Origin of the sequence: Chryseobacterium tagetis (genome assembly GCF_016735585.2) — a bacterium.
GTDB lineage: Bacteria > Bacteroidota > Bacteroidia > Flavobacteriales > Weeksellaceae > Chryseobacterium > Chryseobacterium tagetis.
The window spans coordinates 1-57,671 of the sequence record NZ_JAERSE020000006.1; the positions used below are offsets into that span (position 1 = coordinate 1).

The 57,671-nt window shown below is 35.2% G+C and carries 47 protein-coding genes and 1 rRNA gene (1 of these 48 running past the window's edge); 20 read left to right on the plus strand and 28 right to left on the minus strand.

Translation table 11 applies throughout. The annotated features are described in order from the left end of the window. Positions 1-79, plus strand: a 5S ribosomal RNA gene (gene rrf, locus JI747_RS18850); the annotation flags it as partial. Between the two features lie 363 nt (positions 80-442). Here the strand turns inward: rrf and JI747_RS18855 are convergent. The 10 genes from JI747_RS18855 to JI747_RS18900 all read right to left on the minus strand — a co-directional run bounded on the left by JI747_RS18855 (position 443) and on the right by JI747_RS18900 (position 12,121). Beyond that, positions 443-1,489 carry a hypothetical protein gene (locus tag JI747_RS18855; RefSeq protein ID WP_225690416.1) on the minus strand — a complete coding sequence of 349 codons (1,047 nt, stop codon included), beginning with the start codon at positions 1,487-1,489 and terminating at the stop codon, positions 443-445. A 2-nt stretch (positions 1,490-1,491) separates the two neighbouring features. Next, complete coding sequence (locus tag JI747_RS18860) at positions 1,492-4,242, minus strand: COG1470 family protein (RefSeq protein ID WP_225690417.1); 2,751 nt, start codon at positions 4,240-4,242, stop codon at positions 1,492-1,494. Next, complete coding sequence (locus JI747_RS18865; protein WP_225690418.1) at positions 4,235-5,035, minus strand: WxL protein host-binding domain-containing protein; 801 nt, start codon at positions 5,033-5,035, stop codon at positions 4,235-4,237. The genes JI747_RS18860 and JI747_RS18865 overlap by 8 nt, the downstream gene beginning before the upstream one ends. A 92-nt stretch (positions 5,036-5,127) precedes the next feature. Continuing rightward, positions 5,128-5,700, minus strand: coding sequence for a hypothetical protein (locus tag JI747_RS18870; protein WP_225690419.1), 573 nt, complete (start codon positions 5,698-5,700; stop codon positions 5,128-5,130). A 196-nt stretch (positions 5,701-5,896) separates the two neighbouring features. Beyond that, positions 5,897-7,501, minus strand: a complete 1,605-nt coding sequence (locus tag JI747_RS18875) for a BamA/TamA family outer membrane protein (protein WP_225690420.1) — start codon at positions 7,499-7,501, stop codon at positions 5,897-5,899. A 118-nt stretch (positions 7,502-7,619) separates the two neighbouring features. Further along, positions 7,620-8,414 carry an SDR family oxidoreductase gene (locus JI747_RS18880; protein WP_225690421.1) on the minus strand — a complete coding sequence of 265 codons (795 nt, stop codon included), beginning with the start codon at positions 8,412-8,414 and terminating at the stop codon, positions 7,620-7,622. Then, positions 8,414-9,079, minus strand: coding sequence for a hypothetical protein (locus tag JI747_RS18885; protein WP_225690422.1), 666 nt, complete (start codon positions 9,077-9,079; stop codon positions 8,414-8,416). The genes JI747_RS18880 and JI747_RS18885 overlap by 1 nt, the downstream gene beginning before the upstream one ends. After that, complete coding sequence (locus JI747_RS18890; protein ID WP_225690423.1) at positions 9,080-10,306, minus strand: 3-phosphoshikimate 1-carboxyvinyltransferase; 1,227 nt, start codon at positions 10,304-10,306, stop codon at positions 9,080-9,082. It lies immediately after the preceding gene. Between the two features lie 50 nt (positions 10,307-10,356). After that, positions 10,357-10,683 (minus strand): nucleotide pyrophosphohydrolase, encoded by a 327-nt coding sequence (locus tag JI747_RS18895; RefSeq protein WP_225690424.1) that lies wholly within the window; start codon positions 10,681-10,683, stop codon positions 10,357-10,359. Positions 10,684-10,717: 34 nt separating this feature from the next. Beyond that, the gene (locus tag JI747_RS18900) at positions 10,718-12,121 is read right to left on the minus strand and encodes a hypothetical protein (protein ID WP_225690425.1); all 1,404 of its coding nucleotides are present in this window, start codon (positions 12,119-12,121) and stop codon (positions 10,718-10,720) included. A 184-nt stretch (positions 12,122-12,305) separates the two neighbouring features. On the opposite strand from JI747_RS18900, the gene JI747_RS18905 reads away from it, so the two are divergent. The 8 genes from JI747_RS18905 (at position 12,306) to JI747_RS18940 (ending at position 20,695) form a co-directional block, all read left to right on the plus strand. After that, a complete protein-coding gene (locus JI747_RS18905) occupies positions 12,306-12,557 on the plus strand; it encodes a type B 50S ribosomal protein L31 (protein WP_039364933.1) in 252 nt (83 codons plus the stop codon). A 180-nt stretch (positions 12,558-12,737) separates the two neighbouring features. Beyond that, the gene (locus tag JI747_RS18910; protein WP_225690426.1) at positions 12,738-13,898 is read left to right on the plus strand and encodes a GlmU family protein; all 1,161 of its coding nucleotides are present in this window, start codon (positions 12,738-12,740) and stop codon (positions 13,896-13,898) included. 99 nt (positions 13,899-13,997) lie between these two features. Next, positions 13,998-14,507: an RNA polymerase sigma factor gene (locus JI747_RS18915; protein WP_225690427.1), complete on the plus strand. Its 510-nt coding sequence runs from the start codon at positions 13,998-14,000 to the stop codon at positions 14,505-14,507. Next, a complete protein-coding gene (locus JI747_RS18920) occupies positions 14,482-15,162 on the plus strand; it encodes a hypothetical protein (protein ID WP_225690428.1) in 681 nt (226 codons plus the stop codon). The genes JI747_RS18915 and JI747_RS18920 overlap by 26 nt, the downstream gene beginning before the upstream one ends. A gap of 60 nt (positions 15,163-15,222) precedes the next feature. Continuing rightward, complete coding sequence (locus JI747_RS18925) at positions 15,223-16,491, plus strand: DUF4252 domain-containing protein (protein ID WP_225690429.1); 1,269 nt, start codon at positions 15,223-15,225, stop codon at positions 16,489-16,491. Between the two features lie 19 nt (positions 16,492-16,510). Continuing rightward, complete coding sequence (locus JI747_RS18930; protein WP_225690430.1) at positions 16,511-17,017, plus strand: DUF4252 domain-containing protein; 507 nt, start codon at positions 16,511-16,513, stop codon at positions 17,015-17,017. Positions 17,018-17,176: 159 nt separating this feature from the next. Next, positions 17,177-18,637 carry an IMP dehydrogenase gene (gene guaB, locus JI747_RS18935; RefSeq protein WP_225690431.1) on the plus strand — a complete coding sequence of 487 codons (1,461 nt, stop codon included), beginning with the start codon at positions 17,177-17,179 and terminating at the stop codon, positions 18,635-18,637. A 180-nt stretch (positions 18,638-18,817) separates the two neighbouring features. Then, the gene (locus JI747_RS18940) at positions 18,818-20,695 is read left to right on the plus strand and encodes a zinc-dependent metalloprotease (protein WP_225690432.1); all 1,878 of its coding nucleotides are present in this window, start codon (positions 18,818-18,820) and stop codon (positions 20,693-20,695) included. Positions 20,696-20,792: 97 nt separating this feature from the next. Here JI747_RS18940 and JI747_RS18945 read toward each other — a convergent pair whose 3' ends face one another. Next, on the minus strand, positions 20,793-21,869 hold the full coding sequence (locus JI747_RS18945) for a DUF4407 domain-containing protein (RefSeq protein WP_225690433.1): 1,077 nt from the start codon (positions 21,867-21,869) through the stop codon (positions 20,793-20,795). Between the two features lie 225 nt (positions 21,870-22,094). On the opposite strand from JI747_RS18945, the gene JI747_RS18950 reads away from it, so the two are divergent. The 3 genes from JI747_RS18950 to JI747_RS18960 all read left to right on the plus strand — a co-directional run bounded on the left by JI747_RS18950 (position 22,095) and on the right by JI747_RS18960 (position 24,990). Then, the gene (locus tag JI747_RS18950) at positions 22,095-23,996 is read left to right on the plus strand and encodes a zinc-dependent metalloprotease (RefSeq protein ID WP_225690434.1); all 1,902 of its coding nucleotides are present in this window, start codon (positions 22,095-22,097) and stop codon (positions 23,994-23,996) included. Between the two features lie 50 nt (positions 23,997-24,046). Continuing rightward, positions 24,047-24,511, plus strand: a complete 465-nt coding sequence (locus tag JI747_RS18955) for a lipocalin family protein (RefSeq protein WP_225690435.1) — start codon at positions 24,047-24,049, stop codon at positions 24,509-24,511. Positions 24,512-24,579: 68 nt separating this feature from the next. Continuing rightward, on the plus strand, positions 24,580-24,990 hold the full coding sequence (locus JI747_RS18960) for a hypothetical protein (protein ID WP_225690436.1): 411 nt from the start codon (positions 24,580-24,582) through the stop codon (positions 24,988-24,990). A 3-nt stretch (positions 24,991-24,993) separates the two neighbouring features. On the opposite strand, the gene ruvC is transcribed toward JI747_RS18960, so the two are convergent. Both ruvC and JI747_RS18970 read right to left on the minus strand, forming a co-directional pair. Beyond that, positions 24,994-25,548, minus strand: a complete 555-nt coding sequence (gene ruvC / locus JI747_RS18965; RefSeq protein WP_225690802.1) for a crossover junction endodeoxyribonuclease RuvC — start codon at positions 25,546-25,548, stop codon at positions 24,994-24,996. Positions 25,549-25,600: 52 nt separating this feature from the next. Next, complete coding sequence (locus tag JI747_RS18970; RefSeq protein WP_225690437.1) at positions 25,601-26,128, minus strand: 2'-5' RNA ligase family protein; 528 nt, start codon at positions 26,126-26,128, stop codon at positions 25,601-25,603. 91 nt (positions 26,129-26,219) lie between these two features. Between JI747_RS18970 and JI747_RS18975 the strand changes: the two genes are divergently transcribed. From JI747_RS18975 to JI747_RS18990, 4 genes are read left to right on the plus strand one after another with little or no spacing between them, the layout of a single operon-like run. Then, positions 26,220-26,543, plus strand: a complete 324-nt coding sequence (locus JI747_RS18975; protein ID WP_394371166.1) for a PadR family transcriptional regulator — start codon at positions 26,220-26,222, stop codon at positions 26,541-26,543. After that, positions 26,540-27,235 (plus strand): hypothetical protein, encoded by a 696-nt coding sequence (locus tag JI747_RS18980; RefSeq protein WP_225690439.1) that lies wholly within the window; start codon positions 26,540-26,542, stop codon positions 27,233-27,235. Before JI747_RS18975 ends, JI747_RS18980 begins: the two co-directional genes overlap by 4 nt. 2 nt (positions 27,236-27,237) lie before the next feature. Next, on the plus strand, positions 27,238-27,855 hold the full coding sequence (locus JI747_RS18985) for a hypothetical protein (protein ID WP_225690440.1): 618 nt from the start codon (positions 27,238-27,240) through the stop codon (positions 27,853-27,855). Then, positions 27,852-28,565, plus strand: coding sequence for a hypothetical protein (locus JI747_RS18990; RefSeq protein WP_225690441.1), 714 nt, complete (start codon positions 27,852-27,854; stop codon positions 28,563-28,565). Before JI747_RS18985 ends, JI747_RS18990 begins: the two co-directional genes overlap by 4 nt. Before the next feature lie 13 nt (positions 28,566-28,578). Here JI747_RS18990 and JI747_RS18995 read toward each other — a convergent pair whose 3' ends face one another. The 4 genes from JI747_RS18995 to JI747_RS19010 all read right to left on the minus strand — a co-directional run bounded on the left by JI747_RS18995 (position 28,579) and on the right by JI747_RS19010 (position 33,934). Continuing rightward, the gene (locus tag JI747_RS18995; protein WP_225690442.1) at positions 28,579-28,773 is read right to left on the minus strand and encodes a hypothetical protein; all 195 of its coding nucleotides are present in this window, start codon (positions 28,771-28,773) and stop codon (positions 28,579-28,581) included. Between the two features lie 126 nt (positions 28,774-28,899). Beyond that, the gene (locus JI747_RS19000) at positions 28,900-29,610 is read right to left on the minus strand and encodes a Dph6-related ATP pyrophosphatase (RefSeq protein ID WP_225690443.1); all 711 of its coding nucleotides are present in this window, start codon (positions 29,608-29,610) and stop codon (positions 28,900-28,902) included. Further along, on the minus strand, positions 29,607-30,473 hold the full coding sequence (locus JI747_RS19005) for a carboxypeptidase-like regulatory domain-containing protein (RefSeq protein WP_225690444.1): 867 nt from the start codon (positions 30,471-30,473) through the stop codon (positions 29,607-29,609). Before JI747_RS19005 ends, JI747_RS19000 begins: the two co-directional genes overlap by 4 nt. A gap of 113 nt (positions 30,474-30,586) precedes the next feature. Next, positions 30,587-33,934, minus strand: coding sequence for a methylmalonyl-CoA mutase family protein (locus JI747_RS19010; protein ID WP_225690445.1), 3,348 nt, complete (start codon positions 33,932-33,934; stop codon positions 30,587-30,589). Positions 33,935-34,143: 209 nt separating this feature from the next. Here JI747_RS19010 and JI747_RS19015 point away from each other — a divergent pair, with 209 nt between their 5' ends. Then, on the plus strand, positions 34,144-34,476 hold the full coding sequence (locus JI747_RS19015; protein WP_225690446.1) for a hypothetical protein: 333 nt from the start codon (positions 34,144-34,146) through the stop codon (positions 34,474-34,476). On the opposite strand, the gene JI747_RS19020 is transcribed toward JI747_RS19015, so the two are convergent. After that, a complete protein-coding gene (locus JI747_RS19020) occupies positions 34,473-35,597 on the minus strand; it encodes a DUF3667 domain-containing protein (protein WP_225690447.1) in 1,125 nt (374 codons plus the stop codon). The genes JI747_RS19015 and JI747_RS19020 overlap by 4 nt on opposite strands. 336 nt (positions 35,598-35,933) lie before the next feature. On the opposite strand from JI747_RS19020, the gene rplM reads away from it, so the two are divergent. The 3 genes from rplM (at position 35,934) to rpsB (ending at position 37,726) form a co-directional block, all read left to right on the plus strand. After that, positions 35,934-36,389, plus strand: a complete 456-nt coding sequence (rplM, locus tag JI747_RS19025) for a 50S ribosomal protein L13 (RefSeq protein WP_007843275.1) — start codon at positions 35,934-35,936, stop codon at positions 36,387-36,389. A gap of 6 nt (positions 36,390-36,395) precedes the next feature. Beyond that, positions 36,396-36,782 carry a 30S ribosomal protein S9 gene (gene rpsI / locus JI747_RS19030; protein ID WP_034678948.1) on the plus strand — a complete coding sequence of 129 codons (387 nt, stop codon included), beginning with the start codon at positions 36,396-36,398 and terminating at the stop codon, positions 36,780-36,782. Between the two features lie 182 nt (positions 36,783-36,964). Then, entirely contained in the window at positions 36,965-37,726 is a 762-nt protein-coding gene (gene rpsB / locus JI747_RS19035) for a 30S ribosomal protein S2 (RefSeq protein WP_225690448.1), read from the plus strand. 77 nt (positions 37,727-37,803) lie between these two features. Here the strand turns inward: rpsB and JI747_RS19040 are convergent, their stop codons facing one another. The 10 genes from JI747_RS19040 to tsf form a co-directional block, all read right to left on the minus strand. Continuing rightward, a complete protein-coding gene (locus JI747_RS19040) occupies positions 37,804-38,250 on the minus strand; it encodes a DUF6759 domain-containing protein (RefSeq protein ID WP_225690449.1) in 447 nt (148 codons plus the stop codon). Positions 38,251-38,305: 55 nt separating this feature from the next. Beyond that, positions 38,306-38,983, minus strand: coding sequence for a tRNA (guanosine(46)-N7)-methyltransferase TrmB (gene trmB, locus JI747_RS19045; protein ID WP_225690450.1), 678 nt, complete (start codon positions 38,981-38,983; stop codon positions 38,306-38,308). 79 nt (positions 38,984-39,062) lie between these two features. Then, positions 39,063-39,839, minus strand: coding sequence for a DUF6759 domain-containing protein (locus JI747_RS19050; RefSeq protein WP_225690451.1), 777 nt, complete (start codon positions 39,837-39,839; stop codon positions 39,063-39,065). A 113-nt stretch (positions 39,840-39,952) separates the two neighbouring features. Then, positions 39,953-40,741 (minus strand): hypothetical protein, encoded by a 789-nt coding sequence (locus JI747_RS19055; protein WP_225690452.1) that lies wholly within the window; start codon positions 40,739-40,741, stop codon positions 39,953-39,955. A gap of 126 nt (positions 40,742-40,867) precedes the next feature. Further along, a complete protein-coding gene (locus JI747_RS19060) occupies positions 40,868-44,272 on the minus strand; it encodes a T9SS type B sorting domain-containing protein (protein WP_225690453.1) in 3,405 nt (1,134 codons plus the stop codon). Positions 44,273-44,388: 116 nt separating this feature from the next. Then, positions 44,389-47,232: a T9SS type B sorting domain-containing protein gene (locus JI747_RS19065; RefSeq protein ID WP_225690454.1), complete on the minus strand. Its 2,844-nt coding sequence runs from the start codon at positions 47,230-47,232 to the stop codon at positions 44,389-44,391. Positions 47,233-47,370: 138 nt separating this feature from the next. Further along, positions 47,371-50,217 (minus strand): T9SS type B sorting domain-containing protein, encoded by a 2,847-nt coding sequence (locus tag JI747_RS19070; RefSeq protein ID WP_225690455.1) that lies wholly within the window; start codon positions 50,215-50,217, stop codon positions 47,371-47,373. A 138-nt stretch (positions 50,218-50,355) separates the two neighbouring features. Then, positions 50,356-53,214 carry a T9SS type B sorting domain-containing protein gene (locus tag JI747_RS19075; RefSeq protein ID WP_225690456.1) on the minus strand — a complete coding sequence of 953 codons (2,859 nt, stop codon included), beginning with the start codon at positions 53,212-53,214 and terminating at the stop codon, positions 50,356-50,358. Positions 53,215-53,446: 232 nt separating this feature from the next. Beyond that, the gene (locus tag JI747_RS19080) at positions 53,447-56,800 is read right to left on the minus strand and encodes a T9SS type B sorting domain-containing protein (protein ID WP_225690457.1); all 3,354 of its coding nucleotides are present in this window, start codon (positions 56,798-56,800) and stop codon (positions 53,447-53,449) included. Positions 56,801-56,997: 197 nt separating this feature from the next. Next, a protein-coding gene (tsf, locus tag JI747_RS19085; RefSeq protein WP_225690458.1) for a translation elongation factor Ts crosses the window boundary here: on the minus strand, positions 56,998-57,671 show its 3' portion. 151 nt of this gene lie beyond the right edge of the window; 674 of the gene's 825 nt are visible here — the last part of the coding sequence; the start codon falls outside the window, past its right edge; its stop codon occupies positions 56,998-57,000.

Below are 57,671 nucleotides of genomic sequence, written 5' to 3' on the forward strand. Positions count from 1 at the left end.
GTTCCCATTCCGAACACAGAAGTTAAGCCCACCAGCGCCGATGGTACTGCGAAAGCGGGAGAGTAGGTCGCCGCCAGTTTTTATTTTAAAGTCTCATAGATTAAGTTCTATGAGACTTTTTTTTGTTTATACCCAAAAACACAATCAAAAGCAAAACAAACACAAATCTAGAAACAAATCCAAAACAAGATAAATCTTAGAGGAGGAAAACGAGAAAAGCAAAAGCAATATACCCTAAAACAAATCTAGAAACAAACACAAAAAAACAGAAAAGTCTCGTAAAGAAATGGACAAAACCTTTTTTATTTTTAGGAAGTAACGAGGTAAATATTCATCTTTTATTTTAAAGTAATATAGAAATTAGATTTTTACACTTCATATAAATAAAATTGAGGTAAATTATTCAGCGCTCTTTTAAGCACGATATTTTATAAATAGTTGCCTATTGGTGAAAGTTTATCTGAGCAGTATAAGTAGCTGCAGGAACAGTTGCCGAAACTCCACCAAGACGGATGGAGATTGGAATACTAGAATAAGATACTTGGGTTACTAGTAATCCTAATGTCCCAGAAAACATCATATCAAAAAAAACGGAATCTGTCTGAAGTATTTCCGGGTAATTAGCACCGTTATTGAAATAAGCATTGCACCCTATACATACACCCGAGATTGTACCTGTGCCTCCATTTCTATTTGCATACAGATGAAGAGAATTATTCCATATCGTAGGGGTATAATTCATTTTGACTTGAGAAACAATACTGCCTGCTTCCAAGAGAGTAAGGCCCAATAGAACACTACGAGGAATCGTATAAGTACCTAATGTAATTGGGCTAATAGGATTATTAGTCGTATATGGACTTCCTATATAATCGTTTCCTGCTTCAGTGATAGGGGAGATAGTAATTGCAGAAGTGCTCCCTGCAACATTCACAGGGATATTTGCAGAAGGAGAAACTCCACTATCAGTAATAGTGTAAGTAACGGTAACTGTATTATTGGAGGTATTAAGATTAGTGTAGGTATTGGGTACTAGAGAAAGAGTAAGTTGATGGCCATTACCGACACCGTTTCCGGTATAGGATCCTCCTATTCCACTGATGATCGTGGTTGGTGTGGTAGAAAGAGTGACCTGTGAAGATGGGGTTCCTAATGTACCTGCTCCACTACCAGAAGCAGCCGCTGCCTGTAATTTTACATCAACACCCGGAATGGGCTGATTAATGGAAGCTGTTATGCTTCGTGTACCACCGGAAGCCACCGCCGAAGTATAGTTCAACCATTTGGTTGTATTGTTGGCAGGATTTGCAAGACGATTCCCTGCTTCAGTAGGCTTTGTAAAATTAAGGGGAATGCTGGTTGCCTGCTCAATATCCATTAATGCAACTTGTGGTAAGGTAAAGCTGACGGTGTATGTCTGTGCAAAAGTATTACCAGCGCAGAACGTAAGAATAAGTAAAGAAAATAATATTTTAGTATAGGGCGTCATTTTTATTTTTTTATTTCGTTGTATCCTACTTTTATACCTTCCTGTTGATATTTAATTTCTGTCTGTTGTTTTACAATAGTAAAGACGATATTTTTGGTTTCAGAAGGTTTTAAAACGAACTGCAATTGGTCTGTTGATATTTTGTACCTTTTATCAAGACCATTTCGATATACTTTCACAGTCCAATTTCCTGGTCGTAAATAAGTAAAGTCAAATGGTTCTCCTATTATACAGATCTTGCGGTAGGTTTGCTCGCCATTGGTAGCCTCTACGATGACACTATTATTTTTTTTGCTTTCATTTTTAGGCTGATAATGGGCAAAAACATACTGACCTTTTTCTTCATTTTCGTTGAACAGTATGCTCCCTTGAATATTGGCAGCAGTAGTCAATCCGAAATTGTAAATATTTTCTTTATGAATAAGATGCAAAGTTGCCGGGAAATTTGAATAAGGTATATCATTCAACTGGGTAGTGGATTTATCTATTTCAAGAAAATAATCTCCGGGAGGAACATTTTTAAATACATAGTTTCCTGCTCTATCCGTAATCGTGATATGATTTCCCATAATTAATCGTATTCCGTCTACTTTTTTTACTCCGAGATTGCTGATGTTTCCGGATAAAGTTGTGTATTCTGCAATCTTTTGTACAGGAACATTCATCCTGAGAGTATAACGTAAAGAAACTATAAAGTCTTTGTTGGAAAGATCCCCACGCTGAAAATTATAACGACCGGAGAGATCTATCTCATGATTTCTGAAAAGCTGATGATGGAATAGAGCTTCAAAAAGATTTCTATCTCTAAAATAATCTTCAGGCATATAATTATTCTGATAGAATAGGCTGAAATTTGTTTTATCTGACAGTCTGCTAATCACTCGTGCTCCGATATAAGTTTGCTTTTGGTTTTGCAGCTGATATCTGGAGGTTATCGCATAACTTCCAAACAGGTTAAACGAAGTTCTAAATTTTTCAAAGCCTATGTTGGCTGTATAGAAGGTTGAATTTCCCGAAAACCCGGTCAGAAAATTGTTGGTATTACCAAACTGTCCTTCAAGGTTAATATTAAATTCTCCTATTTTCTGATTGACGCTTACTCTGAAAAATTTTTCATCATAATCAAACTGTCTTGGCATAAGACGATCCTGATATTTTTGATAGCCGCTATTGACCATGATGAAGCCTGTTTTTATATAATTGTATTGGGCACCATATTGTAAATAACGTCTGTAAGGAGCAGCCAATAACAAAGTATCCCTTTGATAATTTTTAGCATCTTCTATAAAGTTGGCAAAAAGAGTAACCTTTTTTAAAGGTTTATATTGTATATTCCCGTTAAAAGTACTCGTATTGGAAAAGTACCCGGCAAATTCAGGACTGGCTTTTAAATACATTAGGCTTCCGCTAACTTTGTTAAAATTAGCATGAGTTTGAAGCATATAAGCAATTCCTTGCGTTTCATCAGTTTTACTGTAGGTGATCTCCCCGGAAGCATCAAGATTTTTAAGAAGTTGAAACTTTCCTGCTACATAAGGCAAATGAGTATTGGAATTAAATAAAGTATTAGCAGATGTATAGATATTTTTTTCAGAAAGAGGAGTTTTATAAAGATAACCGACCGTAATTTCGGATTCCCTTTTTATTTTAAGTTTCGAATAAATATTAAACTCTTCCTTGATATCTCTGAAAAATCTTGGACGGTTGTAGAAACCACCAATACTGAATTTTTTTAAATCATACCGAACTTCAGCTCCTCGTCCGTATCGTGCGAATTCTGTCAGATAAGAAGCTGAGTACGTTTTATCACCAAGGTGTACAAACAGATTAGCATCTTTATAATTGATAAAATATTCTTCGTATGGAGTAAAAGCATTGAACTCAATCGGATTTTTAGTGGCGGCATGAAATTCTATTTGACTGGTATTTTTATTAGTCACGCTTCCTTTACCATAAATTTCTCCCTGAAAACCATCCTGGTAAACCCCTCTGTTTCGGTTTCCGATAAAAGAAAGCGACGCTGAAACGGGAAGACGGTAATAAATATCTTCTTCAACAGGTTTTGTTGAAATAATTTTTACACTGCTATAGGCCGTGACCGCCTGATCAGGATGAACGGTTGAGCGGGCGGTAAGATTTAAATTTTGATAATCATTCTTACCTAAATTGGGATCTGTATTTTTAATGACTGTAATTACTTTATTAGCTCCCGGTGGAAGGATCAGAGTATTGACCTGACTTATCAATGAATTGCTGCTTTCCATGGCCAGATATTCTTTTGTATTTCCTGTATTTTTTAGAATAAATGAAGCTTTGATGACCTGCCCGGCTTTTACATACTCCGGAGATTCTAAAAGACTAATGGAAAGATTCCGGCGCTCGGCAATAATGATTTCTGTTTTTTCTGTAATTTTATTTTCAGAGTCTTTTTCAGAAATGTGTAAAGAAATTTCATAGTTCCCGGCAGAAGTCTCCGCGGCAACTCTCAAAGGAACAATATGAATTCTGGTTTCAAATGCAGAAAGAGTAATTTCGTCTTTTGTAAGAATAGAACTGATAAAAGAGGATGAAGTTTCAACCTCTAAGAGGTAAGTTTTACTTCCGGAAGATGTATTCTCTATTTTAAAAGAAACAGAGGTAGGGGCTCCCGGTCGTAAACTATCTTTTTTAATAACAATTTCGTGAGATTGTTGTTGAGAAAAAATCAGTGTCGGGAATAACAGGATGATATATAGGATCCATTTCCTAATCATTTTTAACTTCTAATTCCACATTAAGAGCAAAAGCATTTTCATCTTCATCGGTTGCTATAATCACAGCGTTGTACTTATCAGGAAGAATCTTACTGATATCTATATCGAATGATTTCGAGGTATTGGGAAGCAGTCCCATCTGTAAACTGGAAAATGTGCCGACTTTTTCTCCTGTTCTGCGATTGTAGATTTCAAGATTGGCAACAGGTTTACAATATACATTTCCGTTATTGGCAATTCCTATTTTTACACTCTTCTGTTTTCCTGCTTTTTCTACTTTTACACTTTCAAACTTAAGAGAAGGTTTTACATTTTCAGTATTGTAATTTGTAATGACCTGAATGGCATATCGGACAATAGATGTAATATTCACTCCCGTAGTCGTATTACTTGGTTTTATATCTTCTACAGGTTCTACGATGATCACACTCCAGTAGCTTCCTGACTGAATAGCTTTATCAGGTACGGTAATTTCAAAAGAAACGTCTGTTGTTTCTTTAGCATTCAGAGTTACCAAATTTGTATTTAATTTGATCCAGCTTGTATTTGATTGCTCATTAGTATGAGGCGCAGTATAATAGGTGGTTCCATCTGCCTTATAGCTGAAGTCCTGCAGGAAAATTTTTACATTTTGAGGAGCATTTCCTGTATTCTGTAAAGTAACCTTTCCTTTATACATCTGTCCGTTCTCCACTTTGTACATATGGGTGAGACCATTAAGTACAACAATGCCTGCCTGCAGTGATGCGAACTGTAAAATAAAGGCAAGGGAAAATAAAATACGCTTTATCATTAAGAATATTTTTGAGAATAAAAAGGCACAGTAAAACAAGAAGAAACTTAGGATAGATTCTTCTCATCTTAGTGTTTATATGGTGTTTTTAATTAATTATCTGAAATAGTGTATGTTACGGTTGCTGTAGTCGTTGCTGTAGCAGATAAATCTTGATAATTAACACCAGTTGCCGAAACTACTGAATAAGACAAATTGTGACCATTACTTGCTCCGTCACCGGTATATGCACTTCCGATTCCTGAAATTATAGTTTGGGGTGTAGCGGTTAATGTCAATTGAGAAGCTGGGGTTCCTAATAAACCTCCTCCTGCTCCGGTTGCAGCTGCAGCTGTTACTTTAATGTCTACACCTTGAATTACTGCACCTAATTTTACAGAAATAGTACGGGTTACATCTGCAACAGATTTAATAGAAGAATAATTAAGCCAAAGAGTATTATTAGTACTGGCCGGAACTATAGGTAAACCTGCTTCTGTAGGAGCGGTAAAGCCCATGGTCAGGTTTTTACTTGCAGTTGGTTCTATGTCAACCAATGCTACTTCCGGTATACTTACCGTAATGTCGTGCGTACTCTGGTTTGTGTCTGATTGTGCTTTTACATTAGCAGAAATTGCCACAAAAGCAAAAGATAATGCTAATAATGCATGATTTGATTGTTTCATTGTTTTTAGTTTGTTTTCTGAAGTGAAGATAAGAAAAATTAATAAAACAACAGTGAAATATTATTTTATTATAAATTTTGCAATATTTTAGGAATATTGCTACGAATTATGATTGTTCTATTTCCCTTTAATTTTTACAGATAAAATAATTTTCTGCAATAAAAACAAAACTGAATTTTACAATTAACGAAATATTTTAAAATCTACTCAGGATTCCCCAGTGGATTTTGATATCATTAAACTTAAACGGATTTCCAAACTCATTACCATTGGAGAGCTGGAAGCTCATAAGACCGATCGGAATAAAGAAATTGAACCCGAAACCTACACTGTAGAGCTTAGGTTTCACATTTAAAGATTTATTGTTGAGCTGGCCGTACTGCCCGAAAGCATCAAAGAAAGCCTGACTTCCTATTAAATACCGGTATTCGAGACTTCCATAATAATAAAAATCGGCGGCGAGGGAATTTTCATTGAATCCCCGCATGGAGTTCCATCCCCCAAAACGGTACAATTCGTTGGCGGAGAACTCTACCTTAGAATCCATCATGGCACCTTCTGCCTTTATATTAAGAAAATGGTTTCCGTTGATGTGATAATTATGTTCCCCGAAAAAATAGAATTGGTTCTGATTGGCTTTAATGTTATCCTTGGTATAGGTCGTCGCCAAAAAGTCGTATCCTGCATTGATTCTTGTTTTGTATAGGAAAAGATCAATATCAGTAGGTTCTGTCATTTCATACCAAATACCAAGACCCTTTTTATTATAATCTTTACCCTGAACATATAAAGTATCAATGATGCTTGATGTTTCAAAAGTGCCTCGAAGACCTATTTTATTTCTGTTATTCATGTGATAGTAAAAAGCCGGAAGCATTTTTACGTTCGCATACGTGGAATCCTGTCTGAAGATATTGATTTTCATATTCATCCCGACATTCGAATTAAAAAGATAAGGAATATCTGTCTGAAGATCGAAAGTCTGCCCTTTATCAGGGTTTCTCTGCCAGTACAGATTCACCGCTTCAAAACCGTTGAACATATTCTTAAAATTCACATTCAGGGTTCCGTTTAAGGTGAATTTATCGGTTTTATCATTTCCAAAACCGATCACTCCATCAAAAGTATTTGTCTTTTTCTTTTCTAGAAAGAGATAGATCTGTGTGGAATCTTTTGTGAAAAGTGTTTGTGGTTGCCGTTCCAAAGAGAGAAATGGATGACTCTGGAAGTTTTTGTTGATGGCGATCAGGTTTTTGTCATCATAGGTTTTGCCTTTAAATTCTTTCTCAAGATTTTTCATAAACCTTTTGGGAACTTTCACATACCCTTTCATGACAAAACCGTCAATTGTTCTTTTATCATTTTTATTGATCTCAAGATTGACAATCGGATAGCCGTTTTTCTGCCCTTTATATTTAGCTTTGATCCTGCTGAAAGAGTAGCCTTCATCAATATATACTTTGTTGATGCTTTTCTTGGTAGAATCCAAATTTTTTGTGAAAAACTCTTTCTTTGATTTTAGTTTGATGGCTAACGAATCAGAAAGATCAATAAATGTTTCATTGAAGTTCTTCCCTTTATCATAAAAGATTTCGGTACTGTCTCCTTTTACTTTTACTTCTTTCAGTTGAGTCAAAAAATAATTTCCCTGAGCCAGAGAATCTAAAAACTTGACTGCAGAAGTGGAATCTTTTACTTTTTTTCTAGCATTGGTTTCAGAATCTATAAGCCAATAATGTTTCTTTTGCGCTTGGGTAAAAACGCAAAGAAGAACAAAAAATATGTGTAAAATTGACCTCAATTTTCTGTGAAATTCTAAACCATTAAGATTTTAAGTTATAAAGAATAATAAGTAGACTTCCTATCAATAAACTTTAAAGGTTCAAAAATATAATTTAAAATTGTTAGAATAACTGAAACTAAGCGAGTTTATTATATTTCTTCATTAAATTCTCATAAGTTCCCTGTGGAAGAATCCATTTTAAAGGAACTCCTATTTTTTGCCCGAATTTACCAAAATAATAATGAGCTTTCCATTTGTCTTTGTTCAAAAGGGCATCGATATATTCTGCGACTTCCAAAGGTTCCGTTCCATCTCCTACATGAGAATTCATCAAAGCATAAACTTTATCGAAGACATTTTTATAAGGTTCAGAAACTTTTGTTCTCACACGGTTCTCTGCAATATTGGTTTTGATATCTCCTAAATGAAGAGAGCAAACATTAACGTTCCATGGGTAGACTTCATATCTCATGGCTTCCGTCACTTTATCCAAAGCAGATTTCGAAGCAGAGTAAAATCCGCGGAAAGGCAATCCCATTTCACTTCCGATACTGGAAATATTGATGATCTGTCCGAATTTATTTTCACGCATTTTAGGCATTACGGCACTCATCATCTGAACGGCTCCGACTAAGTTCAGGTTGAACAGTTTCAAAATATCTTCTTTTGAAGAATCTTCTACAGCACCTACCATTCCCATTCCGGCATTGTTGATCAGAACATCGATTCTCGTTTCTTTTGTTACTACCTGTGCAATAGCGTTTTGCACGGCATCATTATCTGTAACATCCGTTGGAATAGAGGTGAAATACTGGCTTTCGGTATGCTTTCTGCTCAAACCATACACTTTATGGCCTTTCTTTCCGAAATATTCTGCTAACACGAAACCGATTCCTGATGACGTTCCCGTGATGATAATAGTTTTTGACATTAGTAAGTAAAATATTTTTTTGAATTAGGAATGCTGAATTTGTTTTCACCCACCCTGAAATCGTTCATTTTTATAAGTGTGTCGAATTTATGAATAAATTCTTTGTGATAATCTTGTGGAATTTTTCTGTTTTCATCTCCGTCACAGTCAGAATACGTTTCATCAACAATAGCTTTTCCCGTAGAGAAATTTACATCATTTGTAAAACTGAATTCACAGGTGTCTTCAAATTTGTTGAAAGATCCTATGAGATAAAAGTCTCCGTTTTGAAAACGGAAAGTATATTTGCTCGTATCTGTATGTCTTGAATTGGAATACAATGATTGGGAAATTACAAGACAATTATTTTTTATCTGGATTTCCAACTTATTGTCTTCAGGATAAAAACCTGCTCCGCTTGAATTAAGGATTGCTGAATTTTCTTTCCAGATTTTTAAATTTCCCTCACTGTTTTTTAAAATATAAAATTTCCTTTTATATCCTTGATTTTCAATTTTATCAGGAGTATTATAAACGATAACTATTTCTTCTTTTCCATCCTTATCCAGATTACCTTTTACTTCCAGCACTTTTTCATATCCTTTGGGAATGACAAAATCCTTCAGCTCCTGAGATTGAAACATAGTAAAAATAAGTAAGGAGAAAAAAGAAAGGAAAAGTTTCATTTACTCTTTATTTAAAATCATAGATAAATCTGCCCAGAACATCGGATACGATTTTTCCACCACATCTTCATCTTCAATATTTAATTCTTTAATCAGGCAAAACGGTGCAAAACTCATCGCCATTCTGTGATCCTGATACGTTTTGATAGAAATATTTTCCTGAGGATCGCTGAAACGGATGGATTGTATGGTAGCATCTGTGATCTCTGTTTCAGTTCCCAGTTTTTGCAATTCATTATATAAAGCCAGCAATCTGTCGGTTTCTTTTACTCTTAAAGTTCCCAGACCTGAAATTTCAAAAGGAATTTTCAGAGCGGCTGCAGTGACGCAAAGAGTTTGAGCAATATCCGGACAGTTGTTCATGTCCAGAACAATTTTTTCCGGGAATTGAAAATTGGGATCCGGCTGAAGTGTAATCTTATGTTCTGCTTCTATGAAAATAGTCTGTATTCCGAAAAACTCTTCATAAATTTTTGCAATGGCAGAATCTCCCTGAGTGGATTCTTTGTAAAAGCTTTTCAGATGAATCGTTTCTCTCGCCAAAGCTGCAAAAGAGTAGAAATAAGAAGCCGAGCTCCAGTCACTTTCTACTTCATAATTGACAACGGAGGATTGATTGTTTTCATTAAATGGTTCAACTTTAATTAAGTTTCCAGCAAAACTTGCCTGAATTCCGAATTTTTTCAGAATGTCTAAAGTCATTTCGATATAGGATCTTGAAGTAACTTCACCTACAAGATTTATTTCCAGTCCTTTTTCCAGTTTTCCGGCAATCAGCAGGAGAGAGGTGATGAACTGGCTTGAAATATTGGCTGGAACATCTACTTTTGTTTCGGTGATTTTTCTTCCATTAATTTTCAAGGGAGGAAATCCTTCATTTTCCAAGTATTCAATTTCAACCCCTAAATTCTGTAAAGCGGTTACCAGATTTTTGATCGGACGTTCTTTCATTCTTCCGGAACCGGTAAGAACAGTGGTTTTTCCTTCTGCTATAGAATAATAAGATGTAAGAAAACGCATTGCTGTTCCAGCGTGATGAATATCTACGGTTTCTGTGTTTTCAGACAATGCTTTTTTCAGCAATTGAGTGTCCTGAGAATTAGATAAATTACCGATTTGTATATTTTTAAACAAACTTTCTAAAATCAACAAACGATTCGAAATACTTTTCGAACCGCTGATTTGTATGGTTTGATTGCCTATTAATTTTGATTGTTCTAGCTTCATTATTTATTTCTGCATTAAATATAAGATGATGAGTTTAAATTAATTCATCATTATTTAAGTTTTTCATTATTCTGATGACGGTCTTTGTCGCGATCAGTTTTTATTTTCATTTTCTTATCAAAAGCGTCTTGTAGATTCACCCCTGTCTGATTGGCTAAACATAAGGTTACAAATAGAACGTCTGCCAGTTCTTCGCCAAGATCTTTGCTTTTGTCACTTTCCTTTTCACTCTGTTCACCATATCTTCTGGCAATGATTCTTGCTACTTCGCCTACTTCCTCCGTTAGCATTGCCATATTGGTCAGCTCATTGAAATAACGAACGCCAATTGTCTTTATCCACTCATCGACCTGCTGTTGCAGATTTGTAATTTCCATTGTGATCTGTTGTTTTAATAAAGCTTACAAAAAATTATTCATAAGCTCCTAAAGTTGGAGTAGCACTTCGTGTATTTCCTACGATATCTGTAGAAGCTGAAGAGATAAGTACACCTTTATTTCTTGCAGGAGAAGTCGCTTTTACCCTTAGATTTTGTTTTGCTGTAAAATAGTTGATGAATTGAGGGTCCTCATTTTTATAGCTTTGAACGATATGTGCAGTATTCCCAAAATCATAGCCTGATTCTGAGATATTTGAATATTTTACTAAAGAGTTTTGAACTAAAAACTCAAATTGCTGCCCTAAAGTAGGCTCAACATGTACTGAATTATCTTTATCTGAATAGACAATACTATTCTTTATGCTTAATTGTTGCAAAGCCGCTTGCTGTACCTGCCCTGAATCATCTTTCCATTCGTTGGTCGCGAAAATCCCTTCTCTGCTGTAAGAACCTAATGTTTTTGAGTAATTGGCAATCGTAGCATGAGTGTAACTATGATTACCACCTCCATAAATCCATATACATGATAAACCACAATTGTTCATTACTAGATTGGTGGCATTCACAGTAGAAGTTAAAGCATAAATTCCATAGTCCTGAAAAGTCTGAATAAATGAGTTATTGATCGTAGCAGTCGCTTTTTTCATATCTAAACCTCTTTTCCCTCCGAATAATCTTGCATGAGTCATGTTTAGAATAGAATTGGCTTCCATTCTGATAGAGTTCCAGTTGTTAGGAATTGTATCATAATAAGTATCATTTCTGTCTCCTCTCAGAACGACTTCATTATTTAATGCTCCATTGATATTTAAGGTAGCTGCATTAGAAACTTTCATCCCGCTGTTGGAGTGGAAGTATACTTTCGTTCCTGGTTGTATATTCAGTTTTATCCCCGGATTAATGGTAAGATCTCCATAGATAATTTTGGCCTTATTATTACTCCAGGTTGTATTGACATCAATTTCATTGGGGTTTGTCGGTGTTTTTATAAAGAACTCAGCATCCTGTACTACAGAAAATAACGTAACATGCTGCTGTCCTGCACCACTTGAGAAAAGAACTTTGTCTTCGGCAATCGCTTCAGGACCTGTAGCTTCCGGAGCAATTTCTACAAAAATATAAAGGCTGTCTTTCTTTCTCAAAGGAACATCCTTGAAATCATATCCTGCCTTTCCGTCCACATTTATTTTATACAAAGAAGCAGCTCCCTTTTCCAGATTGATTCTTGGGATAAGAACATCTTTATTTTCATTATTATATACTTTTACTACATAAGTTTCTGAACGAACCTGATGATACGCCGTGTCACAAAACACCGTATCTCTCGAAAAACTTAAGGGTTGGGTCGGTTCGTCAAATGTAATATCATCTTTATTACAAGATACCGCCAGAAGCAGCGCCCAAAAAGAAAAAGCAAGTAATAATTTGAATTTCATCGAAATTAAAGTTTATTAAACTTCAAATGTAACGAAAATACTTGAAATTTCTTATTCCTAAAAAATTATTGAGTGAGTATTTGTATATTATAAAAAATATTGTATTTTTGCAACCTAAAATTTAGCAGAGAAATATCCATTACTATTTCGAAAGCAGAACTTTAATTTTTTTAAAAATTGTATTATGAAAAACGGAATCCACCCAGAAAATTATAGACTCGTTGTTTTCAAAGATATGAGTAACGACGAAGTATTTCTTTGCAAATCAACTGCAGAAACAAAAGATACTATTGAGTTTGAAGGACAAGAGTACCCTCTAATCAAAATGGAAATCTCTTCAACTTCTCACCCTTTCTACACAGGAAAAACTAAATTGGTTGACACTGCAGGTAGAGTTGATAAGTTCATGAACAAATACAAAAAATTCGCTAAGTAATTTTTTGCTATCAAAATATTTAAAAGTCTTTCGGTTTCCGGAAGACTTTTTTTATTTGTAATTTTGTTGGAACTAGAAATCAAAAACAGAGAATCAGACGTCATTTTAAATAAATCATTTCAAAAGCTTCCGGTTTTTCCACTTTTAACTTCTAGCCTTTAACTTCTAACTTCAATAAAAATGCAATTAGTATTTTCAGATGCACAATATTGGGAAGATTTCCTTCCGCTTACCTTTACACGTCCTGTTGCAGAAATGCGATGCGGAATCCTGACTTTTTCTGAAAGATGGCAGAAAATGTTAGAAAATACAGAAATCTCTTATTTTACGGAGGCTTATCTTCAGCAGAAATTCAGAGAACCTGAAAAAAAAGAGAGTCTTTTTCTGGTGACCAATTTTTTGCCAACTCAAAGTGTAATTCAGCAAATTAAAGAATTACAGCAAGGAGAAGCATTGGTGTATGAAGATGAACTGATCGCCGCAAGAATCAACATGAAAGATTTTTCTCTGCATCAGATCGAGAAAATGACCGATATAAAAGAAGAGCTTGTTTTCTTTAAAAAGCCTACCGATCTTTTTACCTATAATAATAAAGCGATCGATTTCGACTTTGAATTGCTTACCCAAGGAAAAACATCGCAAGAGCTTTCTTCTACCAATGGGTTTTTAGGAGATAAAAAAGACCTGTTCATTGAAGAAGGTGCAGCAGTAGAGTTTTCTACTTTAAATACAAAAACAGGCAAAATCTACATCGGGAAAAATGCGGAGGTAATGGAAGGCTGCAATCTTCGTGGCCCGATTGCGCTTTGTGAAGAATCAAAGTTTAATTTGGGGGCAAAAATTTACGGAGCCACTACGGTTGGCCCTCATTCTAAAGTAGGGGGAGAAGTGAGTAATATTATCATTTTTGGATATTCTAATAAAGGGCATGATGGTTTCGTGGGGAATTCTGTGATCGGAGAATGGTGTAATTTAGGTGCAGATACCAATTCTTCGAATCTTAAGAATAATTACGGTCATGTAAAGCTTTGGAATTACAGAACAAAGGCTTTCGAAGATACAGGATTACAATTTGCAGGTTTAATTATGGGTGACCATTCTAAAACAGCCATCAATACCCAGCTAAATACAGGGACGGTGATTGGAGTAGCCTCAAATATTTTCAAAGAAGGTTTTCCTCCGAACTTAATTGAAAACTTCTCATGGGGTGGTTTCAAAGATGATGAAAGATTTAAACTGGATAAAGCTTATGAAGTGGCGGAAAAAGTGATGGCAAGAAGAAAAGTGCCTTTAACGGATGATGATAAGGCTATTTTTAAGCATATTTTTGATACGTATTAATGCGATTAATAAAGAAAACTTCAATTTTTTTTGAAGTTTTTTTGTTTTTGATGTAATAAGATTTCATTTTTAATTGTCTTACTTATAGAAACAAAACTTATGACCCAACAAACCTTTAAGGATACGGTGTTCATTCTCAAAGATGAGATGTATCGCTTTGCGAAAAGGTTCGTTATGAGCAGTGATGAAGCGGAAGATGTGGTGCAGGATGTAATGATCAGGTTTTGGCAGAAAAAAGATGAGCTTGGGCAATTCGGGAATTTGAAATCCTATGCTTTAAAAGCCGTCCGGAATGAATGCCTGAACCGACTGAAGCACCACGATGTAAAGTTAGGATTTGCAGATATGCAGCTTCACCGCTCAGAACTTTACAGTATGGAAGTGAATAATCTGAAAGAGCATATTATAGGGTTTATCAATCAGCTTCCGGAAAAACAAAAGATGGTAATCCATTTCAAAGATGTAGAAGAGTATGAAATTTCAGAAATTGCTGAAATGATGGAAATGGAAGAAAACGCAGTAAGAGTAAATCTGATGCGCGCTAGACAAAAAGTAAAAGAACAAATCTCACAACTGATGAGCTATGAGCAACGACAAATTTCAAAATAAATACGACGAAATCTTCCATGAAATAAAGGAAGAAAAAATGGACTGGAGTTTTGAAGATTTCCTGAAAAAAGCAGAAGGAAATGAAGATGAGGCAGAAAACAATGAAGAAGCTCCGATTGTTCCGATCGGAAAAGGTAAACCTTCTTTCCCGAAATGGTTTTGGATGGCGGCAAGTGTTGCGCTGCTTTTAGGAATTGGTTTTATATTTAATCAGTATCAGAATTCAACAATAGAAGATCAGGCTCATCTGGTAGAAAGCCAGATCAAGCAACAGAAAAATAATTTCATCGAAGAAAATAATGATCATCAGGCTCAGGTTGCCGTGAATCATCCGAATGATTCGATTTCCGGTGCTAAGCAGGATTCGATTTTTCAGGAAAAGACAGTGGCTGAGAAAGATGTTTTAGATGAAATTCTTCCAAAAAGAGGAAGGCTAAAAAAGGAAAGAAGCCTGAAATATGTGTACAATTCCTCTTATAAAAATAAAAAAGCTTCAGATTCTACAGGGTACAAAGATTCTTACGTGATCGTGAACGGAAAAAGAATTGAAAATGTAGAAGAAGCCATTAATGTGACTAAATATTCATTTCAAATATTTGCAAATAACGTCAGTGAAAAGTTAGTACAACCTAAAGTCGTTGATGACGATTATTAATTAACCTTAAAGATGATGCTCCTGATCAGGCTCTAATCATTTGAAAATAAAAATTGACTCATGAAAAAAATAATCCTAATATTCGCACTCGCTTTTTCACATTTCTTCAATGTGTACGGGCAAAAAGATAAACTCGACCAGCTTTTTGATAAATACCAGGAAGTGGAAGGGGTGACCTCTATAAAAATCGCAAAACCAATGTTCGGAATGCTGAACAACTTAGATCTTGGGGATGCTGAATTGGATCAAATTAAACCCTTATTGGCAAAAATTGATGGACTGAAAGTATTCATTGCAGAAAAATCTCAGGATGCAGGTTCTGCAAAAGGACAAAAGTTATCACAGATCAGCAAAGATATTTCTTCTTATTTGGCCAATCTGAATTACAACGAAATCATGACCATGAACAGTGGGGGGGCCAAAATAAAATTCCTTTCAGCCGAAGAAAAAAATGGAATTCTGGATGATTTACTGTTGAGCATTGACAGTGGCGGTCAGGAAAATATTCTGGTAAAACTAGATGGGAAACTTTCGATGGATGATATTAATAAAATTATCAGCTCAACGGAAACAAAAATCAATCCTGTTACCAATACAAGAAATACTTTTATTTCAGATAATACCTCTTCTTATTTAAGTGGTGAATCCAGAAATGTTGGTGAGTTTTCAGGAATTCAGGTAAGTACCGGAGTGAATGTAGTTTTCAAACAGGAAAGTCCAGCGAATATTAAGGTAATTGCTGATGCAGATAAGCTGCAGTATATTGTTACCAAAGTAGAAAATGGGGTATTAAAGGTATATGTGGATAATAAAGGACAGAAAAATCTGAAGTTCAAGAATATCAGTGTAAATGTTTCTTCTCCAAGAATGGATAATATAAAGACTTCTTCCGGATCAACCTTTACAACGGTGAATGCTGTGAAAGAAAATAATATGATGATCGACGCTTCTTCAGGTTCTATGGTAAAGGGTAAATTCAATATTTCCAACAGTACAACAGTGGAAGCAACTTCCGGATCAGATATAAAAATTAATATTAACTCTAAAAACTTTGCATTTAAAGGATCAAGTGGTTCGAATACATCTTTTGACGGACAGGCTGAAATGGCAAGTTTTGATATCAGCAGTGGAGCGCTTTGTAAGGCAGAAGATTTAAAGGCCAATATGGTAGATGCAGAATCTTCATCGGGATCTAATCTTTCTGTGAATGCATCAAACAAATTAAAAGCAAAAGCATCTTCGGGAGGGATGATTAAATATAAAGGAAATCCGGAGATCACTTCTAATGTAAGTAAAATGTCGGGAGGAGCTTTAAAACCTATTAATTAAAATGTAAAACCCAATCGCCATGAAAATAATAAAGAACATTTTTCTGATCGTTTGTACGATGTTTCTGATGCAGTCTTGTATTGTTTCTTCCGGAAAGGGAAATATGATGTACTTTTCAGATTCAGGGAACGATTTTAAAGGAGCGAGATTTACCAGCATTAATGTGCCTATGTTTCTTGCAAAACCAGCAATTAAAAAAGCATTGAGAGAAGACGGGCAGGATAATGAAGATATTATTAAACTGGTAAAAAAAGTCTCAAAAATCAAAGTGCTGACTGTAGAAAATGGTGACAGAACGATGCTGAAAGATTTTACGAATTACTTGAATAACAATAATTATGAAGACTGGGCTACTATAAAACATGATGGGGATAATGTAAACATTCGTGTAAAACAAAAAGATGATGTCATCAAAAATATGCTCATCACCGTAAATTCTGATAAAGAATTGGTTTTTGTGGATGTAAAGGGAAGTTTTACGGCAGCCGATATTTCTAAAATGATTGCTTCAGCAATGGATAAATAAACAAGACATATTCATATACTTATTATTTTGTACAACCAAACCGTTTCTCAATTGAGTGCGGTTTTTTGATTTAAGTTATTGATTATTAAATTTTATGTAAACTATTAAAATCGATTTTCGTATCTCGCCAAAATGTCTTAATTTTGCAAGAAAGTAAAGATGTCTATTCATAACAAAATTGTAGAGACAGCCATCACTTTCGATGACGTGCTTCTAGTTCCTTCTTATTCTGAAGTTTTACCTAATCAGGTTTCATTAAAATCAAGACTTACCGACAAAATTACGCTGAATGTTCCTATCGTTTCTGCTGCAATGGATACCGTTACAGAGGCCGATTTGGCAATTGCTTTGGCAAGAGTTGGTGGACTGGGTTTCATTCACAAAAATATGACGATTGCGGAGCAGGCTGCACAAGTAAACAGAGTAAAGCGTTCTGAAAACGGAATGATCTCTGATCCTGTTACCCTTTCAAAAGATCATACTTTGGCTCAGGCTAAAGAAACAATGGCTAAATATAAAATCTCTGGTCTTCCTGTAGTAGATGCCGAAAATACATTAATCGGGATTATTACAAACAGAGATGTAAAATATCAGGAAAACCTTGATATGAAGGTTGAAGAGATCATGACAAAAAATAATCTGATCACTTCTGATAAAAATACAAACCTGGAAAAAGCAAAAGAAATCCTTCTTAAAAACAGAGTTGAAAAGCTTCCGATTGTAGATGCTAACAACAAATTGGTAGGATTGATTACTATTAAAGATATTGATAATCAATTAGAATATCCAAACGCTAACAAAGATCAAAATGGTCGTTTAATCGTTGGTGCCGGAGTTGGAGTTGGAGAAGATACCTTAGATAGAATTGCTGCTTTGGTTCAGGCTGGTGTAGATATTATCGGTATTGATTCTGCGCATGGTCACTCAAAAGGAGTTTTAGATAAAATTTCAGAAATCAGAAAAGCATATCCGGATTTGGATATCGTTGGTGGAAATATCGTAACAGCTGAAGCTGCAGAAGATTTAATCAAAGCTGGAGCAAATGTTCTTAAAGTAGGAGTTGGACCTGGTTCTATCTGTACTACAAGAGTTGTTGCAGGTGTTGGAGTTCCTCAGTTATCTGCTATTTATAACGTTTATGAATATGCTAAAACTAAAAATGTTGCAGTAATTGCTGATGGAGGGATTAAGCTTTCAGGAGATATCGTAAAAGCTATCGCAAGTGGAGCTGGAGCGGTAATGTTAGGATCATTATTAGCAGGAACAGACGAAGCACCAGGTGAAGAAATCATCTTCCAAGGCAGAAAATTCAAAACGTACCAAGGTATGGGAAGTCTTTCTGCAATGAAGAGAGGAGGTAAAGAAAGATATTTCCAAAGTGAAGCTAAAAAATTCGTTCCGGAAGGAATTGAAGGTCGAGTTCCTAGTAAAGGAAAACTGGAAGATGTTATTTTCCAATTGACCGGTGGACTTAGAGCCGGAATGGGATATTGTGGAGCAAAAGATGTTGAAGCTTTACAAAAAGACACTAAAATGGTAATGATTACAGGCAGCGGATTGAAAGAATCTCATCCTCACGATGTGATTATTACTCAGGAAGCTCCGAATTATTCTTTGTAGTAATACAAACTTTAATATACAATAAAAAAGTTGTTCAGTTTTATCACTGAGCAGCTTTTTTATTTATGTACTATTTCTTCAGATATTAAGATGTTTTTAGAAAAAAGTACATAAAATATTGAATAGCAAGCAGTGTATAAATATTAATTTGTAAATTGGGGGACCTTAAAAATAAAAGAAATGAAGAAAACATTACTTTATGGTTTTGCGTTGTTTTCGTTATCACTAACGGCTCAACAGCAACATAAAATTTGTGGTTTTGATGAAGAACTAGCCTTACAGGATAGACAAAATCCTGGAATGCGGCAAGCATTTGAAAAAATTGTTAAAAAAATTAAAGAGGAGAAGGCAAATAATCCTTCTGTAACATCTGCTAAATTAGTTAATGGTGTTTATGAAATTCCTGTTGTAGTACATGTTATTTATCCTACTGGTGCTGCAGTTGGAACGACTTACAATAAATCTGATGCCGATATTCAGGCTTGGATAGAACATGCAAATCAAATGTATGCAGGTACTTATGCTTGGCCTACAAGTGGTGTGCCGGCAGACTTTGGTCAATCTGCTGTTTTTCCAATCAGATTAGTGCTAGCTAAAAGAACGCCAAACTGTGCATCAACTAATGGTATTGTTAGATATGATGGAGGTGGTTTGAGTGGTTATAATGCTTCTGGGATGGCATATCAAACAACTAATGGAGCCAGTAGAACAGCTATTAAAACTTTAGCCCCACATTGGCCAGAGGCTTCCTATTTTAATATTTATGTCATCAGTACATTTGATGGTAGTACTTCTCCTAATTCAGGATTGATGGGATTTGCAGCGTTTCCTAATAATCTTGATACAAACTATGAATCTTTCATGAAATCTGGAGTTGTTACAAATGCTCATGATACTACGTTCGCTCATGAATTTGGACATGCAATGGGATTGTATCATACTTTCCAAGATGGGAATTATGCTGCCTCTCCGGGAGATGCGGATTATTGTCCACCAACTACTGGAGTATGCGAAGATGATGATGATGGAGTATGTGACACTGAAAGGGCAGGTAGTGGGTATCTACTTTGGCCTGTACCAAGCAACTCTGCAATTAATCCATGTACTGGTACTAATTATCAAGGGGTTCAATATAATATGATGAATTACTCTAATTCCGTTGCTCAAAAATTTACGGTAGGGCAAGGTGAGAGTATAGACAATTATTTTATGATATTTAGAAGCAGCTTAACAACTTCAAAAGCAGCCACACCTTTACCAGCCACACCTGCTCCATCAATTGTTCCAATTGCAGCGACTTGTAATCCTACAGGAATAGCCAACCCGGGAAATTTCTTAGCGGGTCCTACTGCTGTTAAATTAGGTGAAATTAATAATGAATCACCAGGATATTGGCAAGCCCATGCAACTTATTATGTAGACTATACTTTAAATGGTTGTTTGGCTAATGCACATACTTCTTTAGTTGTAAATCAACAGCAGGCTATAACAGTAGAGTTTTTAAAAGCTACTACCGCAGATCAATCTATTAGAGTTTGGATTGACTATAATAATAACGGAACATTTGAAACTTCTGAGCTGGTTGCATCGGGGAATAATGTAGCAGCAGGTGCAGGCGGATTTGGAACTTTCACGGCCAACTTTACTCCTCCATCTACAGCTGTAATGAATACTCCTCTTCGTATGAGAGTTTTAACTGATATGAATAGTCCTAGTTCTTATTCTCCTTGTGGACAGTTAGGATATGGGCAAGTAGAAGACTATTCTGTAACGTTGGTAACAAATTTGGGGACAAGTGAAACTAAGGTAGATAATGATGATTTAGTAATTTACCCGAATCCGGTTGCAAGTGGAGATAAAGTATTTATTAAAGCTAAAGATGGAAAGGATCTAAAAGTTTCTATCTTAGACATGTCAGGAAGATTAATTTCTAATCCTTCTGTAATAGGAGAAGGAAAAGATCTTTACAAAATCAATCAACAGCTTGAAAAAGGGGTGTATATGATCCAGATTTCAAATGGTAAAAACAGTAAATCATCTAAGTTGATTATTAAATAATTATAACTTAATATAAAACAGAAAATGTCTCCAGTTATTGGAGACATTTTTATTTGAAATGCATTACAATATACTATCTAAGATTAATTAACTAGGGTTATTCTTTTTTTCTAAATTTGTCCTTAAAATCATCAATCCTAAAATCAGTTGCAGCGTTTCCTTTTTCTATTTTTTCTTTAGCATACAATCGGAAATCATTTTCCGTTTTTTCAAGAAGATGATCATAAGGACCGATATGAGAAATAAGTTTTACCAAGACCGGTGAAATTTCAAGACAGATAAAAAGTCCCATAATAAAACTCGCAGCTAAACCTATTATTGCCGAATTTTTCCCCAATTCATCCAATGCCTGTAACCTTGCGGCAAAACCATTAAATTTATCTTCAAAGGTCTCAGTAGATTTTCTTTCAGTTTCAAGATTGGTATAAACTTTTGAAATTTCCTTGTCAAGATATTCCAACCTCGGAGCCACCTGTTTTTGATAATTTTCCAAATCTTGTTTTCTTTGTTCTTTTAATTCCTGTTTACGTTTTGCATTACTTCCAAAACCTACTTTTCCACTGGTAAGACCTGTTTTGGTGCCGAGTATTTCTTTTTCAAGCTCTACAGAAGCAGAATCATAAGATTTTTGGTATTGGACAATCTTTTCAGAGATTTGTTTTTTCTCAGTTTCAAAAGGTCCGCTTTGTTGCAGAATACGTCCGTTCATTTCTCCCTGAAGCTGTTTCTTATTTCTTTGAATAATGGTATTCAGTTGTTTATTGACCTCTTTTTCAAAAATTTTAAGCTCTAATGGTTTCGAAATGATAATCCCTAAAAAAGTTGCCAGTACAAGACGCGGAATTGCCATTAAGATTTGATTCCACCATGTTCCTGTTTTCTTTATAGATGAAACAATGTAACGGTCTAAATTAAAGATCATTAAGCCCCATAAAATTCCAAATCCGATGGCTGTCCAGATATTGTCAAATACAGTAAACATTGCATAGCCAGCTGATAATGTCGCAAAAACTGCCGTAAAAAGGACAATTCCACCAATTCCAGCAAACTTATTCCATTCGCTGGGTGTTTTTCTTAAAATATGAATGTTTCCTCCAGAGCAGACCATAAGGAATTTTTGAAACCAATTAATCTTATAATCAGTTTGATTTATAATTGATTGTGTTTTTTTCATAGTTGAAAATTTATACAAAAGTAATACTAAAAATCATACCAATGTTAAAGATAGTATTATGTTTTACCAAGTATGTGTTTAATATTATTTATTCTCTTATTTATCAGCGGATTAAATTTCAATTTAAGGATATGTTAAGGATTTGTGAAATTTAACTTAAAATTATACAGAAGGATTTAAAAATTAATGATAGTTTTGCCGAAAATATTACTTAAGTATTATAATATGAAGAAAATAAGTGTAATTTTTGCGTTAATATCCTTTATTAATGCATTTTCTCAAAACACATCAAGGTATTGTGGTTTTGACGAAGTAATGAGGAAAATGAATTCCAAATATCCAAATTTGGAAAAGAACAGGGAAGAAGCAGATGCTAAATTTGCAGGTTTAAATGTCCAATCCTATTTGAATAGAGTAGGGGCAAATACTTCATGGAATGGGCTTTATACAGGTCAGGTATATGAAATTCCTGTTGTAGTACACGTTATTGAATCAAATGCTGCAGCAAATTCAAATTTACACCTTACAGATCAGGAAATTATAGACTGGATTGGTAGAGCTAACAGCATGTATGCTACAACATTCGGAAATGGGTTTTATGCTGAAGGTTCAGGGCCTACAGGAGGAGCTGTAATTCCTTTTAAGCTTGTATTAGCGAAAAGATCTCCAACCTGTACACCTACAACCGGAATTGTAAGATATAACGGAAGTACATTGACTGGTTATGATTCGTATGGAGTTGCAATGCAAAGTTCTAACGGAGCAGATGATTATTTAATTAAAACTCAGATTGCACCACATTGGCCGGAAAACTCTTATTTTAACATCTATGTAGTAATTGGATTTGATGGGCAGCAACAATTGTCTTATGGATTGATGGGCTATGCCAACTTTCCTGACTCATACGACTTTGATTATGAAAGTTTCATGAAAGTAGCTACGATTAAAAACCAAAACGACACAACACTTACTCATGAATTAGGACACGCATTTGGATTATACCATACATTCCAAGGAGTTTCATATACTAGCCAGACTACGTGCCCAACAAATACTAACTGTGCTACAGATGGAGATCGTGTTTGTGATACTTCACCTTCAAGAAGTATGTATGGAGTAGCTGTTCCAAGTAATACAAGCATTGATCCTTGTACCGGTGTGAATTTTGACGGAACGCAATACAACATTATGAATTATACGAATGTTGAAAGAAAATTCACTGACGGACAAAGAGACAGAGCAGTATTGATGATGATGGAATATAGAAAAAATCTGCTTAACTCATTAGGAGCAACAGATCCTTCAGTTACAGTGACCTCTCCTGTGAGTGTAATTGCTGCACAATGTAATCCGGCAGGAACGCTTCACCCGACAAACAATAATTTTGCGATTGGGCCTTACAGAGTTGTTATGGGATCTATTAATAGTATTAGCGGTGGTTACGATTCTGACGAAGTGTCACCGGTTTATTATGTTGATTATGCTAATGCAACATGTATCAGACCATCTTATTTTACGGATATTTCTACGTCAACGAGTACTCCGCTTAAAATAAGCTATATGAATGGATTTAGCCAAGCAAATAAATTCAGAACAAAAGTTTGGATAGATTATAATAATAACGGGACTTTTGAAACAACTGAATTAGTTGTTAATAATGTTTCTACAAACCCTGTGAGTGCATCAACTTCAGTTACTCTTACTAATAATATTACGGCTCCTGCTTCAGCAGTAAAAAATACTTATTTAAGAATGAGAGTTGCTGTAGATGCTGCTACCTATGACTGGACTGATCTACCTGATTTTGGAGCATGTGCACAATTACAATATGGCCAGATGGAAGATTATGCTGTAAGAGTATTGGATGTTTTAGGAACTTCTGAAGTAAAAGATAATGCTGATACTAAAATTGTATATGTGAAAACTGAAAATAAATTAAAGCTTGTTGGAAGCAGAAACGAAATTTTTGGAGACTATCAGCTTTTTGATATGAGTGGAAAACTGATTCAGAGAGGAAATTCGAAGACTAACGAAATTCAGATTAGTCAGGAACTTCCAAAAGGAGCTTATATTGTTAATTATTCTAATAATGACAAAGGAGGCTCAAAAAAGTTTATCAATAACTAATTTAAAATATAAAAGAAGCTCTGAATAAGAGCTTCTTTTTTTATATAGAAATGAAAAGAATTATTTATTTACTGATGTATTGCTTAGTATTGGTAAACTGCCAGTCTCAAAATAAGAACCTGAATCTAGATAAGAAAAATATAGAGCAAAGTTCCGATCCTAAAAAATATCTTCTTGGGAACTGGGTGCTTATTGAACGAAATTACTGGGACGGAAATATCAAAAAATCTTATCCTCTTCATGACTGTGAAAAGAAATACTCTCTGAGTTTTGTAAAAGAAAATGCTGATTTTTTTCTAACTAAAAACTACGTGGATGGTAAAAATTGTGATGTTAAAAGTAATTCAGGTAAAATTTCTGTTTCAATAAATGAAGGTTTTTTCTCTTATCTTGATCTTGATTTAAAAAGAAAGGAATCTTATAAAATGATCTCTGAAAGTAAGCTTTCTCTTATTTACAACGAAATTTTGGAGGGTAAAGTCAGAGAGATCGAAGATGTGTATGAACGATTTTAAAAAGTAAATGAAAATCAATTTATAAAAATAGTCTTATCTTTAAATAACCAATCCATAAAAAAGTAGTTATGAAAAATACAATAGGGCTTTCATTAATATGTATAGCATTTGTTTTGACTTCATGTAAAAATGAGAAGACGATTGATGAAGAACTGAAAGAAGTAGCAGCAAATATGAATAAACTTACCCCGCAAACTCTCAACGATGGGGTTCGTCTTGACAGTGTTTCAGCTTTGCCTAATAAGGTTTTTAAATATCATTATACTTTAACAGACGATGTCAAAGAAAGTGTAACTCCTGAAGAAATTGAAACATTTAAAAGCCAGGCAAAAGAAGAAGCAGTCAGAGCGGTGAAAACTTCTGCAGACATGGAAGAGTTCAGAAATAATGATGTGACTTTACACTATTCTTATTCTGATAAAAATGGAAAACCAACAGCAGATTTTACCATTACTCCTGCAGAATATAAAACCAAATAATATTTATTTCAGACGATCCGGATTTTGCTTTAAAAAACTTTCCCACCCTGTATAAGATTTAGTATCTGTAATGGTGCCGGAATTAAAATGATGACATACCGCGACTGCTAAACCATCAGAAGCATCAAGATATTTGGTAGGGAATTCCTTTAATTTCAGAAGATTCTGAAGCATTCCTGCAACCTGCTCTTTGCTGGCATTTCCGTTTCCGGTAATTGCCATTTTTATTTTTTTCGGTGAGTATTCAGTAATGGGAATATTTCTGTAGAGACTTGCTGCCATCGCAACACCTTGAGCGCGCCCCAATTTTAACATACTCTGAACATTCTTTCCATAAAATGGAGCCTCTAAAGCGACCTCATCGGGATGAAATTCATCGATAAGAGCCAGTGTTTTCTCAAAAATATATTTAAGCTTTGTTTCGTGATTCGGGTATTTCTTTAAAAGTAATTCGTGAATAGAAACCATTTCCATTTTTCCTTTCTTTACCGAAATTAATCCGAATCCCATAACCGTTGTTCCGGGGTCAATGCCTAATATTATTTTCTCTGCTGAAATCATTGCTTCAAAGATACTGCTTTATTCAGGGAGTTGAAAAATGGATTAAAGATTATTTTCCGGAAAGCATTTTCTCTGCAATCTGAACCCATTTTCCATCGTGACGGAGTAATACTATTTTATCAACTAGGAATTTAGTTTTATAGATTTTGTGTTGATAGACTTCCCATGCTTTCAGAAAATTATCATAAGTAAGGTCTCTGTATCCAACAGTTACATGAGGGTTGAATGTATAATTTTTAAAACTAAATTTTTCTTTTACGTTTAGCTGGAGCTGTTTTAAATTTTCATTTTCTTCAGGCTGTACAAACAAAACAGGATTTTTGGGATTGGGAAAACTTCCAAAACCGTTCAGTATGATTTCAAACGGACTCATGTCTGTATTGATTTTTTGAAATGCATCAAGAATATCACTTTCAAGCTCAAACTCTCTGTCGAATGGGGGAAATAAAGTTATATGCGCTTCATTTTTTAATGCTTTGGTGTTAGCAAAATTTGTGGCCAGATCCTGTTTAAAAACATTAATTTCTTCAATAATGTTCTGAGGAGGATATATAGCGATGAAGTACATTTTTTTCATATTTCAAAGGTAATATTTATTTAAAGTAAAAAATAGTTTTATACATAAGAAAATTATGCATAGATTTGTAAGGTATTAAATCTACGGGATGATGAAAAAAAACAGTCTCTATAAAGGAACACTTCAGAATATTATTCTGAAACTGCTTTCAAAGGAAGTGAAAATGTATGGCTATCAAATCACGCAACGTGCAAAAGAACTTACAGAAGGCGAATTGGAAATGACGGAAGGTGCATTGTATCCTCTTTTGCACAAGCTGGAAGCAGACGGTATTATTACCTCTGAAGTACAGGAAATAAACGGAAGAAACAGGAAATATTACCTGCTTACTGATCATGGGAAAAAGCAACAGGCGATGCAGGAAGATGAAATGAAAAGCTATTTGTTTAATCTTAAAACTATATTTGATATATGATGTCGGTAGAACACAAAAAAGAAATTCGTAATTATCTTCTTTCCAAAAAAATTCCATTGGATATTCTGATAGAAGTGGAAGATCATTTTATAAGCCAGATTGAAATTCTGATGAGTAAGACTACTTCCTTTGAAAAGTCTTTTGAGGAGGTAAAACAGGCATGGAAAAAAGATCTTACCCTGACAAAAAACTTTGGGAAAGAAATTCCGGTTTTTGTGAAGGATATAAAAGATAAGGCAATGATCAGGATTTTCTGGAAATCACTCCTTGTATTTTTTGTTATGAATGGGAGTGTTCTGGTACTTTCCAAAGTTTTAGAAAAAGAAACTTTTAGTGAGATCTTTCCTTTTTTGGTTTCGACCTTGACTTCTATCCCTTCAATACTTTTTCTCTGGTATATACGCTATTTTAACTATGTAGGTCAGTTTAAAAAGATTAAGTTCAATATTTTCCAGAGTTCTCATGCAATTGTAATTTTAGTAGGAGCTTTTCAGCCATTTTTATTGGGGCAATACGGAAAGGTCGGAGCACAAATTTATAGCTGGTTTGAGCAAGGTTCATTAATCGGACTTTTATCATTGATTATTTTTTCTGGTTTTGTCGGATTGTATTCATATGGCTTTTTTATCCTTTTGGGCTTTGTAAAATCTATGAAGAAAATGAAACCCTATCTTAAAACTTTTAATCTGTAAAAATGATGAATAAAGAATACCTTACAGAAATAGAGAAATATCTGAAAAGTAAGAAACTGAGTGCTGCCGTATTTGCTGAGGTTTATGACCACTTTGTTATGCAGATTTCCGATTTGATGACCACAAAAAACATCAGTTTTCATGAGGCATTTGTTTATACAAAGCTGAATTGGGAAACTGAACTTGAAATGGTGAAAGCGGATTTTTTTTCATTCAGAAAGATTGCACGAATTGAAAAGACAATTGTACGGTCAAGATTTAAAAAGATTATATACTCATCTCTTCTTTTTTCTGTGCTATTGGGATTGATTGTTCCAATTTCTGAAGAGATGTTTTTCTATTCAGAGATTCTGATTCTTTTGTCTTTAGTTTCCATTTTGATGTATAATTTTATCTGGAAGAAAATGAGTTTTAAAGAATATCAGCAGATAAGCTTTCATCCATTATTGTTGAGAAATATAATAGTGGCAGTTATAACTGTTCCCCTGTTCGGATATTTTTCAGAAACATTTGATTTCTGGAAACCAATACTGAATCAGGTAATTCTTTTGTATTGTGTGATGGTGAAAATTCAGCTTTTGTATTTCAGAGCGAAGAAAATTAATGTGCTACTTTCATGAATAAAGAACAATTAGATCTTATCAGAGATTATCTTATTTTTCAAAAACTTCCGTTAGATATTTTATTGGAGGTGGAAGATCATATGGCTTCACAGGTTTTGGATATTCAGAAGAATGAAGATATAAGTTTTGATGAAGCTTTTCTGAAAACTCAGAAGCTGTGGGAGAGTGAGTTTAAAATGACGACTTATTCAGTATTTTATTCAGAAAAGATCCCGGTAATCGTGAAGAAGATTGTTAAAGCAAAGTATAACAGGATTCTTAAAAAGTCTGTTTTCTATGCTTTAATTTCTTTTTTTGTAAATCTATTACTGATTTATATTTCTAACAGTCAGGAAACGTATACTAATCTCTTTAGACTCCAAAATGTATTATTTCTGTTGGCTCCTGCTTTAGTTTGGGCATTCAATTATAAAATCAGGAAATACGTTAAAAGAGGTTTTAAATATAAAGGAAGATCCTTCTATTCCATCTATCAGCAAAATATAGGAATTATGGTGGTGAGTACAACGACCATGGCTCAACTTGTTGCTAAAAATGGGAAGTATGCTTATTTATTATTCAAAACAGATCATCTCGGAAACCTAGTGTATGCTTTAGTGACCCTAGTGTTTCCTTTTTTAACCCAAATAATCGTGATCTTTGGGATTCTTAATTTCTTTGAACATAAAAAAACGTTAAAAAAATTATCAGTATTCGTGGCAGAATAAATGCACAGATAAATCAATCGAAAAATAAAACCCCTGAAATGTGAAAATATTTCAGGGGTTTGGATAATTTGCCACTGTTTTCTATACTATAATCTTGTGTAGTTCCGTTATAGTACGTAATTCTGATTCCTGTTTGTGAAAAATATAAGGTTGCAGTGAGCAGAAAGAAAATCAGTAAAGATTTACTTAAAAGCTTTAGATTTTTCATTGTTATTTATTTTATAGAACAAAAATAAAATTTGCATTACAATGAAAATAAAATTTGAGGTAAACGGTAAAAATGTGTTAGTGAATGAGAAATGTTTATTTAAACCGAGTTTGTTTTGATATTTCCTTATTTTAGGAGCAAATCACAAAACCAGAAAACATAATCTCCATTTTCTTCATGATCATCAGTTTTGGGTTTCGGATATGTTTTTTTGACGGTTTCTCCCATTTCAAATTGAACAGGATTTTTAAAAACAGGGCCATCGAAAGTAAAAGTGTGGAATTCTCCGTTCTCTCCACAAGGATCAACATTTTCTGGCAGGTCATTAATGAAATCCTTATCAATAATTCTTCCAGCAAAGCTTTTGTCCAAATACGTTTCGTTGACGCAGGTCACAATGGTTTTAAAACCTAAATCTAGAAATTCGTGGATGAGGTCGGTTGTCTTGATCTTCCATAAAGGGAAAACACCTTCCATTCCGATGGATTGTAGCTGATCTTCTCTGTATTTTCTTAAGTCTTCTAAAAAAATGTCTCCAAAAATAGAATGAGTAACACCTTGAGACTGGATTGTATTCATGGTTTTGCTCATGATCTCACGATATTCTTCCATGGTTGGTTCTTTCGGAAGCTCCATTTTAATTAAAGGAAAACCTAAACTTTCAGCCTGTTTTTCCAGTAATGAAACATGAACGCCATGCATAGAAATTCTTTGAAACTCTTTATTAATGCTTGTGAGCAAAGAAGTGATTTCAAATTGGTCTTCTTGTAAAGTTTTATATAATGCAAGCGCAGAGTCTTTTCCGCTGCTCCAGTTGAAGATGGCTTTTGGCTTCATTTTGAGAAAACTAAATATAAACCGTCTTTTGAAGTGTCACTGTAAATAGCTTTTGCTGTTTTTCCATAAAAATGAAAAATCTTAAAATCTTTTCTATTGAGTTCATACAACTCTTTTTCTGTAATTTCTTCACCATCTAATAAAATAGTAGGTTCCAGTTTTTTTGAAGAAATGCCACCAGCAATAATAACGGCTTCGTCAATTTCAGAACTATTAAAAGAAAACTGCTTTTTCCTTAGCTCATCTTTAGTAAGGATGTACTCTTTATCATTGTAGCCTCCAAAGTCAAAATGGAGTACATTGTTGTTGTTTTGAATATAAAAAGCGGGTACAATTAATTTGTAGATTCCATCTTGATTTGTATTAGCCTTAAAAATTTTTTCTTTTGTGATTAAAGTAACCTCAATATTTTGTAGAGGTTGACCTGTTTCAGAATTGATTAAGCTTCCTGAAATAATAAAGTCTTTATCCGTCGTTTTTTCCTCTTCCGAATCTTTTTCCGGTTGGTTTTTCTTTTCTGAAATTTCAGTTGAAGAATTTTCAATGGTTACGGCATTGGTTTGAATTCCGGTTAAACTTGCGGCAATTGTCAATCCTGCAATAAGTCGTGAATATCCTTTTCGCTTTTCGTGATTGATGATGATTTTTTCAGGACGGGGAAAATTTCTATTTGATTGATGTTGGAAAATTTTCCCACAGATCTTTCCATTCGACATTTCCAAAAGTTGAAAAATTTCGTCGTCCGTTTTTTGAGTCAAATCCAAAACTTTTTTAGAGCACAAATCACAATATTTTCCTTCAGGAATGTCGTGCATATTGTCCCATGTTTCTTCGCAAGGATTTTCTATCTGAAAAATTTTCATCACATTTTTTTATAAAGATAATTAAAATAAAAAACCTCAAAGAAAATTCCTTGAGGTTTTAATTTATAATTCTTGAAACAGTTAGTAGTCAAAAATTGTCTACGGCACAGCCGTTACATATTTCTTCTGTACTTACCACCAACTTCAAACAAAGCATTGGTAATCTGTCCAAGAGAGCAATATTTTACGGCATCCATCATGACTTCAAATAAGTTTTGCTGATTGATTGCTGCGTGTTGTAAAGTTTTCAAAGCTTCTTCCGATTTATCATGATTAGAATTTTGGAAGTTGTGAAGCATTTCAATCTGAACCTGTTTTTCTTCCTCAGTTGAACGGATAACTTCTCCCGGACGAACCGTTGGCGAACCGTCTTTTCCTAAGAATGTATTTACCCCGATGATTGGATATTCTCCGGTATGTTTCAACCATTCGTAATGCATCGATTCTTCCTGGATTTTCGAACGTTGATACATCGTTTCCATTGCCCCCAAAACACCGCCTCTTTCCGTGATTCTGTCGAATTCTGTATAAACAGCTTCTTCCACCAAATCCGTCAATTCTTCAATAATAAATGAACCTTGAAGTGGATTTTCGTTTTTCGCTAATCCTAATTCTTTATTAATAATCAACTGAATCGCCATCGCTCTTCTTACCGATTGCTCAGTCGGAGTTGTGATGGCTTCGTCATAAGCATTCGTGTGCAATGAATTACAGTTATCATAGATTGCGTATAATGCCTGTAAAGTCGTTCTGATATCGTTGAAATCAATTTCCTGAGCGTGAAGCGAACGTCCTGAAGTCTGGATGTGGTATTTCAACATCTGGCTTCTTTCGTCGGCTCCGTATTTCAGTTTCATTGCTTTTGCCCAGATTCTTCTTGCTACACGTCCGATTACTGAATATTCAGGGTCGATACCGTTGGAGAAGAAGAAAGATAAGTTTGGTGCAAAATCATTGATGTCCATTCCTCTTGACAAATAATATTCCACATACGTGAAACCATTTGCCAACGTAAATGCCAACTGAGAAACCGGATTTGCACCCGCTTCCGCAATGTGATAACCAGAAATAGAAACCGAGTAGAAATTTCTTACTTTTTCTTTAATGAAATATTCCTGAACGTCACCCATTAATCTTAAGGCAAATTCAGTAGAGAAAATACAAGTATTCTGAGCTTGATCTTCTTTTAAAATATCTGCCTGAACAGTTCCACGAACGGTCGCAATTGTCTTAGCTTTAATTTCAGCATAAGCTTCCGCAGGAATAACTTCGTCTCCTGTAATTCCTAATAGTTTTAACCCTAAACCATTGTTAGAAGGAGGGAGTTCTCCGTTGTATTTCGGTCTTGCTAATCCTTTATCGTCGAATTTTGCTTTTAAAACTTCTTCAACTTTAGCTTCTAATTTATGTTCAGCAATATATTTTTCAACATTCTGATCGATCGCTGCATTCATGAAGAAAGCTAGCAACATTGGAGCTGGACCATTAATCGTCATTGAAACTGAAGTCAATGCGTTTACCAAATCAAATCCTGAATATAGTTTTTTAGCATCATCTAAAGTCGCAATAGAAACTCCCGCATTTCCGATTTTACCGTAAATATCCGGTGGTAAAGCTGGATCTTGTCCGTACAATGTTACCGAGTCGAAAGCTGTTGATAAACGTTTTGCAGGCATTTCTGCAGAAACGTAGTGGAATCTTCTGTTGGTTCTTTCTGGGCCTCCTTCTCCTGCGAACATTCTCGTTGGATCTTCTCCGGTTCTTTTGAAAGGATAAATTCCTGCTGTGTAAGGGAATCCTCCCGGAAGATTTTCCTGACCTTTCCATTTGATCAAATCACCCCAATCGTTGTATTTTGGTAGAGCAATTTTTGGAATTCTTAAATGAGATAAAGATTCTGTTGAGGTTTCTACTTTAATTTCTTTTCCTCTTACGAAATAAGAGTAAAATTCTTCGTGGAAAGCTTTTTTCGTATCGTCCCAAGTTTTTAGAAAGTCGATGTTTTCCTGTTGAAGTTCTTTTTCAGCTTTTTGATATTCTGCGTCTAAAGCTTCATTAGAAATAATATTTTTAACGCCTTCAATATGATACATTTTTCTCGCAAGCTCAGCTTGTTTTTCGATGTTGGCGTCATATTGTTTGTTGTTTTCAACGATTTCTGAAAGGTAACGCACTCTTTTTGGAGGAATAATCGTTACTTCGTCTGTAATTTCCTGTTCAATAAAACCTTGTAGATTTAAATCAGCAAATTTTTCGTTGACTTTAGAAACCAATCTGTTGTATAATTCAGTGGTTCCGTGATCGTTGAATTGAGATGCTTTTGTCGCATAAACCGGCATGTCATCCAACGGACTTTCCCACAATAAGTGGTTTCTCTGGAACTGTTTTCTTACAGCCTGAAGTGCATCAAGAGCGCCACGTTTGTCAGATTTATTTAAAGCTACTAAATCTGCGTAATCCAACATGTCGATTTTTTCCAGCTGTGTTGAAGCTCCATATTCAGGAGTCATTACGTACATTGAAACATCCGCAAAATCAGAAACTTCTGAACCGGATTGTCCAATACCTGAAGTTTCCAAAATGATAACATCTGGATGAGCCAGTTTCAAAACATTCAAAGCTGAATGAATGAACGGAGAAACAGAAACGTTGTTCTCTCTCGTTGCCATCGAACGCATATAAACGCGCGGATCGTTGATCGCATTCATACGAATTCTATCACCCAAAAGTGCACCTCCGGTTTTCTTTTTGGAAGGGTCGATGGAGATGATTGCAATTTTTTTATCTGTATTGGAACGTAAGAAGCGTCTTACCAATTCGTCTGTTAATGAAGATTTTCCGGCTCCACCTGTACCTGTAATACCGATGATTGGAATATTTAAATCTTTTGATTTTTCGTCAATTGCCTGAACCAATTCCGGTTTTTCTTCTGAGAAGTTTTCTACTGCAGAAATGATTTTAGCAATGCTTGTAGAATTTTCAAAACTGATAGAATCTAAATCACTTGCTTCTACTTCTTTTCCTGTTGCGAAGTCTGATCTTTTCACCAAATCGTCAATCATTCCTTGTAAACCAAGTTCACGACCGTCGTCCGGAGAATAAATTCTGTCGATTCCGTAAGACATGATATCTTCGATTTCTTCAGGCAGAATTACACCGCCACCGCCACCAAAAATTTTGATTTGCGGAGAGTTTTTTTCTCTTAAAAGATCGTAGATGTATTTAAAATATTCGTTGTGACCACCTTGATAAGAAGTTAAGGCAATCGCATTCGCATCTTCCTGAATAGCTGTATTTACAACTTCCTCTGCAGATTTGTCGTGACCTAGGTGGATGACTTCACATCCGGTTCCCTGAATCACACGGCGCATGATATTAATCGCAGCATCATGACCATCGAATAACGAGGCAGCTGTTACGATTCTTACTTTGTTTTTAGGAGTATATTTTTGGGTTTCCATAAAAAATCTAGAAAATTTCTGAATTCCCAAATATAATAATAAAATAGTAACCGCTTGTTTTGAATTAAAGTGTTGTTGTTTAGTATTTTATGGTGTTTTTATGCTTTAGGTTTTCACCCACTTAACAAACATTCGTTTAGAAAGAAAGGAATATTCAATTTAAAATTCTCAAATTAATTTTTCTACTTTTGCACCATATTATATAAGGTATGAAAAAGGCATTATTATATTTCGCTCTTGGAACTGTTTTGAGTTTTTTAATTAACTATTTTTTTTACAGTTCAGAAAATCTTGGTCTTGATATTTATTATGCTTTTGCTTTCGGTATTGCATGGGGAATCGCTTATTATCTGGATACCCCGAATTTTACATTGTCTCAAAAATTAGGATTGTCTTTTGTGGCAATGGGAATTTTGGTGCTGGTTGGCTTCCTCCTGTTTAGTCTTGAACTGGCAATTCCTTCTATCCTTAAATTTTCTACCGTATTTGTTGCGTATTATTTAATTGCGAGTTTCAGAGCTACAAAATCCTTACGCAATTAATGCATCATCAAAAAGCTTGTATACATTAATAATAGTCCCATAAAGATTATTCCGATAAAATTGATCATAAATAAAAATATTCCCTTGAAAATGCTCATCGTTCGTGAACTTTCATATACTCTGTGATGGGCTATAAAGAAATAAATAGACATATAAATAATAGCTGCTATATATATAAGGACAATTAATAAATTTAAGGGAGTATAATCAGGGAGAAGATTTGTAATTCTATCAAAAAATATTAAAATAAGGGTTCCTAATAATAGGAATGAAAAATAGTGAAGGGTAAAAATCCCGTGATCGAAGTACCACCATTTCTTTTTATTATGAAAGATCCAAAGAAAGAATGCGAAAACCGGAAGGTAGATGAATAATGCTTTTGGAAGGGTATGGATCATGGTTTCTTTAAATTTATCCATAATGAGTTCCTTCTTTAACCCCTGATCCTGCATATGGAAGATCTTTTTGGCAAAAGGCTTCATGAAGGCATAGATAAACTGATTTTTTTTGTCTCCAGAATGAATGGAATCAAATTGTTTCATGCTTTTTGCTCCAAGTACACTTAGTCTTCCGTCTTTCGTTTCTGCTAAAGCATCTGTATCAATATCATTTCCGTTGACTTCTGTTACTTTTACATCTTTGGCGATCTGGTTTGTTTGATGGGAGTCTTTATTAAGCTGCTCCTTAGAAAGGCCTTGTTTTAAACTGTCTGCTATTATTGCAATTTTTTCCTCTTTAGTTTTTTCTTTTTTAATTTCCTTGGCAATGTGTGCTTTTTTCTCAGGTTCGCTTGATTCTTCTTCTGAACTGGAAATCAGGGGAGGAAGGAAAAAAGTAATAAAACTTATGAAAATATATAATTTCACAGGTGCTACGTACAGTTGTCTTTTTCCTGCAAGATATTCTTTGGTTAATTTGCCAGGCTTAAGTAAGAGATATTTTATGGTTTTCCAAAATTCACCATCATAATGGGTGAAATCTTCAATGAAGTGGGTGAAAAGATAATGGAAGGGTTGCTTAGGCTCTATGTTTTCCTGCCCGCAATGTGGGCAATATCTTTCTTCAACGGTATGTCCGCAGTTAAGGCAAGTTTTATCTTCTCGTGTTTTGCCGTGGCTCATAGTTTTTAGTGTTTAGCACAAATATAATTATTTATGAACATAAAATAATCAGATTGATAATGTTTTGGGTGAATATTTAAATAAAATTAATAAATAAGACATTAAGTTAATGAATATTTAAATGAATGTTTGTTTTTTGAATTTGTGAAATGGAATACTCCTTATTAAAAATACATCTGCTTTTTTCTTGAATTTTATTGAACGAGTCTATTGAATAACAGAAGTTCAGCAGGTAATCAATAGATTAAATGAAATATGTTTTTGCATTCCGAAAATAATTTGTACCTTTGCACACCCTTTTAGGGGGAAATTATGTTTAATCTTTAACTAAAACGTGTGAATACATTAAGTTACAAAACTGTTTCAGCGAACAAAGCTACTGCTAATAAAGAATGGGTTGTGGTAGACGCTGAAGGACAGCCGTTAGGAAGACTAGCTTCTACGGTTGCAAAGATTTTGAGAGGTAAGCACAAAACGAACTACACACCTCACGTAGATTGTGGTGATAACGTAATCGTTTTGAACGCTGGGAAAGTTACTCTTTCTGGAAACAAGTGGAACGATAAGACTTATATCTGGCATACAGGGTATCCTGGAGGACAGAAGTCTATGACTGCAGCTGAACTTCAAAAGAAAGATTCTTTAAAAGTATTAGAAAAATCTGTAAAAGGTATGTTACCTAAAAACAGATTAGGATCTGCTTTATTAAAGAACCTTTATTTATATGAAGGAACTGAGCACAAACATGAAGCTCAACAGCCTAAAACAATTAATGTTAACGAATTTAAATAATTAATTATGTCTATAGTTCACAAAATCGGAAGAAGAAAGACTTCTGTAGCTAGAGTTTATGTAAAGCCAGGAACTGGTAACATTACAGTAAACGGTAAAGATGCTGCAACTTATTTCTCTACAGACGTGATGGTTTACAAATTAAACCAGCCGTTCATCCTTTCTGAAACTGTTGGTCAGTATGACGTTACCGTAAATGTTTTCGGTGGTGGTAATACAGGTCAGGCAGAAGCTATCAGATTAGGTATTTCTAGAGCACTTTGCGAAATTAATGCTGAATTCAGATTAGCATTGAAGCCTGCAGGTTTACTTACAAGAGATGCAAGAATGGTGGAAAGAAAGAAACCAGGTCAGAAAAAAGCAAGAAAGAGATTCCAATTCTCAAAACGTTAATTTTCAGACTTCAGATACAGGATCTCAGATTTTGGAATTTTTTCAATCTGTTGTCTTATATCTAAATCTATTTATCAAAACAAAAAAATTGCCCGTTACGTTTAGCATCCAAACGCTTCTCCCATCTAAAGAAGTTGTTGATTGTTTAAAAAACGGAAAGTAAACTAACAAAAACAGAAAACATGGCAAAAGCAAATGTAAAAGACCTTCTAGAGGCTGGTGTACACTTCGGTCACATGACTAGAAAGTGGAATCCAAATATGGCTCCATACATTTTTATGGAGAAAAATGGTATTCACATTGTAGACTTACATAAAACAGCTGTTAAATTGGATGAAGCTTGTGGAGCTTTAGAAAAATTAACTTCTGCAGGTAAAAAAGTTCTTTTCGTAGCTACTAAGAAGCAAGCGAAAGAAGTGGTTGCAAAACACGCTTCTGAACTTAATATGCCTTATATTACAGAAAGATGGCCAGGAGGTATGTTAACGAATTTCGTTACTATCAGAAAGGCTGTAAAGAAAATGAACTCTATCGACAAAATGAAAAAAGACGGTACGTTCGAAACTTTATCTAAAAAAGAAAGATTACAAGTAGACAGACAAAGAGCTAACTTAGAGAAAAACTTAGGTTCTATCTCTGACATGGTTCGTCTTCCTTCTGCAATCTTCGTTGTAGATATCATGAGAGAACACATCGCTGTAACTGAAGCTAAGAAATTAGGTATTCCAGTTTTCGGTATTGTTGATACAAACTCTGACCCAAGAAAAGTTGACTTCGTTATCCCAGGAAACGATGATGCTTCTAAATCTATCGATATGATCTTGAACATCGTTTCAGAATCTATCAAAGAAGGTCAGTCTCAAAGAAAAGCTGATAAAGAAAAATCTAAAGAAGAAGGAGAAGTAGTATCTGCTGATAAAGATGCTGATTTCGATGCTGAATAATTAGAGATTTATCTTTAAAATAAAAAAATCCGTTAAGTTAATTCTTAGCGGATTTTTTATTTTGTGAAATTAATTAGTTAATTGGAAAGAGTAATGCTATAAGAAGATGAGACAAACTGAGTCTTTTGATACACCGAATTACAAACCATTCCGGACAGGTTATAATTTTGATTTTTAAGAACCATAGCATATCCTATTTTGCCTGCACCGATAGGAATCTTTTTTGAATAATTTTTTCCGGTGATGGTCAGCACCATGTTGCAGCGGGATTTATTGGTGACCGTAACTGATGTTTTAGAGTTGTTTGAATTCTCATTAAATAAATCGGTTAAAACGTCAGCCGTTTCCGGTTTATAGGTCTTTATTAAGGTGTTGTATTCCTGCTCCGTTTGAGATACTGATGGTGTAGAGGTTGCTCTGGGTTGGGAGCTTTTAGGGGAAGATGAAGAGGTTGTATTGTAATTTGTACTACAACTGATAAAAAGAAAAGATAGGCATATCCCGAAAATTATTTTTTCTTTCATGTGATTTGTTTTATAGTATTGAAACGAAAAAAGGTAAGAAAATCTTACCCTTATATTAGTTTATTCTGAATTTTATATATGTAATTGTTTTCCCTTTTGCAGAGAATAACTCTTCATAATACGTTCTGATATCTCTTAAATGAGGTGTTCCCGGATCATATTCAAGAGCGCTGTAAATATCATGATGAGCGCTTATGATTTCGTATCCAGCTCCCTGAAGATAGCCTAATGTATAGCCGTGCAAGAATTCTGAATCTGTTTTTAAGTGAATGATTCCACCGGGTTTTAAAAACTTTTTATATCTGTCCAGAAAATCAGGATGCGTTAATCTATGCTTTGTACGTCTGTATTTGATTTGAGGATCGGGGAAAGTAATCCAGATCTCATCGACTTCATTTTCTGCAAAATAGTTGTCTACAAGTTCAATCTGGCTTCTCAAAAATGCTACATTGTGCATATTGTTATCAACAGCTTCTTTAGCTCCAAACCAAAACCGGGCCCCTTTAATATCGATTCCGATAAAATTTTTCTCAGGGAATGTTTTTGCAAGACCTACAGAATATTCTCCTTTTCCGCAGCCTAGTTCTAAGACAATAGGATTTTCATTTTTGAAGAAATCTTTTCTCCAGTTTCCTTTCAATTCAAAACCGTTCAGTGCTTCTTCTCTTGTTGGCTGAACTACATTTGGTAATATTTTGTTTTCTGCGAATCTCGCTAGCTTATTTTTGCCCATATTATATAAAATCGGACAAAAATAGTGAAAAAATACCTATTTTTTTATGTTTGTAGTGCTATTGAGGTGTTTTTCTGTGTTATTTAGGATTGCTTAAGGCTACCATAATTGGTTTTTGAACCGTTTTCTGTGATGCATACTGCGCCCCGCAAACCAGACTTGTAAACAGGTAATTTCCTTTTTCGATGACAATAGAATTATCTCCGTGTGCAGGAACTGCAAGACGGTATTTGGTATTTCCGACACCTTCCATTCTTACGATAATGTTACAGTCGGAATTGTTTTCTATCATTACGATACATTCTTTGGCATTGGGATCATTATCAAATAATGAGTTCAATATTTTTACTGTTTTATTTTTATGCTCATCAGGATTGCTGGCCATAAGCATATTGAATTCATCAGCTTCTGTATTAGGAATCGCTGCTTTTGTACTTGTAGTAGCAGTATTGGCTACATAAACATTTTGAGTGGTACTGGGTGTATATTTTATTGAGGATACTCCGGATGCAAGTTCTGTTCTATATTTTGCAATTTGCTTTTCGCGTATTTTTGCGTTCATTTCATCAAAAGTAATTTTTGTAGAGGAACGTCTTTTTAAAAGGGCTAGGTTCTCCTGCATACTTTTCACTTTAGGATCTCCCGGGGCTGCATTCTGAATATATTCCTTCATCAGTTGCATTACTCTAGGTTTTATGATCGAACGGCGAGGTTCATCAGGATGAGCATCTCGGAGGAAGGCATTAAGCTCATAGATATTTTTACTTTTCATGATATTACTATAATCTTTGCCTTTCCCTTGTGCAGAAAGACTGATACATAATACGGTACTCAATAAAAACAATAATTTCTTCATTAAAATGTGTGCTTTTGAACTGGTGAGATCAGTTCGTTAATAAATTAAACAGGTTATAAAATTATAAATATTTTAAAAAAGATCCTTATTCAAAAAGGTATTTTAGTAATTTTTTATTTTGCGATTTCCTGAAGGTGCGAACTCTTAAGCCTTTTTTGGTAAATCGGAAGGTATTTTTCGATCGGGATTTTTATCGCTTCAAAATTTCCTGCCAACACATACGGTTCTACATTTTCTGAAGTATACACGAATTGTAAGAAATTATCAATTAAGTTTTCAGGAATTTTAAACTTCACAAAATAATCTTTCCCCAGATAATTTTTAATTTGAGTAATTGAAGAGTTCATTCTTTCATAGGCTAAATAACGCTGTTTTTTCTTACGGTCTCCCGAAAGGATATCATAAATACTTTCTAAGCTGAAAGTAAGTCCACCATCTCTTAATCCTGCAACCGGAAGCTCAGGTGAAGTACCATCACCTTTCGGAGTAGGCAATCCGATTACTTTTTTGAGCGCAAGGCTTTTGTCTTCTTTTCGGATTGAATTTACATCATATCTGAGATTACCCGTAGGCTTGAATCTGCTGATAAGTACTTCCTGAATATCATAATACGCGATCTTAAGCTCAATCAGGTTTTTACCTCCCAACATTTGCGGGGTTATTTTAAAATCTTTTCTTTCTGTAATAATTGAGGTGAAACGGATTACATCTCCCAGATTAGCATCAATATTGAAGTTACCATTATAATTGGTAAGTACTGTTTTTTGTGTTGTGAGGTTGGTCACATATACCTGATTGAGATACAAAATAGAATTGTCTCTTAAAAAAACTTCCCCAGAGAAAACCTGGGCATTGATTTTAGCTAAAAAAATCAAAAAAATGAGAGTAATTAGTTTCTTCATATAATTGGCAAAATTACACAGAAATACACCAATTTATCAATTATTAGATTACAAAAACGGGTTAAAGTATATTAAACTTTAATACAAAACTGTTAATGATTGTTATAAATATGCTTTTTTCAGTTTTTACCTGTGTTTTACCAAAAGCCAACTTGTATATTTTACGGTAGTAGGAGTGATTCCGGATTCTACCCAACTGATGAAATACCAATAGGTAGCCGTTGGTACATTTCTGCCTCCCATGGTTCCGTCCCAGGTATAATTGTTGGTACGCGTTCCTCTGAAAACTTCAGCTCCGTATCGGTCAAAAATTCTAAACTCAAAATTAGTTTTATCAGCAAGTCCTGAATAGTTGATCTGGTCATTGTGGCCATCTCCGCTTGGTGTAATGGTGTTGACCAGTTTTACAACGACAAAAGATTTCTCAACCATTTGACAGCTTTTAGAATCTCTTACATATACTACATAAGATCCTCTTGCTACATTGTAGAAAACATTTGAGCTTTGCCAGTTGATTCCATCCAGAGAGTATTGATAAGGAGGGAAGCCTCCTCCTACATTTACTGTGACTGTTGTTCCGTTGATATCAATGGAAAGAATTGACGGAAGCTGAGCTTCTATTACACTTACGTTTTGTCTGTATACACAGCCATTATAAGTAAGGTCTACCCAATAATTTCCGACAGGTACATCTGTAATATAAGATGTTGTGGCTCCTGTGCTCCAAGCATAGGATTCAAAACCGGCTCCTGCATCTAGGGTAGTGGTTGTTTTTGCACAGATTATCTGGTCTAATAAAATATCAGATTTTTTAGGTGTTTTAATTGTAATAATTATTCTTCCTATGGCAGGGCATACTCCATTTTTTTCAAATCTTATATAAATGGTCTGAGTTCCTGAAAGACCCACAACCGTGTTGATAGGTGTTGTCCCATTTTGAGCGTCTTGTAAATTGCTGTGGAATGTATAAGTAACCGTTGGATCTGTTGTAAATTGAGTGATGAAAGGAACTAAATTTACCTGCTTGCTACCGTCCAGATCTTCGTCACAAATGCTTGTGGTAATACGATCGGTCAATAACTGTATTTGCTGTCCGATAGAGAAATTTAAGGGCTGTACTACAGCCGCACATCCATTTGGTGAATCTACACGAATATAAATAGTCGTATTTGTTGTATAACTCCAGCTATTGGGAAGGGTATTTGCATTTCCTGCATTAGCATCCGAAAGATTGGCATAATATCTTACATTCGTAAAATAAGTAGGATTATTAAGAACAATTGGGGTAATGTTTAGCAGGTTTATGGTAACGGTGCCATCAAAATTATCATCACAAAATACTCCTGAATAATTAGGAGCAATGATGGCAAGATTATATAGTGTCAGTGTAATTTGAGCAATGTTCTTACAGCCATTATTATTTTTTACAACGGCATACACAATGGTTCCACTTGCTGCGGTGTACGTATTTGGAGCTGTAATAAGAGCACCCGGATTTTCAGTTTGAGCATCTGCTAATGTTGGATAATAAGTGATTGTAATAGGAGAGTTGTTACTTACATTGGCTGAAGTCAGATTGAAAGTTCCCTGATTATTTATATTACAAGCATAGATTGTAGCATTAGTGGTTGTAAGAGCCTCTAAATGAATTGTAACTGTAATGGTTTCGCAATCCGGAAAAACGGCATCATTTCCACAGAATGTATAGGTAAATGTATCAGTACCCGTTAATGTTCCCGGATTGGTTGGAGTATACGTAATTACTCCTGTTGTAGGATTGATGCTTACTGAACCAAGTGCTGGTTGAGAGACTATTGATACAGTAGAAGGAACAGGAGTCTGTGTAGAGGTTGTAAAAGTTGGTGTTATTGTTTGTATGTTACAAACATTATAAGTGGAAGTACTTTGCTTTGTACAATTTAAAACTTTGATTTCATTAGAAATTAGAGGGGCGCAACTTCCCATAGTTACCGAACATGTATAAAACCCTGATTGGATGGGATTATAAGTAGAACTTGTAGCCCCAGGAATTATAGAGCCGTTTCTATACCATTGATAACTGTCATAGATTAATGGATCTACGGTAAGCTGAATACCCGGAGCACAACCTCCTCCAGATTGTAAAATAAAAGGTTGTGTAGGGAATCCGGCAAAAAAACCACCATATCCTACTGCATCACTTCCTGCATTGATTCCTGCGGTAATAGCTTTATCAGAAATAACTGTAATGGTTCCTGCTGTATTGGGTATTCCGTAAGTCACCCAGTTATTGTTTCCGGTCATATTAAAGGGGCCTGTACTAGCAAGAGGAGTATTTCCGTTTACCGTTACAACAGCTCCTTTTTGAGTGATAAGATTTAACTTGGTAGGAATATTTAAAATACCAGTTGGATTGTTGTTAGAAAGAACAAAGTTTTCATCGATAAAACCGAGTTCGTTGATTTGTTTTGGTAAGTAACAGTTTAATGCAGGGATAAAATTAAAACCACCGGTGGCAACTTCACTTCCGGATGCGGAGTCTCCGGCAAGCATTTGATAAACGTATGCATTTTTCGTTGTTCTTACATATAAGTTATAATGGTTGTTCCCTTGCGAGGCATATTTAGTATCAGGAATAATATAGTATTGCCCCGTATTTAATGTAGCAACTGGAGGAATTTCATTGTTTACATAGATCTGAGTATTATCTTCCGTGGCTATTACCAAAGCGGTTTCCATATTAGATCCTATGCTGCCGTTTCCTTTTACTAAAGCAAATTCGGTCCCTAATCTGTCGACAGGTACAGATTGATCCATTAAAATATCAGAGCTTGAAGCATAATTACCTGCGTATTGTCCATTGAAATTACCATTGGTGACATTAATCGCTTTGTTGGCTACGATTTTTGCCCCTATAAAGCCATCAAAATTTCCTGCAAGATCACCTTTTCCTTCAATGATGTAAGATTGGCCTTTATTTAAAGTAAATGTTAATGTAGGATTAGTAATTCCTGTGGTTCCGTTTGAAAACTGAACAGTAGATTTATATCCTGAAACTGTAACGGTCGTATTATCTTCAGTGGCCAGAACACTTGTCATGAAATTGAGGATGTCGTTGCTTACCGTGATAGGAGCAGTAGCAGCATAAAAAGTTTTTCCGGTAGAGGGTATTCCTTTCGAGGTAATAATCTCGGCGTGGTTGTATACTGAAAACCTCAGGTTAGCATAAAAAGGAAAATCTGCTTTTAAGTAAAGTCCTTTGGTAGTAGGAGTGAAAAGATCTGTTTGTAAAGTGGTGATAATATAATCCCTTAAAACATCAAATCTCTGGGGATTGTTTTTGCTAATTGTTACGGTGCCAATTAAAATATTATTGTTGTAGATACTTACAGGGAATGGGGTCGTACGACTGGTTGATAAATAAAGCTTCTGGAAGGGATTGGGATTTCCGGTTCTATCCATCATAGGAGCAAACCAATGCTCTCTGTCTAACTGTGCAAAAGTAGACATGGAAATGAAAAATATAAATAAAAAAGATAGAATTTTTCTCATTCAGGGGTAGCTTTTGTCACAAATTTAATAATAAAAAGTAGTATTAACTTGAAAAAGCAACAAAAAAACCACGATTTTAAAATCGTGGTTTTTAATAAATTTTATATAAATACTACTTATTCTCTGTTTTTAACCAAAATCCATCCAGAATATTTAACTGGAGTTTGTTTAGAGTTTGGCTCATTCCAGCTTACGCTGAACCAGTAGCTTCCGGTAGATACTTTTTTGCTTCCGTTCGTTGAACCGTCCCATTTGTATCCGTTTGTTTTGTTGGCCTGATAGATTTTAGTTCCGTATCTATCGAAGATGTCGATTACCAGATTTGATTTATTTCCTAATTCAGAGTAATCTAAAACATCATTTACACCATCATTATTCGGAGTAATTACATTAATCAGATTCGGAATTGTAATTTCTACAGAAATAGGATTACAGTCGTATCCGTCTTTCACATATACCATTCCGCTTCCTCTAGGCACATTAGTAAAGACGTTAGAATCTTGCCAGCTAATGTTATCCATAGAGTATTTATATGGAGCAGTTCCTCCTGTAGCATATACGGTCACTGTATTAGTAGCAATATCAACGCTAGAAATTACAGGTTGTTCAGATGCGTATACTTTTACTGTTTGTGTAGTCCAACATAGGCCGGTTTTTAATTTTACCCAGTATGTACCTACAGTAACATCAGATATAGTCTGTGTTGTTGCTCCTGTGCTCCACTGATATCCATCAAAGGCAGGACCTGCATCTAATGTTGTTTTATCTTCCATACAGATAATCTTATCAGTTAATACTGTAGATTTAGTAGGCGGGAATACAATAAGTGTAACTTTAGCAATTCTAAAACATCCGTTTCCGTTGGTTACTCTTACAAATGCAACACCGTTTGGTGCGATATACTGATCCGGATTTAAAATTTCATTTGTTCCGTTTTGTGCGTCAGTTAATGATGGGTAATAATTTTTTGTTACCCCTGCTTGTGTAGTTACTGGAGCAGTTGTTAGGTTAAACTCACCCGTAGCCGTATTGCTTTCCAAGAAACAAGTTCTCAATGTTGCATCGGTTACAACTGGCAGCTCAGAAACAGTTACTGTTAAAGTTACTTGTTCACAATCTACAAATTCAGGTGCTGTTCCACAGAACTTATATACGATAGTATCAGTACCTACATAACCTACGTTTGGAGTATAGTTAATAACACCTGTTACAGGATTTACTGTTGCCATACCATTTGTAGGTTGCGTAACAATAGTTACTGAACCAGGATTATATGTTTGTGTTGAAACAGTGAATTCAGGAACAATTAGCTGAGAAATATCACATACATTTATTGCTTTTGTAGAATTTGTCAGACAAGTAAATACCTTGAAAACAGGAGTTGTTTCTGGTGGACAGCTACCTATGGTAACTTTTACCGTGTAATCTCCTCCTTGAGTTGGAGTGTATGAATTTGAATTCGCTCCAGGAATTGGATTACCATTAAAATACCACTGATAAGTATCATAACTATCATCTACCTCTAAGACAATCCCAGGAATACAATCTCCTGTTGTTTTTGAGATAAGAGGAATTGAAGAGAATCCAGCGAAGTATCCTCCGTACCCTGCTGTACTATATCCTCCGTTGATACCTGCTGTTACAGCTTTATTTGATTGAATAGCAAGGTTTCCTGTAACTCCAGTGATCGCATAGGTTACCCAGTTGCTATTTCCTGTAAGAGTGTAAGGACCTTGTGCAGCTGTCGGTGTTATTGGAGCCCCTCCGTTCACAGTATATGTAACAGTTGCCCCAGCTTCAGTTAAAATATTTAGTTTTAAAGTAATGGTACCACTGGATCCCGGCATTTCGCTTACTTTTCCAATTTCATCAATTTTTCTAGGTAAGAAACAGTTCAATGGTGGGATGTAGTTGTATCCTCCGGTAGCAGTTCCTCCACTAGAACCTACTAATTGATATAGATATACATTTTTTGAAGTATGTACATAGATGTTGTAGTGGCTGTTCCCTTGGTTAATATAGCCGCTATTTAAAATTCTATAATATTCTCCTTCGTTAAGGGTAGCAACAGGAATCAGTATATCATTAAGATAAACTTCTGTATTATTTTCTGTTGCAATGACGATACCTCCTTCCATATCGTATGAATTGGTAAGAGGAGATAAACTTCTCACCATGGCAAATTCGTTTCCAAGTCTTTCTGTAGGAACAGACTGGTCTAATACCAAGTCAGATCCAGAAGACTGGCTTCCTGTAGCATACATGGCATTTGCATTTCCGTTAGTTACAGAAATAGCCTTGTTTGAAGTAATCTTTGCTCCTATGAATCCTGTGAAGTTTGGAGTGTTATCTCCAAGCCCTGCAAGGATATAAGACTGTCCTTTGTTTAAAGTAAAAGTAACACTTAAAGGAGCAGGAGTATTATTTACAAACTGTACGTTAGGGTTATATCCTGAAACGGTTACTGTAGTAGCATCTTCAGTAGCCATGATTCCGGTAGTAAAGTTCATCAAAGAAGCACTGTTATAAGTAATAGGTGCTGCAGCTGCATAGAACTTAGTCCCTATCCCCGCTTTTCCTTTAGAAGTTACAATTTCACCGTGAGCACTTTGTGCAGATCTTAAACTGCAGAAAAAAGGTTTATCTCCTTTTAAATACAGTCCTTTGGTGATTACAGTAGAAGCCTCAGATGTTGTACTTGTAGATATAAGACCTGCAGCAACTGAGTAACTCTGTGGGTTACCTTTACTTATCGTAACCGTAGTAAGAAGAGTATTGTTGTTGTAAATCTTTACATCAAACGGTGTTGTAGAGTCTGTGGACATATACAAAGTATTTGTATATCCGGTAGCACTAGTGCTCATAAAGTATGGTGCTATCCAGTGCTCAGTATCTCTCTGAGCAAAAAGGGTACTGATTGAAAAGAAAATCAATACCAAGCTGAGTAGAAATTTTTTCATAAACGTTAGAATTAGGATTTTTGCAAAATTAAAAGAATATTTGATATGTTTTGAAAAAAATAAAAGAAAATATGATAAAGCAATAACAAAAAAGCCACAATCTTTTAAAATTGTGGCTTTTTTGTTATTGTGATAAAATTATTCTCTGTTTTTTACAAGTATCCAACCGGAATATTTAATTGGAGTTTTAGCAGCATTAGGCTCATTCCAATTAATATGATACCAATAGGTACCTGTAACGACTTTTTTACCGGATCCTTTTCCATCCCAACGATAGTTGTTGAATTTGTCACCAACGAAAATTTGATTTCCGTATCTGTCGTAGATAACAAATGTAAGATTCTCTTTGTACGCTAACTCACTGTAGTCTATATAGTCATTTACATTATCACCGTTCGGAGTAATTGCATTGATCAAATTAGGTACAGTTACCTCTACAGAAATAGGAGTACAGCTGTAAGCATCTTTTACGTAAAAAGTATGCTGTCCTCTTGATAGATTAGTAAATACATTTGAATCTTGCCATGCTGTAATTCCGTCTACTGAATATTTGTAAGGAGCAGTTCCTCCGCTTACAATAACGGTAGCCGTATTGTTGGTGATTTCAATTTTAGTGATTACCGGATCCTGAACTTTTTTAACATGTACAGTTTGTTCTAAGAAACAATTATTATGTTCAAGAATTACAGTGTATTCTCCTACTGGTACTCCCTGAATAGAAGAAGTTGTAGCTCCTGTACTCCATTGATAGCTATCATATCCAGGACCTGCGTCTAGAGAAGTTCTGCCATCAATACAAATAAATTTGTCAACCAAAACTGATGATTTTTTTACAGGAACCGGAACCAATTTAATTTTTGTTGTACCAATACATCCTCCATCTGCTATTATTCTAACATAAACATAGCCTCCTACCGATGGATATTTTGTAGGGTTTGTAATTGGGTTATTACTAGTATTCAAATCATTTAGTGTAGGGTAATAACTTTTTATTGTAGGCAAAGGAAAGTCGGTTACATTTGCTGTGGTAAGATCAAACAGTGCAGTAGGATCTGTATCATACTGACAGGCAGTAATGGTAGGCTCATTTACTTGAAGTGGAGTCGTTGTGATTGTAAGTGTTACTTGCTCACAATCTATAAATTCAGGAGCATTTCCACAGAATTTATAGACAAATACATCATTTCCGGCAAAACTTGAATTCGGAGTATAAGTAATTGTTCCGTTAGCATTTACTACTGCAGTACCATGTGTTGGAGCTGTGGTAATTGACACTGTGCTAGCAACAGGAGTCTGAGTGGAAGATGTAAATGCTGGTTGTATGGTTATTGGACCGCAGGTTCCCACTGTTTTTGAGGTTTGTTTCACACATGAGAAAACTTTGAAAATTGGAGTTGTCACAGGTTGACAACCTCCTGCAGTTACTTTCACGGTATAGTTTCCTCCTACTAGTGGAGCATAAGTATTTGAAGTAGCACCTGGAATAATATTACCGTTTAAATACCATTGATAAGAATCAAATCCTGCATCTACTTCCAGAATAACTCCCGGAGCACATTCTCCAGTTTGCTTTGTAATGAAAGGAATCGATGAGAAACCAGCGAAATATCCTCCATATCCGGCTGTGCTAAATCCTCCATTTACACCTGCTGTTACGGCTTTATTGGATTGAATGGAAACATTACCTGAAATATTTGAGATATCATAAGTTACCCAAGTGGTACTTCCAGTAAGAGGATATGGCCCTTGTGCTGCTGTAGGTGTTGTTGGTGCTCCACCATTCGTAGTATAAGTAACAGTTGCGCCTGCTTCGGTAACGATATTAAGTTTCAGATTTATGGCTAACGAGATATTGGGCATTTCGTCGATATTCCCTATCTCGTCAATTTTTTTAGGTAAATAACAGCTGAGCGGCGGTATGAAATTATATCCGCAAGTTGCGTTACTATTGGTTCCTATAAGCTGATAAACACAGACATTTTTTGTTGTGGAAATAAACATGTTTTTGTGACCGCTAGTTCCCTGGGCTACATAATTTGTCTCATCTATTCTGTACCATTGGCCTGCGTTTATTGTTGTTAATGAAATACCACTTCCGTTTACATAAATCTGTGTGTTATCTTCTGTAGCGATTACAATTGCACCTTCCAGGTTTTCTGATGCTGCCGATGATAAACTCTTAACCATTGCAAAAGTATTTCCAAGTCTTTCCACTGGAACGGCCTGGTCCATAATCAAATCACTTCCGGAAGAGCTTCCTGCACCGAAATTACCATTACAATTACCATTTGTTACTGTAATCGGTTTATTGGATTCAATTTTGGTTCCGATAAAGTTGCTGATATTTTGATTGCCTGTACCCGCTAAAATAAATGATTCAGCTTTGTTCAGGGTTACAGTCTGTGTATTTCCGGTAGGATTTCCATTAATAAATGTTACCGGTAAAGCGGCGTTCCATGTAATCGTTACAGTTGTATTATCTTCCGTAGCCATAATACCTGCAGTAAAATTACTTGAAGTAGTGTTGGTCACTGGTGTAGCTCCTGCATAGAATTTATTTCCTATCCCGGCTCTCCCTTTGCTGGTAATAATTTCTGCGTGCTGTGTAAGGTTGGTAGATCTTAAAGTGGCAAAAAAGGATTTGTCCCCTTTTAAGTATAAACCTTTGGTATTGATGATCGTAAATGCTTCTGATGATGCTGTAGCATTTACATATTGGGCTAATAAAGGTTGTGCAGGAGTAGCTGCCGGGTCCGGGAAGACTTTTGGATTACCCTTGCTTATCATCACTGACCCAATCTGAATATTATTACTATAAATTTTGACTTCGAATGGGGTTGTAGAGTCAGTTGACATATAAAGTCTTGTTATATAAGCACTCGTGCTATTATAAAAAGGAGCAAACCAATGCTCTGTGTCTTTTTGAGCAAAGACGGTATTAAAGGTAAAAAACAATAATACGAAAGAGAATAAAAATCTTTTCATAGTTTTTGGAATTAGGATTTTTACAAAATTAAAAGAATATTTGATATATTTTGATAAAAAAAAATGAAATACAAAAAGAAAATAATAAAAAAGCCACAATCTTTATAAAATTGTGGCTTTTTTGTTATTGTGATAAAATTATTCTCTGTTTTTTACAAGTATCCAACCGGAATATTTAATTGGAGTTTTAGCAGCATTAGGCTCATTCCAATTAATATGATACCAATAGGTACCTGTAACAACTTTTTTACCGGATCCTTTTCCATCCCAACGATAATCATTGAATTTATCGCCGGTGAAAATTTTGTTTCCATATCTGTCATAGATTACGAATGTAAGATTCTCTTTGTACGCTAACTCACTGTAGTCTATATAGTCATTTACATTATCACCATTAGGAGTAATTGCGTTAATTAGATTGGGTACAGTTACCTCTACAGAAATAGGAGTACAATTGTAAGCATCTTTTACATAGAACGTATGCTGTCCTCTTGATAGGTTGGTAAACACATTTGAATCCTTCCATGCAGTTGTTCCGTCTACTGAATATTTATAAGGAGCAACTCCACCGCTGACAATTACAGTTGCAGTATTGTTTGTAATTTCAATTTTGGTAATTACCGGATCCTGCGCTTTTTTCACATGTACGGTTTGTTTCAAGAAACATCCGTTCTGTTCAAGTATTACAGTGTATTCTCCTACAGGTACTCCCTGAATAGAAGATGTTGTAGCTCCTGTACTCCATTGATAGCTGTTGTATCCTGTTCCTGCATCAAGAGATGTTCTGTCGTCAATACAAATATATTTGTCAACTAAAATAGCAGATTTTTTTACAGGGATCGTAACTAATTTAATTTTAGCAGTTCCTGTACAACCTCCATCAGCATTAATTCTCACGTAAACATATCCTCCTGCCGAAGCGTATTTTTTAGGTTCGGCAATTTCATTACTGTTTGTATTAAGATCATTCAACGTAGAATAATACTTTTTCGTGGTAGGAGAAGGGTAGTCCGTCACATTTGCTGTTGTCAGATCAAACAATGCCGTTGGATCTGTGTCATACTGACATGCTGTGATTGTCGGTTCTTTTCCAACAAGAGGGACAATTTTTATGGTATGGGTTACCTGTTCACAATCTATAAACTCAGGGGCATTTCCACAGAATTTATATACCAATACATCTGAACCTGCAAAACCGGTATTTGGAGTATAAGTAATAGTACCGTTTGTATTGACTACTGCTGTTCCATTTGCCGGAGGGGTTATAATTGTTACAGTATTAGCTACCGGAGTTTGTGTTGAAGAAGTAAATGTAGGCTGTATGATTTTTGTGCCACACGTTTCGTCTGATTTTGAGGTTTGTTTTAAACAAGAGAACACTTTGTAAGCAAGCGTTACTACAGGTTGACATCCGCCCATGGTTACTCTTACCGTATAATTACCTCCCACTAGCGGAGCGTAAGTATTTGAAGTTGCTCCGGGAATAAGAGTCCCGTTTAAATACCATTGATAGGAATCAAACCCAGCTTCTACTTCCAGGATGATACCAGGTGCACATTCTCCTGTCTGTTTTGAAATGACCGGGACTGAAGAGAATCCTGCAAAATATCCTCCGTATCCTGCAGAGCTATATCCTCCGTTGATACCAGCGGTAACAGCTTTGTTAGATTGAATGGCTAAATTGCCAGTGACTCCTTCAATAGCGTAAGTAACCCAATTGGCATTACCACTAAGAGGATATGGTCCTTGTGCTGCAGTTGGTGTTATTGGAGCTCCCGGAACTCCTCCTGCAGGAGTTAGAGTATAAGTGACAGTTGCACCCGCTTCGGTAAGGATGTTTAGTTTCAGAGTAATGGCTCCTGATGAACCCGGCATTTCGTTTATTTTACCTATTTCATCAATCTTTCTAGGTAAAAAACAGTTCAATGGAGGAATGTAGTTATAACCGCCGGTAGCTGTGCTGGTAGAGCCTACTAATTGATATAAGTAAACATTTTTTGTAGTACGTACATATATATTATAATGCCCGTTGCCCTGATTGATATATGAATTATCTAATATTCTGTAATAATCTCCTTCATTAAGGGTTATTACAGGTAGTAGAGCATTATTAAGATAAACTTCAGTATTATTCTCAGTAGCAATTATAATCCCTCCTTCCATATCATATGAATTGGTAGGAGATAAGCTTCTAACCATGGCAAATTCGTTTCCAAGTCGTTCAGTAGGTACAGACTGGTCTAAAACAAGATCTGATCCTGAAGTTAAACTTCCTGTAGCATACATTGCATTTGCATTTCCATTGGTAATGGTAATAGGCTTGTTAGATGTGATCTTTGCTCCGATGAACCCTGTATTATTAGCTGTGTTATCTCCGATTCCGGCAATCAGGTAAGATTGTCCTTTTTCCAGGTTAAAAGTAAGAGTTCCGGAAGTATTAGAATTATTGATGAAAGTTATATTGGGATCATATCCGGTAACCGTAACGGTAGTCCCGTTTTCAGTGGCCATAACTCCGGTTGTGAAGTCCATTAGGGTAGAACTGCTATATGTAATAGGGGCTGCAGCTGCGTAAAATTTTGTACCGATTCCCGCTTTCCCTTTAGAAGTTACAATTTCGCCATGAGAACCTTGTGCAGCTCTTAGACTGCAGAAAAAAGATTTGGTTCCTTGTAGGTATAGTCCTTTTTGAACAGGAACTCCTGCTTCAGAAGTTGAAGTTGTATATATTGCACTCGCTGCAACAGTATACGTTTTAGGGTTGTTTTTGCTAACGCTAAGAGTGGTTAATAACGTTTGGACGCCGTTGGCATCATTACTATATACCTTTACATCAAATGGTGTCGTTGAATCTGAGGATACATACAACGTATTGGTAAAACTCCCTACGCTTGTGTTCACAAAGTAAGGCGCTATCCAGTGCTCTGTGTCTTTTTGGGCAAAGAGCGTATTAAATGTAAAAAACAGTAATACGAAAGATAATAGAAATCTTTTCATTGTTTATTGGAATTAGGATTTCTGCAAAAATAAAATAATATTTTGAATTTTATTTACGAATAATAAACGGTAGAACTAATTTTCGAAATTTTATTGAAATATAAATATGGGAAATGAAAATTTTTACTAAGTAGATTCGTGGGAGTGGTTAAAAAAAAACTTATTATATTCAAAAAATAAAGACGACTTCATTTGAAGTCGTCTTTTACCTTAAAAATATTCGAAATAGAAGCTATTGTCTATTTTTAATTAATAACCATCCCGAGTATGAAACCGGCAGCTTAGTATCCGGTTCTGTCCATTTTAAAACATACCAGTAAGTTCCTGTAGGAAGTGTTCTTCCTCCGGATTTCCCGTCCCAGATATAATTATTGTCAGTAGATTTATATACAGGAGCTCCGTATCTGTCAACGACTTCTATAGAAACATTTTGTTTGATTCTTAAATCTGAATAATTTAATACATCATTATGACCGTCACCGTTTGGAGTGATAGCATTGATCAGATTTACAATTAAAAAATCCTTTGTTGTTGGCTGGCAACCGTCTTTTCCCAATACGTAAACTTTGTGCGGGCCTCTTGATAATGCGGTGAAAACATTAGACGTTTGATAGTCTACACCGTTTAAAGAATACTGATAGGGAGGAGTGCCTCCTGAAACAAAAATAGTAGCTGTAGAACCTGAAGTTTCAATTCTTGTAATGGTTGGAGCCTGTGCAGCCATTACATTTACGGTCTGGCGATAAACACAACCATTGAATTCTAGATCTACATAATAAGTACCTGTTCCAACAGTGATGCTTTGAGTAGTTGCACCTGTGTTCCAAAGATAAGATGTGAAACCTGTACCTGCGTTAAGTATTGCTTTTTCATTTGAACAAATTACTTGGTCGCTTAATGTTCCTGATTTTTTTGGAGATTTTAACTTAATATTTAAAACTGCCGTATTCGGACATTCTGTAGAGCTTTGAAATCTGATATAGAATATACTTGTCGAAGTAATCACCTGTGAAGTTGGGAGAGCATTAATACCAGCTTGTGCATCAGCTAAGCTTGAGTGGAACGTTAAAGTTACCGATGGATCTGCCGTAAACTGATTTTTATAATCATTTAAATTTGCTATTTGAGAACCGTCAAGATTATCATCACAAACATCTACACTGATATTGTTGTTAAGCAAATTGATTCTGTTTCCAATTTTAAAATTAATTTGCCCGAAAGCTGTTGAACAACTTCCTGTAAACCCATCAACTCTCACGTAAACAGTTGTGTTGGTAGTATACGTCCAGTTTGCAGGCAATGAGTTTGCGTTTCCTGCGTTTGCATCTGCCTGAAGTAAATAATATCTTACATTAAAACTTGCTGAGTTGTTAATAATCTGAGGTGTGATATTCGCAAAATTTACATTGATAATTCCATCAAAATTATCATCACATAAAGTTGCATTAAAATTAGTAGTATTAATATTTGGAGATGGAGTAGTAGTTAAAGCGATCTGAGCGACTTTCGAACATCCGTATTGTGAAGTTACGTTGGCGTAAATTGTTCCGGCAGGACCTGTATAGGTTGCAGGAGTTGTAATTTGCCCTGTCAAATTGGAATTCGTAAAATACGTAACCGTAATTCCTGGATCAGGAGATACATTGGCTGTCGTAAGATTGAAAGTTCCGTTATTGCTTGTATCAGCACAAGAAGATAATGAAGCATTGGTAACTTGTAAAACATCAATGTTGACAATGATTTTAAAATATTCAAAATCTGCAGGGTTGCCATTTCCTTGTACATAATAGATAAAAGAATCTGTTGTGTCAACTGTTAATCCTGCATTAGGAGTATAAGTAATTTGACCTGTCGTAGGATTTACCGTTGCCGTTCCTGAAGTTGGAGCAGAAATAATTGCTGTATTTGCAGGAACAATAGTCTGTGTAGAATTGGTAAACGCAGGAATGATGGTTTTCGTATTACAAGATCCGATATTATAGGTAGTGGTGGTAATCGGAGGACAAAGCGTGTAATTGTAAGCCGTAGTCAGCTTAGATTCACAATTGTTTTTTGTAACCATACAAGTGTAGTTTCCTGCTCCATACAATTCTGGATTGATAGAATAAGAAGTTGCACCAGGAATAATGGTTCCGTTGAGATACCACTGATACCCGTCGTAAGTATTGTCTACCTGTAGTAAAACACCTAAATAACAATCCCCTGTTTTTGAAATGACAGGAACAGATGAGAATCCGGCAAAATATCCTCCATATCCTACAGCACCACTTCCTGCAGCAATTCCTGCAGTTACAGATTTAGTAGAATTTACAGTGATATTTCCTGTAATATTTGGAATAGAATAAGTTACCCAGTTAGGATTTCCTGTTACAGGATAAGGTCCGTTTGCAGCGGCAATAGATCCATTGTTTAACGTTACTGTTGCTCCTGCCTGAGTAATGATATTCAGTTTTGTATTATAAGACTGAGCACCAATCTGGTTGATGAATCCTATTTCATCCACTTTATTAGGCATAAAACAGCTTAAAGGAGGAATGAAATTCATACCACCAGTAGCATATTCATTTACAGATGAACTTCCTGTAATTCCTGCTAATAATTGGTAGACATATACATTTTTAGAGGTAGAAATTCCCATATTATAATTTCCGTTCCCCTGATTGATATAATTGCTGCTCGGAACCATGAAATATTGTCCTGCATTTAGGGTAATTCCTGTATTGGCACCATTCAGCGTAATCTGGGTATTATTTTCAGTAGCAATTAGAAGCGCCGTTTCCATTTGATAGATAACATTTCCATTACCTTTTACCAGTACAAAGTCTTTCCCAAGTCTATCAACCGGAACAGCCTGATCCATAAGAACATCATTGTTGGTGAAATTCAAGTTGGTATATACTCCGTTGAAGTTTCCATTGGTTACAGAAATCGGTTTGGTAGATTCTATTTTTGCACCTACTAAACCGGCTAAGTTATATTGTGAATCTGAACTTACCGCATCTAAAATATAAGACTGTCCTTTATTAAGAGTAAATGTTTTAGTTGGCGAGGAGCTTCCGTCAGAAAAAATAACACCAGGATTATATCCCGAAACAACGACAGTCGTATTGTCCTCGGTAGCAGTAACTCCAATAGTTGAGCTGATGTAATTCGCTGTACCTGTGAGAGGAATAACACCTGCGTAGAATTTAGTTCCTAGTCCCGCCAATCCTTTTGAAGTAATGATTTCAGCATGGTTTTGCAAAGAAAAACGATAGTTTGCAAAGAATTTTTTGGGTCCTTTCACATACATTCCCATAGAATTGGGAGTGAATAAAAGGTTTTGGTTGGTTGTAATCAGGAAGTTATTAGGAATCGTTACCTGTACAGGATTTCCTTTACTTACCTGTACCGTAGTAAAGAGAATATTGTTATTAAAAATTTGTACTGAAAACGGAGTCGTTTCATTCGTAGATAAATATAGATAACCACTTAGGCCGGTTGATCCAGCTTTTGAAGCCATTGGAGCAAACCAATGATCCGTATCGAGCTGGGCATTAAAGAATAAGCAAAGAAATGTACAAATGGTTAATAGAAATTTTTTCATTTTTTTCAATAAGGGATGCAAATGTAAGTATTAAAAATCAATTTTTTACATAAAATTTCAACTGCGATTCGCAAGATGGTTGATATTATTAAATATTTAATGATTTTTTAATATTCAATAAAATCCTGTAATTGTGAAATAATGAAAATCCCGATGATAAAAATCACCGGGATCAATATTTTAAATCTTAAAAAAGATTATAAACTAACTCTGATAAATCCTGTTACTTTAAGGTCAGCATTTACAGACTTCACATAGTCAGCAACTGAAATAGAGCTGTCTTTGATGAAATCCTGGTGTACCAAAGTATTGTCTTTGTAGAATCTCTGCATTTTACCTTTCAAGATATTATCGATGATGTTTGCAGGCTTACCTTCTTCAGTAAGTTTGTGTCTTTCAATTTCCAATTCTTTATCGATTGTTTCCTGAGAAACTTTAGTTTCGTCAAGAGCGATTGGGTTCATTGCAGCAGCTTGCATAGAAACAGATTTTGCAACTTCGTCAGCTCCCTCTACTTTTTCAGAAAGAGAAGTGATTGCAGCGATTTTGTTTCCAGCATGGATGTAAGCTCCTAGGAATGGTCCTTCGATTCTTTCGAAAGTACCGATCTCGATTTTTTCACCGATAACTCCTGTCTGCTCGATCAATTTATCAGCAACAGTCATTCCGTGGAAATCTGTAGCCAATAATTCTTCTTTAGTAGCAGCGAAGATTGCCATTTCAGCTAATTCGTAAGCTAGCTCGATGAAGGCTTCGTTTTTACCAACGAAGTCAGTTTCGCAGTTTAATGAAATAATAGCACCTAAAGTGTTATCTTCATTTACTCTTGCGATTACAGCTCCTTCAGTAGATTCTCTGTCAGCTCTGTTAG

What these genes read in the sequence shown, in the direction of transcription:
- JI747_RS18855 (WP_225690416.1), bottom strand. Translation starts at nt 1,489, where the DNA reads ATGACGCCCTATACTAAAATATTATTTTCTTTACTTATTCTTACGTTC.
- JI747_RS18860 (WP_225690417.1), bottom strand. Translation starts at nt 4,242, where the DNA reads ATGATTAGGAAATGGATCCTATATATCATCCTGTTATTCCCGACACTG.
- JI747_RS18865 (WP_225690418.1), bottom strand. Translation starts at nt 5,035, where the DNA reads ATGATAAAGCGTATTTTATTTTCCCTTGCCTTTATTTTACAGTTCGCA.
- JI747_RS18870 (WP_225690419.1), bottom strand. Translation starts at nt 5,700, where the DNA reads ATGAAACAATCAAATCATGCATTATTAGCATTATCTTTTGCTTTTGTG.
- JI747_RS18880 (WP_225690421.1), bottom strand. Translation starts at nt 8,414, where the DNA reads ATGTCAAAAACTATTATCATCACGGGAACGTCATCAGGAATCGGTTTC.
- JI747_RS18885 (WP_225690422.1), bottom strand. Translation starts at nt 9,079, where the DNA reads ATGAAACTTTTCCTTTCTTTTTTCTCCTTACTTATTTTTACTATGTTT.
- JI747_RS18890 (WP_225690423.1), bottom strand. Translation starts at nt 10,306, where the DNA reads ATGAAGCTAGAACAATCAAAATTAATAGGCAATCAAACCATACAAATC.
- JI747_RS18895 (WP_225690424.1), bottom strand. Translation starts at nt 10,683, where the DNA reads ATGGAAATTACAAATCTGCAACAGCAGGTCGATGAGTGGATAAAGACA.
- JI747_RS18900 (WP_225690425.1), bottom strand. Translation starts at nt 12,121, where the DNA reads ATGAAATTCAAATTATTACTTGCTTTTTCTTTTTGGGCGCTGCTTCTG.
- JI747_RS18905 (WP_039364933.1), top strand. Translation starts at nt 12,306, where the DNA reads ATGAAAAACGGAATCCACCCAGAAAATTATAGACTCGTTGTTTTCAAA.
- JI747_RS18910 (WP_225690426.1), top strand. Translation starts at nt 12,738, where the DNA reads ATGCAATTAGTATTTTCAGATGCACAATATTGGGAAGATTTCCTTCCG.
- JI747_RS18915 (WP_225690427.1), top strand. Translation starts at nt 13,998, where the DNA reads ATGACCCAACAAACCTTTAAGGATACGGTGTTCATTCTCAAAGATGAG.
- JI747_RS18920 (WP_225690428.1), top strand. Translation starts at nt 14,482, where the DNA reads ATGAGCAACGACAAATTTCAAAATAAATACGACGAAATCTTCCATGAA.
- JI747_RS18925 (WP_225690429.1), top strand. Translation starts at nt 15,223, where the DNA reads ATGAAAAAAATAATCCTAATATTCGCACTCGCTTTTTCACATTTCTTC.
- JI747_RS18930 (WP_225690430.1), top strand. Translation starts at nt 16,511, where the DNA reads ATGAAAATAATAAAGAACATTTTTCTGATCGTTTGTACGATGTTTCTG.
- guaB (WP_225690431.1), top strand. Translation starts at nt 17,177, where the DNA reads ATGTCTATTCATAACAAAATTGTAGAGACAGCCATCACTTTCGATGAC.
- JI747_RS18940 (WP_225690432.1), top strand. Translation starts at nt 18,818, where the DNA reads ATGAAGAAAACATTACTTTATGGTTTTGCGTTGTTTTCGTTATCACTA.
- JI747_RS18945 (WP_225690433.1), bottom strand. Translation starts at nt 21,869, where the DNA reads ATGAAAAAAACACAATCAATTATAAATCAAACTGATTATAAGATTAAT.
- JI747_RS18950 (WP_225690434.1), top strand. Translation starts at nt 22,095, where the DNA reads ATGAAGAAAATAAGTGTAATTTTTGCGTTAATATCCTTTATTAATGCA.
- JI747_RS18955 (WP_225690435.1), top strand. Translation starts at nt 24,047, where the DNA reads ATGAAAAGAATTATTTATTTACTGATGTATTGCTTAGTATTGGTAAAC.
- JI747_RS18960 (WP_225690436.1), top strand. Translation starts at nt 24,580, where the DNA reads ATGAAAAATACAATAGGGCTTTCATTAATATGTATAGCATTTGTTTTG.
- JI747_RS18970 (WP_225690437.1), bottom strand. Translation starts at nt 26,128, where the DNA reads ATGAAAAAAATGTACTTCATCGCTATATATCCTCCTCAGAACATTATT.
- JI747_RS18975 (WP_394371166.1), top strand. Translation starts at nt 26,220, where the DNA reads ATGAAAAAAAACAGTCTCTATAAAGGAACACTTCAGAATATTATTCTG.
- JI747_RS18980 (WP_225690439.1), top strand. Translation starts at nt 26,540, where the DNA reads ATGATGTCGGTAGAACACAAAAAAGAAATTCGTAATTATCTTCTTTCC.
- JI747_RS18985 (WP_225690440.1), top strand. Translation starts at nt 27,238, where the DNA reads ATGATGAATAAAGAATACCTTACAGAAATAGAGAAATATCTGAAAAGT.
- JI747_RS18990 (WP_225690441.1), top strand. Translation starts at nt 27,852, where the DNA reads ATGAATAAAGAACAATTAGATCTTATCAGAGATTATCTTATTTTTCAA.
- JI747_RS18995 (WP_225690442.1), bottom strand. Translation starts at nt 28,773, where the DNA reads ATGAAAAATCTAAAGCTTTTAAGTAAATCTTTACTGATTTTCTTTCTG.
- JI747_RS19000 (WP_225690443.1), bottom strand. Translation starts at nt 29,610, where the DNA reads ATGAAGCCAAAAGCCATCTTCAACTGGAGCAGCGGAAAAGACTCTGCG.
- JI747_RS19005 (WP_225690444.1), bottom strand. Translation starts at nt 30,473, where the DNA reads ATGAAAATTTTTCAGATAGAAAATCCTTGCGAAGAAACATGGGACAAT.
- JI747_RS19010 (WP_225690445.1), bottom strand. Translation starts at nt 33,934, where the DNA reads ATGGAAACCCAAAAATATACTCCTAAAAACAAAGTAAGAATCGTAACA.
- JI747_RS19015 (WP_225690446.1), top strand. Translation starts at nt 34,144, where the DNA reads ATGAAAAAGGCATTATTATATTTCGCTCTTGGAACTGTTTTGAGTTTT.
- JI747_RS19020 (WP_225690447.1), bottom strand. Translation starts at nt 35,597, where the DNA reads ATGAGCCACGGCAAAACACGAGAAGATAAAACTTGCCTTAACTGCGGA.
- rpsI (WP_034678948.1), top strand. Translation starts at nt 36,396, where the DNA reads ATGTCTATAGTTCACAAAATCGGAAGAAGAAAGACTTCTGTAGCTAGA.
- rpsB (WP_225690448.1), top strand. Translation starts at nt 36,965, where the DNA reads ATGGCAAAAGCAAATGTAAAAGACCTTCTAGAGGCTGGTGTACACTTC.
- JI747_RS19040 (WP_225690449.1), bottom strand. Translation starts at nt 38,250, where the DNA reads ATGAAAGAAAAAATAATTTTCGGGATATGCCTATCTTTTCTTTTTATC.
- trmB (WP_225690450.1), bottom strand. Translation starts at nt 38,983, where the DNA reads ATGGGCAAAAATAAGCTAGCGAGATTCGCAGAAAACAAAATATTACCA.
- JI747_RS19050 (WP_225690451.1), bottom strand. Translation starts at nt 39,839, where the DNA reads ATGAAGAAATTATTGTTTTTATTGAGTACCGTATTATGTATCAGTCTT.
- JI747_RS19055 (WP_225690452.1), bottom strand. Translation starts at nt 40,741, where the DNA reads ATGAAGAAACTAATTACTCTCATTTTTTTGATTTTTTTAGCTAAAATC.
- JI747_RS19060 (WP_225690453.1), bottom strand. Translation starts at nt 44,272, where the DNA reads ATGAGAAAAATTCTATCTTTTTTATTTATATTTTTCATTTCCATGTCT.
- JI747_RS19065 (WP_225690454.1), bottom strand. Translation starts at nt 47,232, where the DNA reads ATGAAAAAATTTCTACTCAGCTTGGTATTGATTTTCTTTTCAATCAGT.
- JI747_RS19070 (WP_225690455.1), bottom strand. Translation starts at nt 50,217, where the DNA reads ATGAAAAGATTTTTATTCTCTTTCGTATTATTGTTTTTTACCTTTAAT.
- JI747_RS19075 (WP_225690456.1), bottom strand. Translation starts at nt 53,214, where the DNA reads ATGAAAAGATTTCTATTATCTTTCGTATTACTGTTTTTTACATTTAAT.
- JI747_RS19080 (WP_225690457.1), bottom strand. Translation starts at nt 56,800, where the DNA reads ATGAAAAAATTTCTATTAACCATTTGTACATTTCTTTGCTTATTCTTT.